The organism is Pseudorhodoferax sp. Leaf274 (assembly GCF_001422445.1).
In the GTDB taxonomy this organism is placed as follows: Bacteria; Pseudomonadota; Gammaproteobacteria; order Burkholderiales; family Burkholderiaceae_C; genus Pseudorhodoferax.
In genome coordinates, this window is the sequence record NZ_LMNA01000030.1 from 54,612 (window position 1) to 108,606 (window position 53,995).

At 70.5% G+C, this 53,995-nt stretch carries 56 protein-coding genes and 2 tRNA genes (2 of these 58 only partly in view); 26 read left to right on the forward strand and 32 right to left on the reverse strand.

Going from position 1 to position 53,995, the window contains the following annotated elements:
* The 4 genes in view from ASF44_RS27085 to lptF are tightly spaced (at most 42 nt apart) and all read right to left on the reverse strand, a layout consistent with a single transcriptional unit that may run on beyond the window.
* On the reverse strand, nucleotides 1–110 hold the 5' end (the start) of the coding sequence (locus tag ASF44_RS27085) for a CysB family HTH-type transcriptional regulator (RefSeq protein WP_056902391.1). 832 nt of this gene lie to the left of the window's left edge; 110 of the gene's 942 nt are visible here — the first part of the coding sequence; it begins with the start codon at nucleotides 108–110; its stop codon lies off the left edge, out of view.
* Nucleotides 111–152: 42 nt separating this feature from the next.
* On the reverse strand, nucleotides 153–509 hold the full coding sequence (locus ASF44_RS27090; protein WP_056902392.1) for a sirohydrochlorin chelatase: 357 nt from the start codon (nucleotides 507–509) through the stop codon (nucleotides 153–155).
* Nucleotides 506–1,606 (reverse strand): LPS export ABC transporter permease LptG, encoded by a 1,101-nt coding sequence (gene lptG / locus ASF44_RS27095; protein ID WP_056902393.1) that lies wholly within the window; start codon nucleotides 1,604–1,606, stop codon nucleotides 506–508. Before lptG ends, ASF44_RS27090 begins: the two co-directional genes overlap by 4 nt.
* Entirely contained in the window at nucleotides 1,603–2,718 is a 1,116-nt protein-coding gene (gene lptF, locus ASF44_RS27100) for an LPS export ABC transporter permease LptF (RefSeq protein WP_056902394.1), read from the reverse strand. The genes lptG and lptF overlap by 4 nt, the downstream gene beginning before the upstream one ends.
* A gap of 24 nt (nucleotides 2,719–2,742) precedes the next feature.
* Here lptF and ASF44_RS27105 point away from each other — a divergent pair, with 24 nt between their 5' ends.
* The 4 genes from ASF44_RS27105 (at nucleotide 2,743) to ASF44_RS27120 (ending at nucleotide 6,377) form a co-directional block, all read left to right on the forward strand.
* Nucleotides 2,743–4,236, forward strand: a complete 1,494-nt coding sequence (locus ASF44_RS27105) for a leucyl aminopeptidase (RefSeq protein ID WP_056902395.1) — start codon at nucleotides 2,743–2,745, stop codon at nucleotides 4,234–4,236.
* Between the two features lie 22 nt (nucleotides 4,237–4,258).
* Nucleotides 4,259–4,687: a DNA polymerase III subunit chi gene (locus ASF44_RS27110; protein WP_056902396.1), complete on the forward strand. Its 429-nt coding sequence runs from the start codon at nucleotides 4,259–4,261 to the stop codon at nucleotides 4,685–4,687.
* Between the two features lie 7 nt (nucleotides 4,688–4,694).
* Nucleotides 4,695–5,069: a hypothetical protein gene (locus ASF44_RS27115; protein ID WP_056902397.1), complete on the forward strand. Its 375-nt coding sequence runs from the start codon at nucleotides 4,695–4,697 to the stop codon at nucleotides 5,067–5,069.
* 105 nt (nucleotides 5,070–5,174) lie between these two features.
* On the forward strand, nucleotides 5,175–6,377 hold the full coding sequence (locus ASF44_RS27120) for a branched-chain amino acid ABC transporter substrate-binding protein (protein ID WP_056902398.1): 1,203 nt from the start codon (nucleotides 5,175–5,177) through the stop codon (nucleotides 6,375–6,377).
* A 55-nt stretch (nucleotides 6,378–6,432) separates the two neighbouring features.
* Here the strand turns inward: ASF44_RS27120 and mnmC are convergent, their stop codons facing one another.
* The 3 genes from mnmC to ASF44_RS27135 form a co-directional block, all read right to left on the reverse strand.
* The gene (gene mnmC, locus ASF44_RS27125) at nucleotides 6,433–8,256 is read right to left on the reverse strand and encodes an FAD-dependent 5-carboxymethylaminomethyl-2-thiouridine(34) oxidoreductase MnmC (RefSeq protein WP_056902399.1); all 1,824 of its coding nucleotides are present in this window, start codon (nucleotides 8,254–8,256) and stop codon (nucleotides 6,433–6,435) included.
* Between the two features lie 6 nt (nucleotides 8,257–8,262).
* Nucleotides 8,263–8,535, reverse strand: a complete 273-nt coding sequence (locus tag ASF44_RS27130; RefSeq protein WP_056902400.1) for an oxidative damage protection protein — start codon at nucleotides 8,533–8,535, stop codon at nucleotides 8,263–8,265.
* Nucleotides 8,536–8,600: 65 nt separating this feature from the next.
* Complete coding sequence (locus ASF44_RS27135) at nucleotides 8,601–9,083, reverse strand: EVE domain-containing protein (RefSeq protein WP_056902401.1); 483 nt, start codon at nucleotides 9,081–9,083, stop codon at nucleotides 8,601–8,603.
* A 131-nt stretch (nucleotides 9,084–9,214) separates the two neighbouring features.
* On the opposite strand from ASF44_RS27135, the gene ASF44_RS27140 reads away from it, so the two are divergent.
* From ASF44_RS27140 to ASF44_RS27165, 6 genes are all read left to right on the forward strand, one after another.
* A complete protein-coding gene (locus ASF44_RS27140; protein ID WP_056902402.1) occupies nucleotides 9,215–11,401 on the forward strand; it encodes an ATP-binding protein in 2,187 nt (728 codons plus the stop codon).
* Between the two features lie 14 nt (nucleotides 11,402–11,415).
* Nucleotides 11,416–11,880, forward strand: coding sequence for a response regulator (locus ASF44_RS27145; RefSeq protein WP_056902403.1), 465 nt, complete (start codon nucleotides 11,416–11,418; stop codon nucleotides 11,878–11,880).
* Complete coding sequence (locus ASF44_RS27150) at nucleotides 11,873–13,825, forward strand: response regulator (RefSeq protein ID WP_056902404.1); 1,953 nt, start codon at nucleotides 11,873–11,875, stop codon at nucleotides 13,823–13,825. The genes ASF44_RS27145 and ASF44_RS27150 overlap by 8 nt, the downstream gene beginning before the upstream one ends.
* Complete coding sequence (locus ASF44_RS27155) at nucleotides 13,822–14,736, forward strand: LysR family transcriptional regulator (RefSeq protein WP_056902405.1); 915 nt, start codon at nucleotides 13,822–13,824, stop codon at nucleotides 14,734–14,736. The genes ASF44_RS27150 and ASF44_RS27155 overlap by 4 nt, the downstream gene beginning before the upstream one ends.
* Before the next feature lie 129 nt (nucleotides 14,737–14,865).
* On the forward strand, nucleotides 14,866–15,735 hold the full coding sequence (locus ASF44_RS27160; protein ID WP_056902406.1) for a VOC family protein: 870 nt from the start codon (nucleotides 14,866–14,868) through the stop codon (nucleotides 15,733–15,735).
* A 97-nt stretch (nucleotides 15,736–15,832) separates the two neighbouring features.
* Entirely contained in the window at nucleotides 15,833–17,110 is a 1,278-nt protein-coding gene (locus tag ASF44_RS27165; protein ID WP_255358232.1) for a flavin-dependent oxidoreductase, read from the forward strand.
* On the opposite strand, the gene yghU is transcribed toward ASF44_RS27165, so the two are convergent.
* The 13 genes from yghU to ASF44_RS27230 all read right to left on the reverse strand — a co-directional run bounded on the left by yghU (nucleotide 17,107) and on the right by ASF44_RS27230 (nucleotide 30,250).
* A complete protein-coding gene (yghU, locus tag ASF44_RS27170) occupies nucleotides 17,107–17,985 on the reverse strand; it encodes a glutathione-dependent disulfide-bond oxidoreductase (RefSeq protein ID WP_056902408.1) in 879 nt (292 codons plus the stop codon). The genes ASF44_RS27165 and yghU overlap by 4 nt on opposite strands.
* An 18-nt stretch (nucleotides 17,986–18,003) precedes the next feature.
* Nucleotides 18,004–19,686, reverse strand: a complete 1,683-nt coding sequence (locus ASF44_RS27175) for an ankyrin repeat domain-containing protein (protein ID WP_056902409.1) — start codon at nucleotides 19,684–19,686, stop codon at nucleotides 18,004–18,006.
* A 158-nt stretch (nucleotides 19,687–19,844) separates the two neighbouring features.
* Nucleotides 19,845–21,914, reverse strand: a complete 2,070-nt coding sequence (locus tag ASF44_RS27180) for a caspase family protein (RefSeq protein WP_056902410.1) — start codon at nucleotides 21,912–21,914, stop codon at nucleotides 19,845–19,847.
* 8 nt (nucleotides 21,915–21,922) lie between these two features.
* Nucleotides 21,923–22,429: a hypothetical protein gene (locus ASF44_RS27185; RefSeq protein WP_056902411.1), complete on the reverse strand. Its 507-nt coding sequence runs from the start codon at nucleotides 22,427–22,429 to the stop codon at nucleotides 21,923–21,925.
* Entirely contained in the window at nucleotides 22,398–23,108 is a 711-nt protein-coding gene (locus ASF44_RS27190) for a matrixin family metalloprotease (RefSeq protein WP_056902412.1), read from the reverse strand. The genes ASF44_RS27185 and ASF44_RS27190 overlap by 32 nt, the downstream gene beginning before the upstream one ends.
* Nucleotides 23,109–23,195: 87 nt before the next feature.
* Nucleotides 23,196–24,107 carry a 3-hydroxyacyl-CoA dehydrogenase NAD-binding domain-containing protein gene (locus ASF44_RS27195; RefSeq protein ID WP_200930668.1) on the reverse strand — a complete coding sequence of 304 codons (912 nt, stop codon included), beginning with the start codon at nucleotides 24,105–24,107 and terminating at the stop codon, nucleotides 23,196–23,198.
* Nucleotides 24,108–24,133: 26 nt separating this feature from the next.
* A complete protein-coding gene (locus ASF44_RS27200) occupies nucleotides 24,134–24,811 on the reverse strand; it encodes a class II aldolase/adducin family protein (RefSeq protein WP_056902414.1) in 678 nt (225 codons plus the stop codon).
* A gap of 23 nt (nucleotides 24,812–24,834) precedes the next feature.
* Entirely contained in the window at nucleotides 24,835–25,533 is a 699-nt protein-coding gene (locus ASF44_RS27205) for a GntR family transcriptional regulator (protein WP_082525081.1), read from the reverse strand.
* Nucleotides 25,534–25,535: 2 nt separating this feature from the next.
* Complete coding sequence (locus tag ASF44_RS27210) at nucleotides 25,536–26,249, reverse strand: ABC transporter ATP-binding protein (RefSeq protein WP_056902415.1); 714 nt, start codon at nucleotides 26,247–26,249, stop codon at nucleotides 25,536–25,538.
* Nucleotides 26,246–27,025 (reverse strand): ABC transporter ATP-binding protein, encoded by a 780-nt coding sequence (locus tag ASF44_RS27215; protein ID WP_056902416.1) that lies wholly within the window; start codon nucleotides 27,023–27,025, stop codon nucleotides 26,246–26,248. Before ASF44_RS27215 ends, ASF44_RS27210 begins: the two co-directional genes overlap by 4 nt.
* On the reverse strand, nucleotides 27,022–27,984 hold the full coding sequence (locus tag ASF44_RS27220) for a branched-chain amino acid ABC transporter permease (RefSeq protein ID WP_056902417.1): 963 nt from the start codon (nucleotides 27,982–27,984) through the stop codon (nucleotides 27,022–27,024). The genes ASF44_RS27215 and ASF44_RS27220 overlap by 4 nt, the downstream gene beginning before the upstream one ends.
* 171 nt (nucleotides 27,985–28,155) lie before the next feature.
* A complete protein-coding gene (locus ASF44_RS27225) occupies nucleotides 28,156–29,073 on the reverse strand; it encodes a branched-chain amino acid ABC transporter permease (protein WP_156374727.1) in 918 nt (305 codons plus the stop codon).
* A gap of 7 nt (nucleotides 29,074–29,080) precedes the next feature.
* The gene (locus ASF44_RS27230; protein ID WP_056903028.1) at nucleotides 29,081–30,250 is read right to left on the reverse strand and encodes an ABC transporter substrate-binding protein; all 1,170 of its coding nucleotides are present in this window, start codon (nucleotides 30,248–30,250) and stop codon (nucleotides 29,081–29,083) included.
* A 358-nt stretch (nucleotides 30,251–30,608) separates the two neighbouring features.
* On the opposite strand from ASF44_RS27230, the gene ASF44_RS27235 reads away from it, so the two are divergent.
* Both ASF44_RS27235 and ASF44_RS27240 read left to right on the forward strand, forming a co-directional pair.
* Complete coding sequence (locus tag ASF44_RS27235; protein WP_056903029.1) at nucleotides 30,609–32,093, forward strand: M20/M25/M40 family metallo-hydrolase; 1,485 nt, start codon at nucleotides 30,609–30,611, stop codon at nucleotides 32,091–32,093.
* 115 nt (nucleotides 32,094–32,208) lie between these two features.
* Entirely contained in the window at nucleotides 32,209–33,345 is a 1,137-nt protein-coding gene (locus ASF44_RS27240; RefSeq protein WP_056902418.1) for an MFS transporter, read from the forward strand.
* On the opposite strand, the gene ASF44_RS31345 is transcribed toward ASF44_RS27240, so the two are convergent.
* Nucleotides 33,239–34,216 (reverse strand): DMT family transporter, encoded by a 978-nt coding sequence (locus tag ASF44_RS31345; RefSeq protein WP_235579370.1) that lies wholly within the window; start codon nucleotides 34,214–34,216, stop codon nucleotides 33,239–33,241. The two genes, ASF44_RS27240 and ASF44_RS31345, sit on opposite strands and share 107 nt — an antisense overlap.
* 106 nt (nucleotides 34,217–34,322) lie before the next feature.
* Between ASF44_RS31345 and ASF44_RS27250 the strand changes: the two genes are divergently transcribed.
* The 4 genes from ASF44_RS27250 to ASF44_RS27265 are packed head-to-tail and all read left to right on the forward strand — an operon-like array spanning nucleotide 34,323 to nucleotide 37,451.
* Nucleotides 34,323–35,375, forward strand: a complete 1,053-nt coding sequence (locus ASF44_RS27250) for a methionine ABC transporter ATP-binding protein (RefSeq protein WP_056902420.1) — start codon at nucleotides 34,323–34,325, stop codon at nucleotides 35,373–35,375.
* Nucleotides 35,368–36,039 (forward strand): methionine ABC transporter permease, encoded by a 672-nt coding sequence (locus tag ASF44_RS27255; protein WP_056902421.1) that lies wholly within the window; start codon nucleotides 35,368–35,370, stop codon nucleotides 36,037–36,039. The genes ASF44_RS27250 and ASF44_RS27255 overlap by 8 nt, the downstream gene beginning before the upstream one ends.
* 22 nt (nucleotides 36,040–36,061) lie before the next feature.
* Nucleotides 36,062–36,847: a MetQ/NlpA family ABC transporter substrate-binding protein gene (locus ASF44_RS27260; protein ID WP_056902422.1), complete on the forward strand. Its 786-nt coding sequence runs from the start codon at nucleotides 36,062–36,064 to the stop codon at nucleotides 36,845–36,847.
* A 49-nt stretch (nucleotides 36,848–36,896) separates the two neighbouring features.
* On the forward strand, nucleotides 36,897–37,451 hold the full coding sequence (locus ASF44_RS27265) for an NADPH-dependent FMN reductase (protein ID WP_056903030.1): 555 nt from the start codon (nucleotides 36,897–36,899) through the stop codon (nucleotides 37,449–37,451).
* Here ASF44_RS27265 and ASF44_RS27270 read toward each other — a convergent pair whose 3' ends face one another.
* A complete protein-coding gene (locus tag ASF44_RS27270; protein ID WP_056902423.1) occupies nucleotides 37,452–38,825 on the reverse strand; it encodes an MATE family efflux transporter in 1,374 nt (457 codons plus the stop codon).
* Nucleotides 38,822–39,418, reverse strand: coding sequence for a TetR/AcrR family transcriptional regulator (locus ASF44_RS27275; protein WP_056902424.1), 597 nt, complete (start codon nucleotides 39,416–39,418; stop codon nucleotides 38,822–38,824). Before ASF44_RS27275 ends, ASF44_RS27270 begins: the two co-directional genes overlap by 4 nt.
* A 187-nt stretch (nucleotides 39,419–39,605) precedes the next feature.
* Between ASF44_RS27275 and ASF44_RS27280 the strand changes: the two genes are divergently transcribed.
* From ASF44_RS27280 to ASF44_RS27290, 3 genes are all read left to right on the forward strand, one after another.
* Complete coding sequence (locus ASF44_RS27280; protein WP_056903031.1) at nucleotides 39,606–39,812, forward strand: hypothetical protein; 207 nt, start codon at nucleotides 39,606–39,608, stop codon at nucleotides 39,810–39,812.
* Between the two features lie 120 nt (nucleotides 39,813–39,932).
* A complete protein-coding gene (locus ASF44_RS27285) occupies nucleotides 39,933–40,439 on the forward strand; it encodes a disulfide bond formation protein B (protein WP_056902425.1) in 507 nt (168 codons plus the stop codon).
* 124 nt (nucleotides 40,440–40,563) lie between these two features.
* A complete protein-coding gene (locus tag ASF44_RS27290; RefSeq protein WP_056902426.1) occupies nucleotides 40,564–41,301 on the forward strand; it encodes a hypothetical protein in 738 nt (245 codons plus the stop codon).
* A 76-nt stretch (nucleotides 41,302–41,377) separates the two neighbouring features.
* Here ASF44_RS27290 and ASF44_RS27295 read toward each other — a convergent pair whose 3' ends face one another.
* Together ASF44_RS27295 and ASF44_RS27300 are read right to left on the reverse strand one after the other, a co-directional pair.
* Nucleotides 41,378–42,010, reverse strand: a complete 633-nt coding sequence (locus ASF44_RS27295) for a response regulator transcription factor (protein WP_056673440.1) — start codon at nucleotides 42,008–42,010, stop codon at nucleotides 41,378–41,380.
* A 278-nt stretch (nucleotides 42,011–42,288) separates the two neighbouring features.
* On the reverse strand, nucleotides 42,289–43,299 hold the full coding sequence (locus tag ASF44_RS27300) for an aldo/keto reductase (protein ID WP_056902427.1): 1,011 nt from the start codon (nucleotides 43,297–43,299) through the stop codon (nucleotides 42,289–42,291).
* A gap of 158 nt (nucleotides 43,300–43,457) precedes the next feature.
* Here ASF44_RS27300 and ASF44_RS27305 point away from each other — a divergent pair, with 158 nt between their 5' ends.
* The gene (locus ASF44_RS27305; RefSeq protein ID WP_162243876.1) at nucleotides 43,458–43,943 is read left to right on the forward strand and encodes a glycine zipper 2TM domain-containing protein; all 486 of its coding nucleotides are present in this window, start codon (nucleotides 43,458–43,460) and stop codon (nucleotides 43,941–43,943) included.
* A 30-nt stretch (nucleotides 43,944–43,973) separates the two neighbouring features.
* On the opposite strand, the gene ASF44_RS27310 is transcribed toward ASF44_RS27305, so the two are convergent.
* The 5 genes from ASF44_RS27310 to ASF44_RS27325 form a co-directional block, all read right to left on the reverse strand.
* Nucleotides 43,974–44,207, reverse strand: a complete 234-nt coding sequence (locus ASF44_RS27310) for a hypothetical protein (RefSeq protein ID WP_056673431.1) — start codon at nucleotides 44,205–44,207, stop codon at nucleotides 43,974–43,976.
* The gene (locus ASF44_RS31350; protein ID WP_082525149.1) at nucleotides 44,194–44,541 is read right to left on the reverse strand and encodes a hypothetical protein; all 348 of its coding nucleotides are present in this window, start codon (nucleotides 44,539–44,541) and stop codon (nucleotides 44,194–44,196) included. The genes ASF44_RS27310 and ASF44_RS31350 overlap by 14 nt, the downstream gene beginning before the upstream one ends.
* Before the next feature lie 90 nt (nucleotides 44,542–44,631).
* Nucleotides 44,632–44,707: transfer RNA gene (locus ASF44_RS27315), tRNA-Asn, on the reverse strand.
* 17 nt (nucleotides 44,708–44,724) lie between these two features.
* A tRNA-Asn gene (locus ASF44_RS27320) sits at nucleotides 44,725–44,800 on the reverse strand.
* Between the two features lie 53 nt (nucleotides 44,801–44,853).
* The gene (locus tag ASF44_RS27325; protein ID WP_235579371.1) at nucleotides 44,854–46,875 is read right to left on the reverse strand and encodes a TonB-dependent siderophore receptor; all 2,022 of its coding nucleotides are present in this window, start codon (nucleotides 46,873–46,875) and stop codon (nucleotides 44,854–44,856) included.
* Between the two features lie 421 nt (nucleotides 46,876–47,296).
* Between ASF44_RS27325 and aspA the strand changes: the two genes are divergently transcribed.
* Nucleotides 47,297–48,712 (forward strand): aspartate ammonia-lyase, encoded by a 1,416-nt coding sequence (gene aspA, locus ASF44_RS27330; RefSeq protein WP_056902430.1) that lies wholly within the window; start codon nucleotides 47,297–47,299, stop codon nucleotides 48,710–48,712.
* Between the two features lie 30 nt (nucleotides 48,713–48,742).
* Here aspA and ASF44_RS27335 read toward each other — a convergent pair whose 3' ends face one another.
* Both ASF44_RS27335 and ASF44_RS27340 read right to left on the reverse strand, forming a co-directional pair.
* Nucleotides 48,743–49,609 (reverse strand): M23 family metallopeptidase, encoded by an 867-nt coding sequence (locus ASF44_RS27335; RefSeq protein ID WP_056902431.1) that lies wholly within the window; start codon nucleotides 49,607–49,609, stop codon nucleotides 48,743–48,745.
* 44 nt (nucleotides 49,610–49,653) lie between these two features.
* On the reverse strand, nucleotides 49,654–50,340 hold the full coding sequence (locus ASF44_RS27340) for a GntR family transcriptional regulator (protein ID WP_056902432.1): 687 nt from the start codon (nucleotides 50,338–50,340) through the stop codon (nucleotides 49,654–49,656).
* A gap of 214 nt (nucleotides 50,341–50,554) precedes the next feature.
* Here ASF44_RS27340 and ASF44_RS27345 point away from each other — a divergent pair, with 214 nt between their 5' ends.
* The 5 genes in view from ASF44_RS27345 to ASF44_RS27365 are tightly spaced (at most 11 nt apart) and all read left to right on the forward strand, a layout consistent with a single transcriptional unit that may run on beyond the window.
* Nucleotides 50,555–51,298 carry a DUF969 domain-containing protein gene (locus ASF44_RS27345; protein ID WP_056902433.1) on the forward strand — a complete coding sequence of 248 codons (744 nt, stop codon included), beginning with the start codon at nucleotides 50,555–50,557 and terminating at the stop codon, nucleotides 51,296–51,298.
* Nucleotides 51,295–52,251, forward strand: a complete 957-nt coding sequence (locus tag ASF44_RS27350; protein ID WP_056902434.1) for a DUF979 domain-containing protein — start codon at nucleotides 51,295–51,297, stop codon at nucleotides 52,249–52,251. The genes ASF44_RS27345 and ASF44_RS27350 overlap by 4 nt, the downstream gene beginning before the upstream one ends.
* Before the next feature lie 10 nt (nucleotides 52,252–52,261).
* Nucleotides 52,262–52,927, forward strand: coding sequence for a pyroglutamyl-peptidase I (gene pcp, locus ASF44_RS27355; protein ID WP_056902435.1), 666 nt, complete (start codon nucleotides 52,262–52,264; stop codon nucleotides 52,925–52,927).
* An 11-nt stretch (nucleotides 52,928–52,938) separates the two neighbouring features.
* Complete coding sequence (locus ASF44_RS27360) at nucleotides 52,939–53,706, forward strand: LamB/YcsF family protein (RefSeq protein ID WP_056902436.1); 768 nt, start codon at nucleotides 52,939–52,941, stop codon at nucleotides 53,704–53,706.
* On the forward strand, nucleotides 53,706–53,995 hold the 5' end (the start) of the coding sequence (locus ASF44_RS27365; protein ID WP_056903032.1) for an urea amidolyase family protein. Its footprint extends 1,321 nt past the window's final position; 290 of the gene's 1,611 nt are visible here — the first part of the coding sequence; it begins with the start codon at nucleotides 53,706–53,708; the stop codon falls past the right edge of the window. Before ASF44_RS27360 ends, ASF44_RS27365 begins: the two co-directional genes overlap by 1 nt.

The window sequence follows — 53,995 nt, forward strand, 5'->3', positions numbered from 1 at the left end:
ATGGCCTTGGACACCCCGGGCTGCGAGGTGTGCAGGGCCTTGGCCGCTTCGGTGAGGTTGAGGTTGCGGCGCGCGGCTTCCTGGACAAAACGGAACTGGTGCAAATTCATAATGATTTCGCCTAACGACGAAAATCATTATGCCGCAATCATCTATAGAGTCGCCAATTGGGCGAACAGGTCAAGTGCGCCCGGGTGCTCACCCACGGGCGGCAACACCTGAATGCTGAGATGGGGGCAGCGTTCCTGCAGTACATGCACCAAAGCGGGGAGATCCTCGCGCGCATGTCGGCCCATGCCCAGGAACATGGGCAGCACGCGCAACTCGGTCACGCCCAGTTCCACGAGCTCGGCGGTGGCGGTGGCGAAATCGGGCGCGCACAGTTCCAGATAAGCACAGCGCACCGCGGGCGCATCGGCTTGCGCCGCGATGCGCGCGGCCACGGCCTCGATGGGCTGGCGCCACGCCGCGTCGCGCGAACCATGGCCGAACAGCACGATGCCCTTCATCGCCGCAGCACCAGCCAGCCGAACGCACCGAGCGACACGGCGCTGTAGATCAGCCCCGGTGCCGCCGCTGTCAGCCACGGCTGCCAGTTCTGCAGGTTGCCGATGTAGCCGAACACGTTGTTGAGCAAGAAGAAGCTGATGCCGGCCATGACGCCGCCGAACACGTAGCCGGCGATGCCGGTGTTGCGGAAGTGCAGGTAGGCGAAGGGCAGGGCCAGCACCACCATCACCACGCAGCTGATCGGATAGAACACCTTGCGCCAGAACTCGATCTCGAAGCGCTGGGCCGATTGCTGGTTCGCGTTCAGGTGCTGGATGTACTGGAACAGGTCGATGGTGCGCATGCGGTCGGGCTTGAGCAGCGCCGTGGTGACCATCTCGTAGGTGATGCCAGTGGGCCACTGCAGCGTGGGCACGCGCTCGCGCTGCACGCTGGCCTCGTCGCCGACGTGCCGGTACACGGTGCGCTGCACGCCGTCCAGTTCCCAGGCGCCGCTCGCGAAGCGGGCGCCCGTGGCCTGCACAGTCGAGCGCAGCGTGTTGCTGCCGTCGAACTCGAAGATCCGGACGCCCTGCATCTGCCCTTCCGGGGTCAGCGCCGCGACGTTGACCGCGTAGGAGTGTTCGCGCTGGCCTTCCTTGAGCCACGCGCCGGTCTGGCCGATCGTGATGCGGCCCTGGTAGCGCGCCTTCAGCAACTGCGCGGTGCGGTCGGCCGCCGGCGCCAGGTAGTCGCCCACGGCGAAGGTCAGCAGCACGAAGCCCAGGCCCAGTGCCACCAGCGTGCCGAGCGCGCGCCAGGGCCCCAGGCCGCTGGTGCGCAGGATGGTGTATTCGGAGCTCTGCGCAAAGCGTGCCATCACGAAGATGGTGCCGATCAGCAGCGTGATCGGCAGCAGCTCGTAGAGATGGTTGGGCACCAGCAGCGTCACGTACAGCAGCGCATGCGTCAGCTGGTAGCCGGACGCACCGTACTTGCCGATGTCCGACAGCTCGTCGACGAAGTCGAAGAAGAAGAACAGCGCCAGAAAGCCCAGCGTGACGAAGGCCACGGCTGTCAGCTGCTCGCGGTAGATCAGGCGGCGGATGGTCTTCATGTGGCTTGCGCAGGGTCGGGCAGGGCGCGGCCGCGGCGCAGCCAGGCGCGCAGGCTGAAGCGGTGGTGCCGCTGCGCCAGCGCCAGCAGGCCCAGCAGCAGCACGCCGCCATGCACCAGCACGACGAAGGTGGCAAAGCCGATGCGCCCGCTGGCGATCCAGTTCTGCCCCAGGTTGATCAGGTTGTAGTAGACGACGAAGGCGAACAGCGACAGCACCAGGTTGCCGCTGCGTGCCGAGCGCGGGTTGCCGCTGGACAGCACCAGCGACAGCAGCAGGAAGTTGAAGGCCGCGATCGCAAAGCCGATGCGCCAGGACAGCTCGGCCTGGTTCGCGGGCGTGGGCTCGGCCAGCAGCGCCATGGTGGACAGCGTGCGCGGGTTCACGCGCTGCGCGCCGCCGGCCTTGCTGTCGCCGATGCGCGTGCCGTACTCCTGGAATTCGCTGATGCGCAGCGACTCCTTGCCAGCGGTGGTCTCCAGCCGCTGCCCGTCGGTCAGCAGCACGAAGCGGTCGTCACCGCGGATCTCGGTGCGGGCCGAACGGGCCGAGGTCACCGACTCCTTGTTCGCATCCTGCGCCGACATGAACACGTTGTTCACGTTCATCGCGTCGGGCGAATCCTTGTCGACGAAGAACACGCGGCTGCCGTCGGCCGACTCCTGGAACTGGCCCGGCGTCACGCGTTCCACGTCGCTGCGCTGCTCGAAGCGCGTGCGCAGTTCCTGGATCTGCTGGTTCGACCAGGGCCACACCACCAGCGCCATGCTCGCCACCACCAGCAGCATCGGCCAGGCGAAGCGCAGCAGCGGCACGAACAGCCGCGCCGGGCCCTGGCCCGAGGTGAACCAGATCACCATCTCGCTGTCACGGTACATGCGCGACAACGTGGCCACGCAGGCGACGAACAGGCTCAGCGTGAGGATGGTGGGCAGGTGGCCGAGGATGGTGTAGCCCAGCACCTGCAGCACGTCCGAAGGATTCACGCGCCCGCGCGAGGCCAGCCGCAGCGTGCTGATGAGCAGCATGGTCATCACGATGGTGATGAGGGCGACGAAGGTCGCGCCGAAGCCCCTGGCCAACTCCTTGCGTAGGGAGGAATGGAATAACATCGCCAGCCGAAAAAAGGCTGGATTATGAACTTCGAACTCAAGTCCCTCGACGCTGCGGGCTGTGCCGGCGCCAAGTGCGATGCACTGCTGGTATTGGTGCCCGAAGCACCCGTCGCGGGGACGGACGCACTGTCCGGCTGGATCGCGCAGGCACGCAAGGCCGGCGACCTGGACGGCAAGCCGGGCAAGGCCCTGGCCCTGTACCAGCCGCAGGGCGTGGCCGCCACGCGATTGGTGCTGTCCGCCAGCGGCGACGGCAGTGCGCGCGCCGTGCGCCAGGCCGTGCTGGCCGGCATGGCCACGCTGCGCCAGGCCAAGCGCCTGGTGCTGTGCTGCGCCGGTCCCTGGACCGAGGCGGCGCTGCGCGCGGCCATCGCCGCCGTGGCCGATGCAAGCTATGTCTACACCGCGACCAAGTCCAAGGCCGAGCCGCGCAAGCTGGCCCAGGTCGTCGTGGCCGTGGCCGAGGTGGCCAAGGCCCGCGCTGCGTTCGACCAGGCGGTGGGCCTGGTGGCCGGCGTGGAGTTCGCCAAGGAATGGGGCAACCGGCCCGGCAACCACGCCACGCCCACGCTGATCGCGAACGCGGCCAAGTCGCTGGCGCGCCACAACGGCATCACCTGCGAGGTGCTGGGCCCGCGCGAGGTCGCCAAGCTGGGCATGGGCAGCTTCATGGCCGTGGCCCAGGGTTCCGAGGAACCGCTGCGCTTGGCCGTGCTGCGCTACAACGGCGCGGCGCGCGGCGTGGCGCCCACGGTGCTGGTCGGCAAGGGCATCAGCTTCGACACCGGCGGCATCTCCATCAAGCCCGCTGGCGAGATGGACGAGATGAAGTTCGACATGTGCGGCGCTGCCAGCGTGCTGGGCGTGTTCCGCGCGCTGGCCGAGATCCAGCCCGCCATCAACGTGGTCGGCCTGATCGTCAGCTGCGAGAACATGCCCGACGGCCGCGCCATCAAGCCCGGCGACGTGGTCACCAGCATGAGCGGGCAGACCATCGAGATCCTCAACACCGACGCCGAGGGCCGCCTGGTGCTGTGCGATGCGCTGACCTATGCCGAACGCTTCAAGCCCGCGGCCATCGTCGACATCGCCACGCTGACGGGCGCCTGCGTCGTCGCGCTGGGCGGCGTGCGCAGCGGCCTGTTCTCCAACGACGAGGCGCTGGCCACCGCGCTGCTGGAGGCCGGCGAGAGCGCGCTCGACCCGTGCTGGCGCCTGCCGCTCGACGACGACTACGCCGATGGCCTGAAGACCAACTTTGCCGACGTCGCCAACGTGGCGGGGCGCGCGGGCGGTGCGGTCACGGCCGCCAAGTTCCTGCAGCGCTTCGTCGGCACACGGCCCTGGGCGCACCTGGACATCGCCGGCACCGCCTGGAAGGGTGGTGCCGCCAAGGGGTCGACGGGCCGGCCGGTGGGCCTGCTGCTGGCCTACCTGCTGGGCCAGGCCGCGGCGGCCACGAGCGCTGCGCCCAAGGCCAAGGCCCCTGCCCGCAGGCGCAGCGTCAAGGCCTGATGCGCCGGCGCGGCCAGCGGGCATGACCGAGATCGCCTTCCACTTCAACGCCCCGGACAAGCTGGCCTACGCCTGCCGGCTGCTGCGCAAAGCCGTGGCCGGCGGTGCGCGCGCCGTCGTCAGCGGCCCGGACGACATGCTCGCCCGGCTCGACCAGCAGCTCTGGACCTTCTCTGCGCTGGACTTCGTGCCGCATTGCATGGCGGGCAGTCCGGCGCGCGTGCTGGCCGCCTCGCCGGTGGTGCTGGCCGTGGACGTGCTGCAGGCACCCGCGCTGCCGGTGCTCGTGAACCTGGGCGACCTGGTTCCGGCCGGCTTCGAGCGTTTCGAGCGCCTGATCGAGGTGGTTGCCAACGACGAGGACGACCGCGCCCTGGCGCGCGGGCGCTGGAAGCACTATGTGGCGCGCGGCTACGCCATCGTGCGGCACGACCTGGAACTCAAGGAGTGATGCGGCCATGAACGATGCGCCCCGCGTGCCGCCGCGCTACGTGCCGGTGCTGACCGAAGTCGTCGGCGCCGCGGCGCGCGTGGAGCCGGTTCCCGTCGCGGTGCCGGCCCCCGCGCCGGTGGTTGCCGGTGCGCCGGTGCCGGCCCGCGCCCCGGTGGCTGCGCTGCCCAGCGCGGAGGCGCTCGAAGACCAGCTGCTGCACCGTGTCATGCAGCGCGTGGACGTCGCGCTGGAGCAGCAGCTGCACGACGCGGTGGCCAGCATGGTGCTGCAGCACACGCACGCGCTGGTGCCGCGGCTGCGCGAGGAGATCGAGTTCGTCGTACGGCAGGCGGTTGCCGAGGCCGTGGCGGCCGAACTGGCCCAGCGCCCCCCTGCGTGAAACCCCTAGTGGCGTTTCTGCCGACCGGCTCGGCTGGGCCCGTAAATTGCATACCGGTCGATGTATAAACCTGTTCTCTCGTTTTTCCCTGTTTGGAGGATTCTTATGCAGTTGAAATGGACCGCTGTTGCCCTGGCCGCCATGGTGCTCGTCGCGTGCGGCAAGAAGGAAGAACCGGCGCCAGCGCCCGCATCTGCGCCAGCCGCTGCAGCCCCCGCTGCCGCACCCGCCGGTGAGACCATCACCGTCAAGATCGGCCACGTCGGTCCCACCAGCGGTCCCATCGCCCACCTGGGCAAGGACAACGAGCTGGGCGCCCGCATGGCCATCGAAGAACTCAATGCCGCCGGCTTCAAGATCGGCGACAAGGTGGCCAAGTTCGAACTGCTGGCCGAAGACGATGCCGCCGATCCCAAGCAGGGCACCTCGGTCGCCCAGAAGCTCGTGGACAGCAAGGTCCAGGGCGTGGTCGGCCACCTGAACTCGGGCACCACCATCCCGGCCTCCAAGATCTACAGCGACGCGGGCATTCCGCAGATCTCGCCGTCCGCCACCAACCCCAAGTACACGCGCCAGGGCTTCAAGACCGCCTTCCGCGTGGTGGCCGACGATGTGCACCTGGGCAGCACACTGGGCAAGTACGCCGTGGGCGAGCTGGCCGGCAAGTCCGTCGCCGTGATCGACGACCGCACGGCCTATGGCCAGGGCGTGGCCGAGGAATTCGAGAAGGCCGTCAAGGCCGCCAACGGCAACCTGATCGGCCACGAGTTCACGACCGACAAGTCCACCGACTTCAACGCCATCCTGACCAAGCTCAAGGGCGCTAAGCCCGATGTGCTGTTCTACGGCGGCATGGACGCCGTGGCCGGCCCGATGCTGCGCCAGGCCAAGCAACTGGGCCTGACGGTCAAGTTCATGGGCGGCGACGGCATCTGCACGAACGAGCTGTCCAAGCTGGCGGGCGACGCGATGGCCGACGGCCAGGTCGTGTGCGCCGAGGCCGGCGGTGTGGACGGCGACCTCAAGCCGGGCCTGGACAAGTTCAAGGCCGACTTCCAGGCCAAGTACAACGTCGACGTGAAGCTGTACGCGCCTTACGTGTACGACGCCGTGAAGGTCATCGCCACGGCCATGCAGAAGGCCGGTTCGCCCGAGCCGGAGAAGTACCTGCCCGAGCTCGCGAAGATCGAATACAAGGGCATCACCGGCAACATCGCCTTCGACGAGAAGGGCGACATCAAGAACGGCGCGCTGACGCTGTACACCTACAAGGGTGGCCAGCGCGAGCAACTCGCCGTGGTGCGCTGATCGCAGCCTGCCACGCCAACGACAAGGGGCCTTCGGGCCCCTTGTCTTTTGGTGCTCACGCCGTCCGCAGCCGCCGCGGGTCGAGCGCCGCCACCAGGCGGGCCGGCAATGGCAGGGGTTCGCCGTGCAGGCGCGCGGCCAGCAGTTCGGCGGCCAGTGGCGCAAGCGTGAGGCCGCGCGCGCCCAGCGCGGTCAGCACCCACAGGCCGGGAGCCCAGGGGCCGGCCAGCGGCAGCCGGTCCGGCGAGGCGCAGCGCACGCCGGCCCAGGCGGCGGGCGCAGGGCCCTGGGCGATGGCCTGCGCAGTTGCGGGCAGCAAGGCCTGCAGCCGTTCGAGGTTGTAGCGCTGGTCGGTCTCGCGCAGGTCGGTGGCGGTGTCGCCCCGCTCGAAGCTGGAGCCGCTGAGCCAGAGCGGTCCCTGCGCACCCGGCACGGCCGGGATGAAGTGGCCGTGGCCATTGACCGGCATGGCCGGCAGGGGCAGCGCAGGCGGGCAGGGCCCCAGGCTGACCTGTCCGCGCACGTTCTGCAGCGCGTCCAGTTCCAGCAATGCCGCACTGCCGATGCCGGCCGTCACCACCAGCAGGGGCGTGCTGTGCAGTTCCCGGCCGTCGGCATCGCGCAGCGACCAGCCCTGGGGCGTGGCCTGCACCGTGGTGGTGCGGCAGCCGCCGCGAAAGCGGATTGCCGGATGCGCGAGCAGCGCCTGCACCAGCCGGGCCGGGCGCACCCAGCCGGCCACCGCATGCCATTGCGCGGGTGCGTCCGCGGGCAGGCCCGCGGCCTGCAACTGCGCCGCATCGGCGGCTGCGCTGAACGCATCGCCCGGCGCGGTCGGCGTCCGCGCGCCGCGCATGCGGCGCTCCAGCACGCCGCTCAGCGCGTAGTCGCTGTCCGCTTGCAGCAGCGCCTGCAGCAGGTCGGCCGTGCAGCGTGCGCCCGCGCGCGACAACTGCGTGGGCAGGGTGTCGTTGGCGGCGTCGTGTGGCGAGAACAGGCCCACGGGCAGGCCGGAGGCGCCGGCCGCAGGGGCTTGGCCTGCATCCAGCACCTGGACCTGCCAGCCACGCTCGGCCAGCTGGCGCGCCACGCTGGCGCCGGCCAGGCCCGCGCCCAGGACCGTGCAGTGGCCAGGCACGGCGGGCAGGGCATCGTCGTCGTGCCAGGGCTGCGGGCGCTGCCTGGGCGTCCACGCGGGCGCATAGCTGGCTTCCAGCCGGTCGCGCTTGGGCGGCACCCCGGCCACGCGCTGCACCGTGAAGCCGCACTGCGCCAGGCTGTCGCGCACGGCGCGCGCGATGGTCCAGGTGGCCAGCCGCGTGCCGGCGCGGCAGCAGCGCGCCACGGCCTTGAGCGTGTCCAGGCTCCAGATGCCGGGGTTGCACGCGGGGCTGAAGCCGTCGAGGAACACGCTGTCGGCCGGGCACACCAGTTCGCGCAGCATGGGCTGGGCTTCGCCGATGGCCAGCGTCAGCAGCACGCGGCCCCGGTCCAGCCGCAGCCGGTGCACACCGGGCCGCAGGCCCCAGCATTGCGCGGCGAGCTCGTCGGCCAGGGGCTGCAGTTCCGGGAAGGCGTGCGCGCTGCGGCGCAGGTCGTCGGCCGAAGCGGGGTAGGCCTCGACCGAGACGAAGTGCAGCCGTGCGGGCCGCTGCGGATCGGAGCGCCAGGCGGCCCACGCCACCAGGAAGTTCAGGCCCAGGCCGAAGCCGGTCTCCAGGATGGTCCAGTGCGCCCGTCCGGCCCAGGCCTGCGGCAGGCCGCAGCCCTGCAGGAACACGCCGCGCGCCTGCGCCAGGCCCGCCTCGGAGCGGTAGCGGTCACCGAAGCGCGGGTTGTAGGGAGCGCCATCGGCGAGCCACTCGATGGGCTCGGCCATGGGCGCTCAGGCGGCGGGCGGCACGTAGCCCTGGACAGCGTCGGCGCCGGCGCCGAAGAAGTGGTTCTCCATCTGGCGCGACAGGTACTGGCGCGCGCGCTGGTCGGCCATGTTGAGCTTGTTCTCGTTGATCAGCATGGTCTGCTGCTTGAGCCAGGCGGCCCAGGCCTCCTTGCTGACGCTCTGCCAGATGCGCTTGCCCAGTTCGCCCGGATAGGGCGGCAGGTCCAGGCCTTCGGCCTCGCGGCCCAGTTTGATGCAGTTGACCATGCGTGCCATGTCGAGTGTTTCCTTGGGGATGCAGGCCGTGGGCGGCCTTGTTGGATGCGGATTGCGGGCGCGGATTATCGGCCGGCCAGCAAGCCATCGGCGATCAGGGCCCAATGCACGGGATCGACCGGCGTGATCGACAGCCGGCTGCCGCGCTGCAGCACCAGCATCTCCGCCAGGCCGGGGTGCGCACGCAGCTCGGCCAGCGGCAGCAGGCGCGTCTTGCGCACGGCCTGCACATCGCGCAGCAGCCAGCGCGGCGCCTCGGGCCGGGAGGCGGCGTCGTGGTAGGGCGAGGCAGGGTCGAACTGCGTCGGGTCCGGCCGCGGCCCGGAGGCCACGCGCGCGATGCCGGCGATGCCGGGCGCGGGGCAGCTGGAGTGGTAGAACAGCACGCCGTCGCCGACCTGCATGCCATCGCGCATGAAGTTGCGGGCCTGGTAGTTGCGCACGCCGGTCCAGGGCACGGTGCGGTCCGGCGCGGCCAGCGCGTCGTCGATGGAGCATTCGTCGGGCTCGGACTTCATCAGCCAGTAGCGGTGGGATGCGGCGTTCATGGCGTGGACTGTGGTGTGAAAGCCGCGAGAGGATGCCACATCGGGCCGCGACCTTCTCCTACAGGGCGGCGGCTCGCCACAATGGCACACTCCGCTCGCCCGAACGATCCATCCGTGTACACAACCGCTCCATGACAGCGGACGTCAACCCTCCCGACCTCACCTCCTGCGACCTGGAGCCGATCCGCTGGCCGGGTGCCGTCCAGCCGCATGGCCGGATGCTGGTGCTGCACGCGCAGACGCTGGCGCCCCTGGCCGCCAGCGCGCGCTGGCCTGCGGCCGAACGCGCCGCCGTGCTGGCCCAGCTCAACCGCACGGCGCTGGCCTCGCTGCCGGCCATCGGCGCCGGCAGCTCGCCGATCAGCCTCGGCCGGCTGCAGCTGCCCGGCGGCGTGGCGCAGGAGGTGTCGGCCCACCGCACGCCGGCCCACGTCATCGTCGAGTGCGAAGACGCCGGCCCCGAGAACCACAGCCCGGCACCCATCTACGAATTGGCGCGCAGCTTCCTGCCGCTGCTGCAGCGTGCGCGCGACCTGCCGGCGCTGTGCCTGCTGGCGGCCCAGGAGATGCAGCGGCTCAGCGGTTTCGGCCGCACGCTGGTCTACCGCTTCGACGAGGACGGCCATGGCCAGGTGCTGGCCGAGACGCTGCAGGAGGGCTACGACAGCTACCTGGGCCACCACTTCCCGGCGTCCGACATCCCGCGCCAGGCGCGCGCGCTGTACCTGGTGAACCACTTCCGGCTGATCCCCGACGCGCGCTACGCGCCGGTGCCGCTGGAAGGCATGGACGGCAGCGCTGCGGCGGAGATCGACCTCTCGCAGGCCTTCCTGCGCAGCGTCTCGCCGGTGCACCTCGAATACATGCGCAACATGGGCACGCTGGCCTCCATGTCGGTCTCGCTCATCGTCGACGGCAAGCTCTGGGGCCTGATCTCCTGCCACAACCATGGGCCGCGCACCCTGGCACTCAGCGCACGCGCGGCCTGCGAGCACCTGGGCCAGTTGCTCTCGCTGCAGATCGGCGCGATGCAGGCGGCCGAAGAGGCCGCCGAGCGCCTGGAGCTGCGCCAGCTCACGCTGTCGCTGGTGGCGCAGCTGGCCGAGAGCGACGGCACGCTGAACCGGCTGGTGCGCAGCCAGGGCCTGCTGCGGCTGGCGCGTGCCGGCGGCGCGGCCGTGGTGCTAGACGAAACCGTCTGGACCGTGGGCGAGACGCCGCCGGCGGCCGAGGTCGAGGCCCTGGCCCGCTGGGTCGTCGACCGGGGCGAGGACGTCTACGCCAGCGACGAATTGGCGCGCGACTATCCCGGCGCCAGCGCGCTGCTGGCGCAGGCCGCCGGCGTGCTGGCGGTGTCCATCTCGCAGGTGCACCGCCACGTGATCCTGTGGTTCCGCCCCGAGGTCGTGCGCACCGTGCGCTGGGCGGGCAATCCGCGCAAGTCGGTCGACGAGGGCGGGCGCATCCAGCCGCGCAAGAGCTTCGACAGCTGGGTCGAGCACGTGGGCGGCCGCTCGGCCCGCTGGCTGCCGTCCGAGCTGGCCGCGGCGCGCGAGCTGCGCGAGGCGCTGATCGGCATCGTGCTGCGCCGCGCGCAGGAGATGGCCGATGCCGCCACCGCGCTGGCCCGCGTCAACAAGGAACTGGAAGCCTTCTCCTATACCGTCTCGCACGACCTGCGCGCGCCCATGCGCCACATCGCGGGCTACGCCGACCTCGTGCTGGAGCTGGATGGCAAGCACATCGGCGAACGCGGCAAGCGCTACCTGGGCCACGTGAAGGAGGCTGCGGCGTTCGCCGGCCAGCTCGTCGATGCGCTGCTCGATTTCTCGCGGCTGGGCCGCGCCGCGCTCAAGCCGCGCAGCGTGGACACGGCCACCATGGTGGCCGAGCTGGTGCGCGAACTGTCGCGCGACGAGCCTGGCCGCCGCGTGCGCTGGGAAGTGGCGCCCGGCCTGCCGCGGCTCTACGCCGACCCCCTGCTGCTGCAGGTGGCCACGCGCAACCTGATGGCCAACGCGCAGAAATACACCCGCGGCGAGGCCGCCCCGCACGTCGTCGTGCGCGCCGTTTCGCGCGATGGCATGGACGGCCTGGAGATCGAGGACAACGGCGTCGGCTTCGACATGAAGTACGCCGCCAAGCTGTTCGGCGTGTTCCAGCGCCTGCACACGGCCGAAGAGTTCGAAGGCACGGGCATCGGCCTGGCCAACGTCAAGCGCATCGTCGAACGCCATGGCGGCGAGGTCTGGGCCCGCGGTGAACCGCAGCGCGGCGCCAGCTTCGGCTTCCTGTTGCCGCGCAGTTCCAAGGATTGAAGTCCACCACCCACATGCTCAAGCCCATTCTTCTCGTCGAAGACGACACCCGCGACCTGGAGCTCACGCTGCTCGCGCTCGAACGCAGCCAGCTGGCCAACGATGTCGTGGTCCTGCGCGACGGCGCCCAGGCCCTGGCCTACCTGCGCCGCGAGGACGAGCACGCCGACCGCAACGAAGGCAACCCCGCCGTGATCCTGCTCGACCTCAAGCTGCCCAAGGTCAACGGCCTGGAGGTGCTGGAGGCCGTGCGTGCCGACCCGGCGCTGCGCAGCATCCCCGTGGTCATGCTGACCTCCTCGCAGCAGGAGACCGACGTGATCCGCAGCTACGAGCTGGGCGTGAACGCCTATGTCGTCAAGCCCGTGGAATTCAAGCAGTTCGTGGCCGCCATCGCCGACCTGGGCGTCTTCTGGGCCGTGTTGAACGAGCCGCCGCCCGGCTCGTTGAAGGTCAGCCGGCGCTACGAGCATGAGTGAACCGCTGGCACTGCTGCTGCTGGAGGACTCCGCGTTCGACGCGGAACTGGTGCAGGAGGCCGTGCATGCCAGCTACCCCGGGGCGCACTGCACGCTGGTGCGCGATGAGGCCGGCTTCCTGCAGGCGCTGGCCGCCCAGCGCTTCGACGCGGTGCTGTCCGACTACCAGCTGCCCGGCTTCGGTGGCGATGCGGCGCTGGCCATCGCCAGGGCCAGGGCGCCGCAACTGCCGTTCATCTTCGTGTCCGGCGTGATCGGCGAGGACAACGCCGTCGAGCTGCTCAAGCGCGGCGCCACCGACTACGTGAGCAAGGGCCGCCTGGAGCGGCTGCCGCTGGTGCTGGAGCGCGCCCTGCGCGAATCGCGCGCGCGCGCTGCCCGCGACGCCGCCGAGGCACGGCTGCGCGAGGCCGACAGCCTGTATGCGCGCATCGTCGAGTCGCTGCGCGACTACGCCGTCCTGCTGCTCGATGCCGAGCACCGCATCACCAGCTGGAACCGCGGCGCGCAGGCCATGTTCGGCTTCGAGCGCGCCGAGGCCGTGGGCCAGAGCGCAACCCTGCTGCTGCCCGAAGGCGAGGACGCGCAGGAGACCTGGCGGCGCGACCTGCGCCTGGCCGCCACCGCGCAGCGCGCCGCCACCCAGCGCTGGATGCGCAGGCGCGACGGCTCGCGCCTGTGGGCCGAGGGCGTGCTGATGCCGCTGCACAGCGATGCGGGCGAGCTCTCGGGCTGGTGCAGCATCACGCGCGACACCACGGCCGAGCACCTGGCCGCCCAGGCCCTGCGCGAGGCCAAGGAGCAGGCCGAGGCGGCCCGCCACGAGGCCGAGCGCGCCAGCCAGGCCAAGGACCGGTTCATCGCCATGCTGTCGCACGAACTGCGCGCGCCGCTGTCGGCCGTCTCGGCCGCGATGCACCTGCTGGAGCGCCACGCCAGCCTGCCCGTGTCGCACCAGGACCTGGTGCCGATGGTGCGCCGCAACGTGGCGGTGGAGGCGCGGCTGATCGACGATCTGCTCGACATCTCCGCCATCTCCAGCGGCAAGCTGGGCATCAAGCCGGAAGTCGTGGACATGCACGTGGTGTTGCACGAGGCCCTGGCCATGCTGGCCGAGTCCGTGGCCGAACGCGGCATGCAGGTCGACCTCGCCCTGGCCGACCGGCCGGCCTGGGTGCATGCCGACCCGGTGCGCATGCAGCAGGTGGTGGCCAACCTGCTGCGCAACGCCATCAAGTTCAGCGAACCCGGCGGCGTGGTGCACCTGCACACGGCGCTGGAGGCCGGCGAATTCGTCTTCTCGTGCTGCGACCAGGGCATCGGCATCGCGCCCGACGCGCTGGAACGCATCTTCACCGCGTTCGAGCAGGCCGACCGCGACACCGCGCGCGAGCGCGGCGGCCTGGGCCTGGGCCTGGCCATCGCGCGCCACCTGGCGCTGGCCCACGGCGGCGTGCTGCTGGCCGAGAGTCCAGGCCTGGGACAGGGTGCGCGCTTCACGCTGCGGCTGCCGCTGCGCGAGGGCGCGGTGCCGCCGCCCCCGCCGCCGTCCCTGCTGCCGGCGGCCGAGCCCGCGCCGGTCCGCCATGCGCGCGTGCTGATGGTGGAGGACCACCCGGGCGCGGCGATGGCGCTGCGCATGTGCCTCGAAGAATTCGGCTACTCCGTCGAGCATGCCGCCAGCGTGGCCGAGGCGCTGCAGCTGGCGCAGGCCCATCCGTTCGACATCGTGCTGACCGATCTGGGCCTGCCCGACGGCAGCGGCGTGGACATCGGCCGTGCGCTCGGCACCCGCCTGCCCGTGCTGGCGTTGAGCGGCTACGGCGCGGAGAGCGACCTGCGCAGCACCGCCGCTGCAGGCTTTGCCGGCCACCTGGTCAAGCCGGTGGACCCGCCGCAGGTGCATGCGGTGCTGCAGAAGCTGCTGGTACGGCCCGGGACATGAAGCCGGCGCTGCCGGACCTGAACCTGCTGCGCGTGTTCGATGCCATCTGGCGCTCGCGCAGCGTGACGGCCGCCGGCGCCCAGATCGGCCTGACTCAGGGCTCGATGAGCAATGCGCTGAACCGCTTGCGCCAGCACTTCGACGACCCGCTGTTCGTGCGCCTGCAGGGCCGCATGCAGCCCACGGTGCTCGCCGAGGGCCTGGCCGAGCCGGTGCAGCTGGCGCTGCGCCAGCTCGAGCAGGCACTGGCGCAGCGCCGCGCCTTCCTGCCGGCCACGGCCGCGCAGGGCTTTCGCATCTGCATGACGGAGATCGCCCAGCGCGTGTTCCTGCCGCGGCTGGTGCAGCACCTGGCCCAGGAGGCCCCGCGCGTGCACCTGGCCACGGTGGACATGCCGCCCGCACGCGCACAGGCCGCGCTGGCGGCTGGCGAGATCGATCTCGCGATCGGCTACTTCGCGGCCTTCGGCGACAGCTTCTTCGCGCAACGGCTGTTCGCCGAGCACTACGTGGTGCTGGCGCGTGCCGGGCATCCAGGCATCGGCACGCGGCTCACGCGCAACGCCTACCTGCAGGCCGCCCACATCTCGTACCGGCCGGCCGCGGCCAACCATGAGCTGCTGGACGAGCGGCTCGACCGTGCGTTCGCGCGGGCCGGCGTGCAGCGCCGCGTCGGCCTGCAGGTGGCGCACTCCATGGGCCTGTCGGTGGTGGTGGCGCAGACCGACCTGGTCGCCACCGTGCCCTCGCGGCTGGCGCTGAGCTTTGCCGACACGCCCGGCCTGCGCGTGCTGGCGCTGCCGCTGGCCGTGCCGGCCATCGAGATCCGCCAGCACTGGCACCTGCGCAGCCACCAGGATCCCGCGCACCAGTGGCTGCGCGCGCAGATCGCCACGCTGTTCCAGGCCTGAGCCCTCGCAGCCGCATTCACGCCGTCAATACGGTGCATTGACGCGCGCGGGTTCCGGCGCGCGCCCTCCTTGCCTAGACTGGACGCACCACCACGATGGCGCGCCCGAACCGTTGGCGCGGAGACAGCCATGATCGACCTGCACGACATCCGCTACGTGCGCCTGGGCACGCGCGACCTGGAAGGCGCCGTGCGCTATGCCCACGACATCCTGGGCCTGGCCGAGGGCGGGCGCGGCGGCAACTCCAAGAACGGCCAGTCGGTCTACCTGCGCAGCGACCCGCGCGACCACACGCTGGTCTACTTCGACGGCGACCCGCACGACCACACCGTGGGCTTCGAGCTGCGCGAGGGCGTGGCGCTGGACGCGGCCGCCGCCGAGCTCGAACGCCTGGGCCACCCGGTCCACCGTGGCAGCGACGAGGAGTGCGCGCAGCGCCGCGTGGGCGCCGTCGTCCAGTTCCGCGACCCCAGCGGCAACCGCATCGACCTGCTGGAGCGCCAGCCGCGCGCCGACCGGCCCTTCACGCCCACGCGGCCCGTGGCCAACACCGGCTTCTCGCACGTGGGCCTGCGCAGCACCGACCCGGCGCGCGACGAGGCCTTCTGGACGGGCGTGCTGTCGGCCAAGGTCAGCGACCGCATCGGCGCCGCGCCGCTGCTGCGCATCGACGAGGTGCACCACAAGATCGCGCTGTTCCCATCGGCATTCGCGGGCGTGCAGCACATCAACCACCAGGTGGCGTCCATCGACGACATCATGCAGTCCTGGTACTTCCTGCAAGGGCGCGGCGTGCGCACGGTGTTCGGGCCCGGCCGGCACCCGACCTCGGGCGCGATGTTCCTGTACTTCGAGGGGCCGGACGGCATGGTCTACGAGTACTCCAGCGGGGTCCGCCAGATCACCGACCCGGCGCACCGGCCACGGCAGTTCCCGTTCGAGCCGGCTTCGTTCTGCATGTGGGGCGCGCGGCCGGACATCGCCGAATTCAGGCAGTGAGCCAAGCGCGCGGCCGGCCGCGCGGTCCGCGGGTCCGGCGCGTCGTCGGGCCTGCCGCCTTGCTCCACAATGCGGCCCCATGTTGGAGACAAACACCTTGGGCGGGGCTCCCGTCCTGATCGCCGGCGGCGGCATCGGCGGCATGGCCATGGCGCTGACCTTGCACCAGATCGGCGTGCCCTGCGTGGTCTACGAGGCGGTGCCCGACCTGCAGCCGCTGGGCGTGGGCATCAACCTGCAGCCCAATGCCGTGCGCGAGCTCTATGACCTGGGGCTGGACGCGCCGGTGCTCGACCGCATCGGCATCCAGGCGCGCGAATGGGCGCTGGTCGGCCGCAACGGCCGCGAGATCTACGCCGAGCCGCGCGGCCTGGCCGCAGGCTACCGCTGGCCCCAGTATTCGGTGCACCGCGGCGAACTGCAGATGCTGCTGTACCGCACCGTGCTGGAGCGGCTCGGCCCGGATGCCGTGCGGCTGGGCCACCGCGTCACGGGCTACCACCAGCGCGATGGCGGGGTGACCGCGCTCATCGAGACGCGCGCGGGCCAGCGGCTGGAAGTGCAGGGCGCCCTGCTGGTCGCCGCCGACGGCCTGCACTCGGCCGTGCGTGCGCAGATGCACCCGCAGCAGCCGCCCATCCACTGGGGCGGCGCCATCATGTGGCGCGGCACCACGCCGGGCGTGCCGATCCGCAGCGGCGCGTCCTTCGTCGGCCTGGGCAGCCTGAAGCACCGTGTGGTCTGCTACCCCATCTCCAAGCCGGACCCGGCCACGGGCCTGGCCACGATCAACTGGATCGCCGAGATCACGGTCGACAACTCCCAGGGCTGGACCCAGGGCCGGACCGAAGGCAACTGGAACCGCCGCGTGGACATCGACGAGTTCATCGGCCACTTCGAAGGCTGGGACTACGGCTGGATCGACGTGCCCGCCATGCTGCGCGGTGCGCGTCAGGTGTTCGAGTACCCCATGATCGACCGCGATCCCGTGCCCAGCTGGGTCGATGGGCGCGTGGCGCTGCTCGGCGATGCGGCGCACGTGATGTACCCGGTGGGCTCCAACGGCGCGAGCCAGGCCATCGTGGATGCGCGCGTGCTGGGCGCGGCGCTCCAGGTCGAGGGCGTGGGCCCGGCTGCGCTGCGCCGCTACGACGACAAGCTCTGCGCCGACATCTCGGCGCTGGTGCTGCGCAACCGCGGCGCCGGGCCGTTCGGCCTGCTGGGCCTGGTGGACGAGCGCTGCGGCGGAGTCTTCGACGACATCGACCAGGTGATCCCCGCGGCCGAGCGCGAGGCCTTCATGGCGCGCTACAAGGCGGCGGCGGGCTTTGCCATCGAGACGCTCAACGCGGCGCCGCCCACCGTCCGCGTCTAGGCGGCGTTGTCCAGCTTGTCCTGCGTCTTCGTGTCGAAGTCGCTCGCCTCGTGCCGTTCGCGCAGCTGGCTCTCGGGCTTGCCCTGCATCCGGTTGACCATGCGGCCGCGGCGCGCACCGGGGCGCTGCGCGATCTCCTCGGTCCAGCGCTGCACGTGGGTGTATTCCTGCACCTGCAGGAAGTTGCCCGATTCGCCGTATAGCTGGCCCTTGGCCAGCGCGCCATACCAGGGCCAGATGGCGATGTCGGCGATGGTGTAGTCGTCGCCGGCGACGAAGCGGCTCTCGGCCAGGCGGCGGTCCAGCACGTCGAGCTGGCGCTTGACCTCCATCGCGTAGCGGTCGATCGCATACTCGATCTTGCTCGGCGCGTAGGCGTAGAAATGGCCGAAGCCGCCACCCAGGAAGGGCGCGCTGCCCATCTGCCAGAACAGCCAGGACAGGCACTCGGCCCGCGCCGCGCCGCCGGCCGGCAAGAACGCGCCGAACTTCTCGGCCAGGTACAGGAGGATGGCGCCGGACTCGAACACGCGCACGGGCTCCGGGCCGCTGCGGTCCAGCAGGGCCGGGATCTTGGAGTTGGGGTTGATCGCGACGAAGCCGCTGCCGAACTGGTCGCCTTCGCCGATGTGGATCAGCCAGGCGTCGTACTCGGCGCCGGTGTGGCCCAGTGCCAGCAGCTCTTCCAGCAGCACCGTGACCTTGACGCCGTTGGGCGTGCCCAGCGAGTACAGCTGCAAGGGGTGGCGGCCGACCGGCAGCTCCTTGTCGTGCGTGGCGCCGGCCACCGGCCGGTTGATGTTGGCGAAGCGGCCGCCGCTGGCCTTGTTCCAGGTCCAGACGGCGGGTGGGGTGTAGGTTGGATCGTCGGGCATCGATCCAGTCTATCGAGATCAGCCGGGCGGCGCAGTGCCTGCCGCGGCGGCCCCGGCTTCGAGCAGGAATTCGGTGACCTCGTCGGAGAAGCGTGCGCGCCGGCCGTCGACGAGCACGCTGTCCGGGTCCTGCGGGTCAGGCCGCGCACCCGGCATGCCGTGGGCGACCAGGGCCTGCGCGCATCCCAGCCAGTCGCCCGCGGCCCCGTCGGGCTGGTTGCTCGAGGCCCATTGCAGCGTGCCGCAGCAGTCGTCGCCATAGCCATGGCGCTCGGTCCATTGCGCGCCATGCTCCAACAGCAGGCGCGCCATGGCCGCTTCGCCGCGGAACACGGCCTGGTTCAGCGCCGAGGCGTCCCAGTCGCCGCCGCGGGTGGCGATGGGCCAGCCCAGCTGCACCATGCACCGCACCGCGTCCAGGCAGCCCTGGGCTGCCAGCTCGGGCAGCAGGCGCAGGTGCTCGGCCGGTAGCGTTGCCGGCCAGCCCGGGTGCCCGGCCTGCAGTTGCCGGGCCTCGGCCTCGTCGCCGCGCGCGCAGGCGGCGAGAAAGCGTTCCAGCGCTGCAGCAGGTGGCTGCACGCCGGCCGCGACCAGCAGCGCGGCGACCTCGGGCAGGCCGTAGCGCAGCGCCAGCGTGGCGGCGTCCGTGCCGTCCGGCGTGCGGGCCTGGGGATCGGCGCCGGCTTCCAGCAGGGCCGCGACATGCGCGGCCGAGCGGCGCCGGCGGATCGCCCACAGCAGCGGCCGGCCCCAGGTGGCGGTCGGCTCGCCGGGTGCGGGCTCGTTCGGGTCGGCACCGTGGGCCAGCAGCAGGCGCAGCTGGGGCAGGGCGTCGAGGTCGAGCACGCGGTACAGCGCGTTGCTGCCCGTCACGCGTGCGCCGGCCTGCAGCAGCAGCCGCGTGCATTCCACGCTCTCCAGCGCGTGGTAGAGCGATTCGCCGTCGTTGGGGTCGGCGCCCGCGGCCAGCAGAAGGCGCGTGAGCTCCGGGTCGCGGTTCTGGCCGGCCGCGCCGTACAGGGCGGACAGCCGCTCGGTGGAGGACGGCGATTGCAGCGAGGCCGGCGGCCAGCGGTTGCCCACCGACTGGTTGGCGTCGGCCCCTGCGCCCAGCAGCAGCTGTGCGCAGGCCAGCAGGCCGGGCCGGAACGCGGGCAACCGCCACAGGCTGGAGTGGGCCACGGCGAACAGCGGTGGCAGCTGCAGCGCACCCTCTGGACGGTGCAGCCAGCCACGGTCTGCGGCGATGGCCGCGCGCAGACGCGCGGCGTTGCCGGTGGCACAGGCCATGAGCAGGTCGTCGCCCGCGAGTGCGGGCTGTTCGGCCAGCAGGCGCGCGGCCACGGCCGGCTGGGCCCGCCCGGTGCCGCCCGCCACGTCGCCGGCATAGGCCAGCTGCAGCCAGCGCAGGCGTGCACGCGCCGGGTCGGCGATGGCCTCGGCATGGGCCAGGCGCGCGGCCACGAAGCCCATGAGTTCAGGCCAGGAGACGAAGCCGTGTTCGCGCGCGATGCAGGACTGCGCATCGTGCAGGCGCAGGTCCATGGCGGCGATGGCGGCATCGCAGGCGCCGGCCGCGGCCGGCAGGGCGGTGCGCATGCGGGCCAAGGCCTCGGCCTCGCCGGCGCGCAGGGCGGCCAGCAGCTGCTTGGCCTGCTTCTTGAGGTGCGCGGCGTCGGGCCGCGGGGGGACGTGCTTCAAGGAAACCTCCGTGCGTGGAAGGCCGGGGACCCGCAGCATCGGCCGCACAAAGGTGGGGGAAGACCTCAGCCGCACGCGGAGCCGCGTGCGTGGGGGCAAGTGGGTTCAACCCTTCCCGCGGGTCCGGGCGCGGCTTGCTCCGCGGCCGGGATGGTAGCTCACCGGCGGCCCAGCAAGGCGCGCATCTCGACGACGGTGAGCGGTCCCTGGCCCGGCAAGCCGGCGGGCCGTGGCAAGCCCGCCAGCACGGGAAACTGCCCATCGGGCTGCGCCACTTCGTACAGCTGTGCGATGCCCTGCTGCACGGCGCGCAGCTGCGCGCCCTGGCCGGGTTGCAGCGGCATCCGCAGGGCCTGGCGCAGCAGGCGTTCGGCCAGTTCCAGGCTGTCGACGAAGTAGGGCAGGCCGCGCGTCTGCAGGCTGGCCAAGGCCGCCACGAAGGCGGCCTGCGGGGCGGATTCGCCGTAGGGCTTCTTCTTGCCGTGGTCCAGCGCATCGCGCAGCGAGGCGGCCCAGAGCACGGCGGCATCGGGCAGCTCGGGTGCGCGCTGCGCGAGGCTGCGCGTCCAGGCCTGCAGTTCGGCGATGCGGCCAGTGCTGGCCTGCAGCAGCATGCCGGCCGTCAGTGCCACCTGGCCATTGGGCTGGTCTTGCGCGGCGGCGCGCAGGTGCTCGGGGTCGGCGCGCTCGGCGGCCTTGCGCGGGCTGCCCAGCTCGGCCTCGCGCAGCAGGGTCCACAGGTGCTGGTAGTGCGGGTTGTGGGCCGACGGGCCCAGGCGGGCCTGGAGCTTCTGCAGCCGCGGCCCCTCGTGCGGCGTGGGCCGGCCGAACTGCAGGGACAGGCGGATCGGCACGGGGCCGTTGGCATCGGTCGGCAGCGCCACGGCGAGCCGCTCGCGCTGCACGTGCTGGACGCCCTCGAACACCAGCAGCACGCCGCCGGCGCGGGCCGGCAGTTCCAGGTCGACCTGCACCAGGCTGCTCGCATCGTCGCGTTCGACGGCCAGCAGCACCAGCCCTTGGGCGAGCGGCCGGCCGTCGTCGAGCCCGAGGGCGTGCACGCCCTCACGCCACAGGATGGAGGCGTACTCGTGGCCCATGCGGCGGTGGATCTCGTGCATGTCCTGCGTCAGCAGCTCGAACGCGATCGCGTCGTGCACCGCCAGCGCGGGGTCGAAGCGTTCCGCGCTGGCGCGCAGCGCCGCGGCCAGGGCGTCCGGCCGGGGCCGCGCGGCGCCCACGCGGGGCAGTGCGCCCGGCCCGGGCCCGGGCGGTGCCGGCACCGGCGCGGCCAGCAGTTCGGTGACGACGAGCGCGTCGTCGCCCTCCACGCGTGGGCGCACGGCCTGCTCCAGCTGGCCCTGGGCGGCCGCGCCCAGCAGCTTGTTGACGTCCTCCCGCACGGCGACCACCAGTTCGCGGAACTCCAGCCGCGCATCGGCGCCGCCACCGCCGCGCACGGCGTTCAGCACGGCCTGCCCGAACAGGGTGTGCGGCTGGCCGGGCACCTGGTAGGCCTGCATGCCGGGCGAGGTCGCGGCCAGCGAGGCGGCCGTGCGCGGCACCTGGGTGCTGGCCTGCAGCAGCGGAAAGCAGGTGTTGGCCGTGGCCCCGCGCGAGGCCAGCGGCGAGAACTCGTTGCGGCAGGCGTCGATCAGCGCCAGGTGCTCGCCCACGGGGCTCTGCTCCATCCAGTCCTGCAGCTCGCGCGTGCTGACGCAGTTCTGCAGCTGCGGCGCGCCGGGGTCGGGGTCGAGGTAGTCGCTGGGCAGCAGCAGCGCGCGCCAGTTCGACTGCACGCCGTGGCCGCTGAAGAAGAACAGCGTGCGGCTCTGGCGCGCGGCGGCGGGTGCGCTGGGCACCTGGCCCGTCCAGCGCTGGATGGCCTTGACCAGCGTGGCATGGTCGGCCGGCGCGTAGTGCGCCAGGCCGCGCGCGTCGAAGCCGGCCTTCTCCTGGGCCGTGGGCGCCAGCAGCAGCTGGCACCAGACCAGCGGCAGGCCGTCGTGCCGGAAGTCGGCGCGCAGCCAGTCGAACAGGCTGGCCGCCGTGTTGGCCGAGGCGCCCAGCTGGCCCAGGCCGAAGGCATCGGGCGCGGGCGTGCTGCCGCCTTCAAGGTGCGGATAGGCGCTGACGCCGGCGAGCAGCGCGTACAGGCCGGGCATGCCGGCCTGCCATTGCGGGTCGCGCCACAGGCCGGGCGTGCCGGCGACGGGTTCCAGGGCCATGGGGTCTCCTAGGCGTAGCGGGGCGGGAGCGGCGGCGGCCCGGCCAGGGCCGGCGGTGCGGCGCGGCCGGCGGTGCGCGCCCAATCGGCCGGCGCCTGCAGCTGCAGCGCGAGCAGGCACCGGACGCCGCCCGCGGAAAGCCGCAGTTCGTAGCGGGGGGCGGGCAGCGCGATGGCATGCGCCGTGCCGTCGGCGCCGCGCAGCGCGGTCAGCTGGAAATCGGGCGGCAGCACGATGCCGGCAGAGCGGCCGTGCGCATGGTCGTGCAGCTGCACCTCGGCTCCCGGGCCGTCCTCCTCGTCCTGCCAGAAGCCCAGCCACAGGGCCTCGTCCGCGCCGCAGGGGGCCAGCCACTGGTCGCCGGCGCGGTGCAGGGCGGCCACGCCCCAGCTGCGCAGCCGCGCCCCGGCCTGCCAGTGGGCCAGCCCGATGCGGTGCACGCGCATGCGCAGGCCCTGGAAGACCAGCAGGTCGCGCTGCAGCTCAGGCGTAGAGCTTGCGGATGGTGGCGGCATCGCCGGCCGACAGCTTCCACGAGGGCATGAAGCTCTTGCCGTTGGTGGTCCAGTGCGCGGGGATCGTGTAGATCATGACCGAGGCGCTGTCGAAGTCGGTGGTGATGGTGGTGGACGCGTCGAACTTGGCGAACACGTTGTGCGCGATGGTCGCGTCGTCCCAGAAGTTGGGCGCGCCGCCGAGGTCGGCCTTGACGGCGGCTTTGTCCCAGTCCACCAGCGCGCCGGGGTGGTTGTGCTCGTGCAGCAGCCCCAGCGCATGGCCGAACTCGTGGATCACCACGCTGGAGAAGTCCTGCTCCGGCGTGTCCAGCGTGGCCCAGCCCAGGTTCATGGTGGCCTGCGAACTGCGGATGCCCTTGGCGTCCGTGCCCACGTAGGACCACGATCCAGCGGCGGGGTCGAAGCTGATGCGGATGTCGCCGGCCTCCAAGGGCCGGGCCTGCTCCAGCTGCAGGTGCACGCCGTCCACCAGCCACGATTGCGCGGTCTTCAGCGTGCGTGCGTGCAGCGCCGGGTCGCCTTGCAGGAAGCGCACCTTGAGCACCGTGTCGCGTGGCCACAGCTTGTTCTTGGCCGCCACGCCCATCGGCGTGAGTTGCGTGGGGCTGCCCGCCACGCGCTGGCCACCGTCGATGTCGACGGCCGTGCAGATCCATTGCTTGCGCTCTTCGCTCATCGTGGGCTCCTTCGTGCGTCGGCACGTTCTCGCGGCCACGGCGGGCCGCTGCCACGATTGTGCGGCGCCCACCGGCGAACGCAATCCTCAGACGGGTGGAGGAGCGTCCCGCAGCAGCCGCATGACGCGCAGCATGTGGGCGTCACGCTCCTGCGCCATGGCCTCGGTGCTGCGGCCCTGTGCTGCGTCCTGCATCTGTGCGATGAGCTTGGCGCGCGTGCCGGCATCCAGCGTCGGCTGGCCCAGGTCGGCCCACCAGCTTTCCACGGCCGGGCCCAGCCGCTCCAGGAAGGCGGCCATGCCCTGGGAGCCGCCGGAGAGGTGGAAGATCGCGTGCGGGCCGCACACCGTCCAGCGCGCGCCCAGGCCCTCGGTCACGGCGCGGTCCACGTCGGCCACCGTGGCGTAGCCCTCGGCGACCAGGTGCACGGCCTCGCGCCACAGCGCGGCCTGCAGCCGGTTGACGAGGTGGCCCGTGGCCTCGCGCTGCAGGCGCACGGTCTGCTTGCCCAGGGCGCGGTAGAAGGCCTCGGCCCGGTCCATGGCCTCGGCGCTGGTGGCCTGGCCGCCGACCAGCTCCACCAGCGGCATCAGGTAGGCCGGATTGCAGGGGTGGGCGATGAGCAGGCGCTCCGGGTGCGCCAGGCCCTGCTGCAGCAGCGTGGGCATCAGGCCCGAGGAGCTGGACATCAGCAGCGCTTCGGATGGCGCGGCGGCTTCCACGGCGCGGTAGGCCGCGCGCTTGAGTTCCAGCTGCTCGGGCAGCGCCTCCTGGATGGCGCAGGCGCCCTGGACGGCCTCTTCGATGCCGGTGACCAGGCGGGGCAGCGTGGGCTGCGCGGCCAGCATGCCCAGCGCCTGCATGGCGGGGCGTGCGCGCGCCAGCATCGCATCGATGCGCTGCTGCGCATCGGGCGCGGGATCGGCCACGCGCACGTGGCGGCCCGCCAGCGCGAAGAAGGCCGCCCAGGCGGCGCCGATGACGCCCGCGCCGAGCACGGCGACAGGCCCTTGTGGCGAGGGGTTCAAACTTCCAGGTCTCCGTGTGAAAGGTAATCCCACATGCGTTCGAAGATGCGGCCGGCGCGGGTGGCGCGGCGCGTGGCTTCGTCGGCCGTGAGTTCGGCGGGCTCGCCGCCGGCGGCGGCGCAGTCCAGTTCGATGCGGGCGGCGTCCTCCAGGTACCAGGTCAGCACCACGGCATCGGGCAGGCTGGGGCCGGCCACGACCACGCCGTTGCCGCGCATCACGATGGCCGGCGCGGCGCCCATCTGCGCCACCAGGGCCTCGGCCTGCGCGTCCGAACGCAGCAGCTGCACGTCGTCCCACAGCGGCGTGCCCGGGTGGAAGTAGCTGCCCATGCCATGCAGCACGCGCGGCGTGCGGCGCAGCGTGGACAGCGACATGGTCCGCGGCGGCATGGCCCGCACCACGCCGCCGACATCGGGCCGGCGCCGGTAGATCTCGCGGTGGATGCGCACCTCGCCCAGCAGGTGCTCGGGAAAGTCGCCGGCCAGCGGCACCACGGTGCCCGGCACGCCGAAGCCGATGGTGCCGGGCGGCTGGCTGGCGCAGACCAGGAAGTGGCCGGCATCGAGCCGCATGCTGCAGTGGCCGTAGGCGTGCAGCAGCCCGTGCCGGGCCAGCGCGCGGCCGGCGCGGCGCACGAGCAGCTGCGCGGCTTCGAGGGAATCGGGGTCCATGGGAGTGTCCTTTCGGGTCGTGTTCAGCGTACCGCGAGCAGGCGTCGGCGGATGAACTGGCTGGCGATGAACAGGTCGCGCTCCACCGCCAGGCGCACGCCCACGGGGTCGTGGCGGGCCAGCGCCGCCAGGGTGGCCTCGTGGGCATCCTCGAGCGCCGCGGCGGCGTGCGGCACCTCGAGCAGGCGGCTGGCCACCGGGCCGGCCTTGAGCCACAGGCCGTCGATCAGCTCGAACAGCAGCGGCGAGCCTCCCGCGCGGTACAGGCGCACCTGGAAGTCCTTGTGGGCCGCGAGGTAGCCTGCCGCATCGCCCTGGGCCAGTGCCTCGCGCATGCGCGCCCCCTGCGCCACGAGCGCGGCGCGGCCGGGCTCGTCGATGCGCAGCGCGCCGCGCTCGGCGGCCTCGCCTTCGAGCAGCATGCGCATCTGCACCAGGTCGTCGAATTCGGCCGGCGAGAGCTTGGGCACGACGACGCCGGCGTTGGGCACGTTGCGCAGCGCGCCCTCGGCCGCCAGGCGCAGCAGCGCGGCGCGCACCGGCATGAGCCCGCAGCCCAGGCGTTCGGCCAGCTGCCGGATCTTGAGCCGCTCGCCGGGCTGGAACTGGCCGACCGTCACCCACTGGCGCAACTGCGCATAGATGGCGTCCTGCTGGGTGGCCGGGGCGGGCGGGGCTGCAGGGGCTGCAGGGGCTGCAAGGGCTGCGGAGGCGGCTGGCATCGTCAAAGGCCCAGGTGCCCCTGCACGGTCGCCTGGTCGGCGCGCAGCGCCGCGCTGTCGCCCTGCCAGACCACGCGGCCTTTTTCCAGCACCACGTGCTGGTCGGCCAGGTCCATGAGCGCGCCCAGGTTCTTGTCCACCACGAGCATGGCCATGCCGGTGGCGCGCAGTGCGCCCAGCACACGCCAGATCTCGGCGCGCACGAGCGGTGCCAGGCCCTCGGTGGCCTCGTCCAGGACCAGCAGCTTCGGGTTGGTCATCAGCGCGCGGCCGATGGCCAGCATCTGCTGCTCGCCGCCCGAGAGCTGGTTGCCCAGGTTCGCGGCGCGCTCGGCCAGCCGCGGGAAGAAGCCGTAGACCCGCTGCAGCGTGAACGGCTGCGTGGCCCCGTGCCGGTTGGCCGCCGTGGCGACGAGGTTCTCCTGCACCGTGAGCGTGGGAAAGACCTGCCGCCCCTCGGGCACCCAGCCCAGGCCCAGGCGCGCCACCTCGAAGGCGGCCATGCGCGTGATATCGCGCCCGGCGAAATGCACGCCGCCGGCCTGCTTGGGCAACAGGCCCATCACGCTCTTGAGCGTGGTGGTCTTGCCCATGCCGTTCTTGCCCAGCAGCGTGACGATGCAGCCATCGCCCACCGTGAGGTCGATGCCGTGCAGCACGCGGCTGGCGCCGTAGCCGGCCTGCAGGCCTTGGACTTGGAGCAGGGCCATCGTCATTCCTCGCCCAGGTAGGCCTGGCGGACCGCCGCGTCGGCCTGCACCTCGGCCGGGGTTCCGCAGGCGATGGCGCGGCCATAGACCAGCACGCTCACGCGGTCGGCGAGGCTGAACACGGCCTGCATGTCGTGCTCCACGAGCAGCATGGTGTAGCGCCCCTTGAGTTGCTGCAGCAGTTCGACCATGCGCGCCGATTCGCCCTGGCTCATGCCGGCCAGCGGCTCGTCCAGCAGCAACAGGCGCGGCTGCATGGCCAGGGCCATGGCCAGTTCGAGCTGGCGGTGCTCGCCATGGGCCAGCGCCATCACGTCGTCGTGCGCGCGTCCGGCCAGGCCCGCCAGTTCCAGGGCCTGCAGCGCCGGCCCGGTCAGCGCGCCCTGGCGGTGCACGGGCGTCCATGCACCGAAGGAATGGCCGCTGCGTGCCTGCACGACGAGCATCACGTTCTCCAGCACCGAGAAGCCGTGCAGCAGCTGCGTGATCTGGTAGCTGCGCGCGATGCCGGCCAGTGCGCGTTGCGGGGTGGGCCAGCGCGTGATGTCCTGGCCGTCGTAGAGCACGCGGCCGGCATCGGGCAGCAGCTCCCCGGTGAGCTGGCCCATCACCGTGGTCTTGCCCGCGCCGTTGGGTCCGATCAGCGCATGCGTCTCGCCCGGGGCCAGGGCCAGCTGCAGGCGGTCGGTGGCGGTGAGGCCGCCGAAGCGCTTGACCAGGCCTTCGACAACCAGCAAGGGCTGGCTGGCTGGCGCACCTGTGGGCGGGCCGGCGGTGCTCATCGCTTGCCCTCCCAGCGCAGCACCACGCCCCAGATGCCGCGCCGCGACACCAGCGCGACCAGCACGATCAACGGCCCGAGGACGGCCATCCAGTGCTGCGTCCAGCCCGACAGCATTTCCTCCAGCACCAGCAGCACCACGGCGCCGACCAGCGGTCCCATGACCGTGCCCATGCCGCCCAGCACCACGATCAGGATCAGCTCGCCCGAGGCCTGCCAGGACAGGTAGGACGGCGAGGCGAAGGCCGTGAGGTTGCCCTGCAGGAACCCGGCCAGCGTGCAGACCAGTGCCGAGAGCACATAGGCCGTCAGCTGGTAGCGCAGGCGCGGAAAGCCGGCCGCCAGCATGCGCCGCTCGTTGGCGTGGAAACCGCGCAGCACCATGCCGAAGCGGCTGTGCACCGCGCGCCACACGAGGAACATGACCAGCAACAGCAGGCCGAGCGCCAGGTAGTACAGCGCCAGCTTGCCCTCCAGTGCGGGCAGCGGCGCGAGCTGGCTGCGCTCGCCCAGCGGCAGGCCATCGTCGCCGCCGTAGGTCTTCAGGCTGATGGCCAGGAAATAGAACATCTGTCCGAAGGCCAGCGTGATCATGATGAAGCCGATGCCGCGCGTGCGCAGCGAGACCAGGCCCGTGACCGCGGCCACGCCCGCCGCCAGCGCCAGCGCGATGCCGAGCTGTGCCCAGCCGTTCGTCAGCCCGTGGAAGGCCGCGATGCCGACCACGTAGGCGCCCAGGCCCACGTACAGCGCATGCCCCAGGCTGACCAGCCCGCCGTAGCCCAGCACCAGGTTGAGCCCGCTGGCCGCGATGGCGAACACCACGATGCGCGTGGCAAAACTCAGGTAGAAGCTGGAGCCGGCCCATTGTGCGAACAAGGGCACCAGCAGCATCAGCAGCACGATGGCTGCGGTCAGCCAGGCGCGTGGCGAGCGCCAGGAGAGGGATTCAGGAAACATCTCGTCGTGCCTGCAACAGGATCTGGCGCAGGCGCGGTGCGCGGGCCGAGGCCACCGGGTGGCCCCTTCCGCGAATGTCCCCCGCCAGGGCCGCAGGCGGCCCTGGGCGGGGGACATTCGCGGAGTGGAATACACCGTCGGCGCGGTCTCGCACCATCGGAAACTTGAGTCTCATCGCCGCACCGGAAACAACCCCGCCGGTTTGACCGCCAGGATCAGCGCCATGAACAGGTAGATCAGCATCGAGGCCAGCGCCGGCCCCGCCGCGTCCGCCGCGCTGCGCTCGAAGAACTGCCGCGTGATCTGCGGCATGTAGGCGCGGCCCATGGTGTCCACCAGCCCGACCAGCAGCGCCGCGTAGAACGCACCGCGGATCGAGCCGATGCCGCCGATCACGATGACCACGAGCGCCAGGATCAGCACGTTGTCGCCCATGCCCGACTGCACCGAGACGATGGGCCCGACCAGCCAGCCCGCCAGCGCCGCCAGGCCCGCACCCACCGAGAACAGCAGCGTGTTGAGCAGCCGTGCGTTCACGCCCAGCGCCGCCACGGTGTCGGGATGCGTGGAACTGGCGCGCACCAGCATGCCGACGCGCGTCTTGTGGATCAGCACGTAGATGCCGGCGGCCACCAGCAGCCCCGCCACGATGATCATGAGCCGGTAGGCCGGGTAGCTGAAATCGCCGAACTGCAGCGAGCCGTTGAGCCAGCCGGGCTGCGCCGTGAAGACCGGCTGCGAACCCCAGACCATGCGCACGGTCTCGTTGAAGAACATGATGAGGCCCAGCGTGGCCAGCACCTGGTCCAGGTGGTCGCGGCCATACAGCCGGCGCAGCGCCAGCCGCTCGATGGCGAACGCCAGCAGCATCGCGCCGCCGATGCCGGCCAGGCCGGCCAGCAGGAACGAATCCGTGCGCGCCAGCGCGGCCGCCGCGAAGTAGGCGCCCAGCATGTAGAACGAGCCGTGCGCCAGGTTGATGAAGTTCATGATGCCGAACACCAGCGTGAGGCCGGCCGACAGCAGGAACAGCAGCATCCCGAGCTGCACGCCGTTCAGCAGCTGGGAGAAGAACAGGCTCCAGATCAAGCCCGGCTCACTTCATCGGGCAGTCTTGGACGTAGGCGTCCTTGTGCGCCGTGAGCTGCTTGCTGACCGTCTTGAGGTTGGCGTTGCCCTTGGCGTCCTTGGCGACCTCGAACACGTAGAAGTCCTGCACCGGGAAGTTGTTGGGGCCGAAGCTGAAGGTGCCGCGCACCGACTTGAAATCGGCCGCCTTGAGCGCCGTCTGCAGCGCGGCCTTGTCGGTGTTGCCCTTGGTCTTGCGCAGGGCCGAGTCGATGAGCAACGCTGCGTCGTACGACTGCGCGGCGTACTCGCTGGGCGTGCGCTTGTACTTGGCCTCGAAGTCGGCCACGAACTTCTGGTTGGCGGGGACCGGCAGGTCAGGCCCCCAGGCGGAGGCCGACATCACGCCCAGCGCGCTGTCCTTGAGCGCCGGCAGCGTGGTGCCGTCGGCGGTGGACACGGTCAGGAGCGGGATCTTGGCGGTGAGGCCCGCCTGCTGGTAGGCGCGCACGAAGGCCACGCCCAGGCCACCCGGGTAGAACGCGTAGACCGCATCGGGCTTCTCGGCCGCGATGCGCGAGAGCTCGGCCGAGAAGTCGAGCTGCGTCAGCGGGGTGTAGATCTCGTCGGCCAGCGGTGTCTTGTAGACGCGCTTGAAGCCGCTCACGTAGTCCTTGCCCGCCTGGTAGTTGGGCGTCATCGCGATGATGCGCTTGTAGCCCTTGTCGGTGGCGTACTTGCCCATGGCCTCGGCGAACTGGTCGTTCTGCTTGGACACCACGAACAGGTTGGCCGCGCACTGCGCGCCCGCCAGCGGCGCCGGGCCGGCATTGGCGCCCACCACCACCACGCCGGCGGAGGTCAGCTTCTTGCTCACGGCCATCATGATGTTGGAGAAGGTGATGCCCGCGACGATGGGCACCTTCTCCTTCTCGATGAGCTCGTCGGCGATCTGGTTGGCCACCTCGGGCTTGAGCTGGCTGTCGCGCCGCAGCACGTTGACGGGCACGTCGCCGAGCTTGCCGCCGTTCTGCTCCACCACCAGCATGAAGGCGTCCAGCATGTCCTGGCCCAGCGCGGCCTGCGGGCCCGAGAGCTCGGCCATGAAGCCGATCTTGACGGGGGTCTGGGCCTGGCCCGGCGCCGAGAAGGTCAGCGCCACGGACGCGAGCGCGCTGGCGAGAAGCGTTGGTTTCAAGTCGATCTCCTGGTCGTTGGTCTGGCCGCTGGACTGGCACGCCCAGCGCGCCATCGGCGGGCCGCATTGTTCACCAAAAGAGTGCAGCCACCTTGGTGGCTAACCCGGAGGGCGTCGCGGGATCCCGGCCGGCCGCTGCGCCCGGTGGCGAGCAGGCGCTGGCCGCAGGGATGGCGGCCGGCCGATGGCCACGGCCGGTGCCGGCCTTCGGAGCACGGGCCCGCGAATCTTCTTGCGCGCCGGGCGCCGGCGGGGCTATCTTCCCGGACCTATGACCACCTCTCATACCCTGTCCCGCCTGGCCGTCCGCGCCGTCCGCGCCGTTGGTGCCGGTTGCGGCGCCTGCGCCGCCTTGCTGATGGGCGCTGGCGCCGGTGCTGCCGAACTGTCCGCCACCGCCGCGGCCCGGCACGCACAGGCCAGCTACCGTGAATACTTCGACCTGCTGGCGCTGCCCAACGATGCGATCGTGCCGGCCGACGTGCGCAAGAACGTCGAGTTCCTCGAGGCCTCGTTCCGTCGGCGCGGCTTCGACACGCAGCAGCTGGCCAACGATGGCAAGCCCATGCTGTTCGCCGCGCTGCCCGGCGCCGATCCACGGCGCAAGACCGTGCTCTTCTACATGCACCTGGACGGCCAGCCGGTGATCCCGGCGCAGTGGGCGCAGAAGAGTCCCTGGGTGCCGGTGCTCAAGCGCCGCACGGCCAAGGGCGACTGGGAAGAGATCGATCCGGCACCGCTGTTCAGCGGCCCGGTCGATCCGGAATGGCGGGTGTTCGGCCGCTCCTCGGCAGACGACAAGGCGCCGATCATGATGTTCCTCGCCGCCTTCGATGCCTTGAAGGCCAGCGGCGCCGCGCTGGGCGTCAACGTCAAGGTCGTGCTCGACAGCGAGGAGGAAAAAGGCTCGCCCTCCATCGGCAAGGTGATGGCGGCGCACCGGGAGCTGTTGCGCGCGGATGCGATCGTGATCCACGACGGCCCCATGCATGCCACCAACCGCCCCACGCTGGTCTTCGGCAACCGTGGCGCGGCCAAGGCGATGCTCACGGTGTATGGCGCCAAGGTGTCGCTGCACAGCGGGCACTACGGCAACTACTCGCCCAATCCCGCGCAGCGCCTGGCCTCGCTGCTCGCCTCGATGAAGGACGACCAGGGACGGGTCACCGTGCCCGGCTACTACGACAGGGTCAGGCTCGGCGATGCGGAGCGCGCGATCATGGCGGCCGTTCCCGATGACGAAGCGGCCATGCTGCGGCGCCTGGGCATCGCCAGGCCGGACCAGGTCGGCGCCAACTACCAGGAGGCGATGCAGTACCCGTCGCTCAACGTGCGGGGCATGGCATCGGCCGCGGTGGGCGACAAGGTTGCGAACATCGTTCCCGACAGCGCGGTGGCCGAACTCGACCTGCGCACCACGCCCGATTCCGATGCCAAATACCTCGGCAAGCTCATCGAGACCCATGTCCAGAACCAGGGCTACCACCTCGTGCCGGGTGCGCCGACCGACGAGGACCGCCGCCGCTACGAGAAGCTCGCCACCTTCAGCTACCAGAGCGAAGGCGGCAACGCCGCGGGCACGCCGATCGATTCGGCCGTGGGCCGCTGGGCCTACCAGGCGATGGTCGAGGCCTTCGGCGCCAAGCCGGAGCCCGTGCGCATCCGCATGATGGGCGGCACCGTCCCGACGGCGGAAATCGTCGAGGCCCTGGGCGTGCCGTTCGCCATCGTGCCGCTGGTCAACGCCGACAACAACCAGCATGCGAGCAACGAGAACATGCGCATGGGCAACTACATGGACGGCATCCGCACCATCTACAGCCTGGTCACGCGCCCCTTCTGAGCGGGGCGGGCCGCCCTGCGGCGCGGGCTGCAGGGGATGCTTCGGCGGGCGGCCATGCCGGGCGGCGGCGAACGGTTTCGTCGCCCTTCATGGCACTCGGCTATCGTCGGCGCCCATGACTTCATCGACTGTGCGCGCGCACTGGGCTGCGCGCTTTTTGTTTTTTGCGGCCGGCTGCATGTTCGCCACCTGGGGCGTGCAGATCCCGACGGTCAAGGCCGTCTACGGCCTGGGGGTGGGCGCCATCGGCGGCCTGGTGCTGGCGGCAGGCGTGGGTTCGGTGCTCGGGCTCACGCAGGCCGGCTGGTTGATCGCGCGGCACGGCGCGCACCGTGTGGCCTGGTGGGGCGCGCTGCTGTCGGCGCTGGCGCTGGTGCTGCTGCTGCACATGCCGCACCTGGTGCTGCTGTGGGTGCTGCTGGGCCTGTTCGGCATGGCCACGGGCCTGCTGGACGTGGCCATGAACGCCGACGCCTCGGAGCTGGAGCGCCAGGCCGGCCGGCCGCTCATGAGCGCCTTCCACGGCATGTTCAGCCTGGGCGGCATGGTGGGGGCGGGCGTGGGCGGGCTGATGTTCACGGCAGGCGTGGCGCCGAACTGGCAGCTGGTCGGCGTGGCGGCGTTCAGCATGGCGCTGGTGGCGTGGAGCGTGCGGCAGATGCCGGCGCCGCAGGGCGTTGCCGAGGACGCGCACGGGCGCTTCGTGCTGCCGCGCGGACGGCTCGCGCTCGTGGGGCTGCTGGCCGCGCTGGGCTTCGTGGTCGAGGGCGCCATCTACGACTGGAGCGTGCTGTTCCTGGCCAGCGAGCGCAGTGCGCCGCAGGAGCAGGCGGCGCTGGCCTATGCCAGCTTCTCGGCCGCGATGGCGGCTACGCGTTTCGTGGGCGACCGGCTGCGTGCGCGCTGGTCGTCCGTGGGCTTGCTGCGCGCCAGCGCCTGCCTGGCCGCGCTGGCACTGGCGTTGGTGCTGCTGTCGAGCAGCGTGCCGCTGGCGCTGGCCGGCTTCGCGCTGGTGGGCGTGGGCCTGGCCAACGTGGTGCCGGTGCTGTTCAGCGCGGCGGCGCAGGTGCCGGGCGTGGCGCCGGCGCAGGGCATTTCGGCCGTGGCCTCGCTGGGTTACTGCGGCTTCATGGTCGGGCCGTCCATCATCGGCTTCGTGGCCCATGGCAGTTCGCTGACCGTGGCATTGGGCCTGGTCGTGGGCTGTGCGTTGCTGCAGGCGGCGCTGGCGCGGCGCGCATTGGGCCCTTGAGACGGCCCTCGACACGGCGGTTGAGCCGGCGCTCGACCAGCGCCACGGCAATGCCGGCACCGCAGATGCAGGCGATGCCCAGCGCCGTCGTGGCGTCGGGCAGCTGGCCGAACACGGCCCAGCCCAGCGCTGCGGCCGAGAGGATCTGCAGGTAGCTGTAGGGGGCCAGCAGCGTGGCCGGCGTGCGCGCATAGGCGGCAGACTGCAGGCCGTGGCCGATGGCGCCGGTGATGCCCGTGGACAGCAGCAGCGCCCATTGCACGGGGCTGAGCGGGGGCAGTTGCCAGACCCAGGGCAGCAGCGGCGTGAGCGCCACGGTGCCGAACAGGCCGCCGTAGTAGTTGGTGGTCAGCGGAGCGTCGGCCGCCAGCCGGCGCGTGGCGATCTGGAAGGCCGCGAAGGTCAGCGCCGTGGCCACGCCCAGCAGCACGCCGACAGTGTCGAGCCCGGCGCCCGGCCGCACCACCAGCAGCATGCCGGCGAAGCCCAGCACCACGCCCAGCCAGCGGTGCAGCCGGTGCGGCTCGTGCAACAGCCAGGGCGCCAGCGCCATCAGGAACACCGGCGCCATGAAGTTCATGGCCGTGGCCTCGGCCAGCGGCACGCGTTGGAGGACCGAGAAGAAGAGCAGCGTCGACGCGACCATGAGCGCCCCGCGCAGCAGCTGGCCGCGCAGCGAATGCGTGCGCAACAGGCCCCGGCCGTGGCGCGGCAACAGGATGGCGCTGGAAAGGGCCGTGTGCACGGCATAGCGCACCCAGGCCACGAGCAGGACCGGCACGCCCAGCAGCGCGAGGTATTTGCCGCTGGCGTCCAGGCTGGACAGGACCCACAGGCCCAGCACATGGAGCACGACGCCGTTCTTCTTCATATAAGCAATGAACTTTATATTCTTATGAGTTTTATAAAAAAGCGCGTAGATTCCCGCCCCTTGAAGTGAATAAGGGTTTCCACCGAGGTGGGCCCCAAGGCAAGCCATGATCGAGTTGAGGGGTATCACCCAGACCTACCAGGGTAGCAGCGGGCCCGTGCAGGCCTTGCGCGGGATCGACCTGGAGGTGGCGGCCGGCGAGGTGTTCGGCATCATCGGCCGCAGCGGCGCGGGCAAGAGTTCGCTGGTGCGCGTGATCAACCTGCTGAACCGGCCCACGGCCGGGCAGGTGCTGGTCGACGGCCGCGACATGACGACGTTGGACGATGCGGCGCTGCGCGTGGCGCGGCGCGACATCGGCATCGTGTTCCAGCACTTCAACGTGCTCAGCTCGCGCACGGTCTACGACAACGTGGCGCTGCCGCTGGAGATTGCGGGCCTGGACGCCGGTGCGATCAGGAAGCGCGTGGAACCGCTGCTGGACCTGGTCGGCCTGTCGGCGCTGGCCCGGCGCCATCCCTCGCAGATCAGCGGCGGGCAGAAGCAGCGCGTGGGCATCGCCCGGGCGCTGGCGAACCGGCCCAAGGTGCTGCTGTCGGACGAGGCCACCTCGGCCCTCGATCCGGAGACCACGCGCTCCATCCTGGGCCTGTTGCGCCAGATCAACCGGGAGTTCGGCCTGACCATCGTGCTGATCACGCACCAGATGCAGGTGATCAAGCAGGTGGCCGAGCGCGTGGCCGTGATCGATGCCGGCCGCATCGTGGAGCAGGGCCGCGTGATCGAGGTGTTCTCCAACCCGCGGCACGCCACCACGCGCAGCCTGATCGAGGAGATCGTGCCGCAGGAGCTGCCCGACTCGGTGCTGGCGCGCCTGCGCACGCTGATGGGCGCGAGCCCGGCCGGCGAAGGGCAGGGCTTGCGCCTGGCCTTTGCCGGCGATGGCGCCGACCAGCCGCTGCTGACCGAGCTCGTGCGCCGCTTCGGCCTGGACCTGTCGATCCTGCATGGCCAGATCGACGAGGTGCAGGGCCAGCCCTTCGGCACGCTGGCGGTGTTCGCGCGCGGCGCGGCCGACCAGCTGCAGGCCGGCATCGCGCACCTGCGCCAGGCCGGCGTGACCGTCCAACCCCTGGTGCCGGGAGCCAGCCATGTTTGATTTCATCGACACCTTCAACGGTCCGCTGCTGGAGATGTTCGCCACCTCGATGTGGGAGACGCTGGTGATGGTCGGCATCTCGGGCCTGGCCGGTGCGCTGATCGGCGTGCCGCTGGGCGTGCTGCTGCGGCTGACCGACCGCGGCGGCGTGCGCGAGAACGCGCCCGTGAACCGCACCGTGGGCGGCATCGTGAACGCGGTGCGTTCCACGCCCTTCATCATCCTGCTGGTGGCCATCATCCCGTTCACGCGCTTCGTCACGGGCTCGTCCATCGGCACGGCCGCGGCCGTGGTGCCGCTCACGCTGGCGGCTGCGCCCTTCGTGGCCCGGCTCGTGGAGACGGCGCTGCGCGAGGTCGACCATGGCCTGGTGGAAGCCGCACAGGCCATGGGCGCGACCACTTCGCAGATCGTCTGGAAGGTGCTGCTGCCCGAGGCGCTGCCCGGCATCGTGGCGGCGCTCACGATCACCCTGGTCAGCCTGACGGGCTTCTCGGCCATGGCCGGCGCCATCGGCGGCGGTGGCCTGGGCGACCTGGGCATCCGCTACGGCTACCAGCGCTTCCTGCCGGAGGTGATGGCGGCCGTGGTGCTGGTGCTGATCGTCTTCGTGCAGCTGGTGCAGAGCGCCGGCGACTGGCTGGTGCGGCGCATCCGCCATTGATCTGTTTCTTCAGGAGCTTCCCATGCAAAAACGTACATTCATTTCCACCATCGCGCTGGCGCTGCTGGCCTCCACCGCCATCGCCCAGGACAAGCCGCTCAAGATCGGCGTCACCGCCGGCCCGCACGCGCAGATCTTCGAGCAGGTCAAGCGCATCGCCGAGAAGGACGGACTGAAGCTGCAGGTCGTCGAGTTCAGCGACTACATCCAGCCCAACGCAGCCCTGGCCGCCGGCGACCTGGATGCCAACAGCTACCAGCACCAGCCCTTCCTCGACCTGCAGGTCAAGGACCGCGGCTACAAGCTCGTCTCCGTCGCGCAGACCGTCAACTTCCCGATCGGCCTGTACTCCAAGAAGGTCAAGGACCTGAAGGACTTGAAGGAGGGCGCGCGCTTCGGCATCCCGAACGACCCGACCAACGGCGGCCGCGTGCTGCTGGTGCTGCAGGACAAGGGCCTGATCAAGATCAAGCCCTCGGCCGGCCTGAAGGCCACGCCGCTGGACGTGGTCGAGAACCCGAAGAAGCTGCGCTTCGTCGAACTGGAGGCCGCGCAGCTCGCGCGCTCGCTGGACGACCTGGACGCCGCGGCCGTCAACACCAACTTCGCGCTGTCGGCCGGCCTGAACCCGGCCAAGGACGCCATCGCGCAGGAGAGCGCCAAGTCGCCCTACGTGAACGTGCTGGTGGTGCGCGAGCAGGACAAGGACAAGCCCTGGGTGGCCAAGCTGGTCAAGGCCTACCAATCCGACGAGATCCGCAAGTTCATCCAGTCCGAGTTCAAGGGCGCGGTGCTGGCGGGTTTCTGAATCTGGGCTAAGGTGGGCGTCCTCCCCATCACCTGAAAGGATGCGCTCCATGGCCCAGATCAAGATCGCCGTGCTCGTCGGCAGCTTGCGCAAGGATTCGCTCAACCGCAGGCTGGCCCTGGCGCTGGCCGGGCTGGCGCCGAAGGACGTGGTGTTCGAGCAGGTGCGCATCGACGACCTGCCGCTGTACAACCAGGACGACGATGGCAGCCCGGCCGCCAGCGTGACGCGCCTGAAGTCGGACATCCAGTCGGCGCAGGGTCTGCTGTTCGTCACGCCCGAGTACAACCGCTCGATCCCGGGCGTGCTCAAGAACGCCATCGACCACGCCTCGCGGCCCTACGGCAAGAGCGCGTTCCCGGGCAAGCCGGCGGGCGTGATCGGCGTGTCGGTGGGAGCCATCGGCACGGCGCTGGCGCAGCAGCACCTGCGCAACGTGCTGGCCTACCTGGACGTGCCCACGCTGGGCCAGCCCGAGGCCTTCGTGCAGGCCAAGGACGGCCTGTTCGAGGCCGACGGCAGCATCGGCGAGGCCAGCCGTGCCTTTCTGCAGGGCTGGATCGACAAGTACGTGGCCTGGGTGCGCCTGCACACCGCGGGTTGATCAGCCGCGTGGCCGGTCCTGCGGCCGCGCGAACCAGGGCCAGGCGTTGAGCAGCGCATAGAGCGCCAAGCCCGCGACCATGATCGCCAGCAGCGTGGGCAGGCCCGCCCCCATGCGCAGCGCCAGGTGCCCTGCCAGGTACACCACCAGCAGGCGCGCCGCGCCGGCCACGATGCTCCAGCCCATGCGCCGCGCGCCCTGCGAGGCGAAGTAGAGCGACAGCCCCAGCCCGAACAGCCCGTAGGCCGGCCCCACGGTGCGCAGGTATTGCGTGCCCACCCGGATCGCTTCCTGGTCGTGCGTGAACAGGCCCAGCCAGGCGGCGGGGAACAGCGCGGCGGCCAGGCCCACCAGCGCAGTGGCCGCGGCGGCGAGCAGTGCGCCCGTCCACGCCACGCGGCGCGCGCGCACGAGCTGGCCGGCGCCGGTGTTCATGCCCACCATGGCGACCATCGCCGCGCCGAAGCCGAACACGATGGGGATCTGCAGGTATTCGAGCCGGATGCCCAGCCCGAAACCGGCCAGTGCCTCGCTGCCCAGCGGGCTGACCAGCGCCGTGGCCGTCAGCACCGACAGGTTCAGCGTCACGTTGTTGACGATGGCCGGCGCACCCACGCCCAGGATGTCGCGGAACAGCGCCCAGCGCAGCCGGTGGTTCAGGCGCAACTGCACGCCACCGTTGCCGCGCCACACCGAGACCAGCATCACCGCGGCCGCGGCGACGTAGTAGACGACCAGGGCCAGGCCCGCGCCCGTGATGCCCAGCGGCGGGATCGGGCCCCAGCCGAAGATCAGCACGGGCGAGGCCAGCAGCAGCAACAGCACGCCGCCGGACAGCACCATAGCCGGCAATGCCATGTTGCCGCTGCCGCGCAGCACGCTGGCCATGCCGTTGGCCAGCCACAGGAAGATGGCGCCGACGAAGATGGCGTTGGAGTAGGCGAGGGCGGCCTGTTGCACGGCCGGCGTGGCGCCCATGGCGCGGTACAGCAGCGGCCCGCCGAGCAGCCCGCCCAGCATGCAGGCCACGCCGAACGCCAGCGCGATGACCAGCGCGTGCAGCGCCAGTGCCTGGGCCTTGTGCGTATCGCCAGCGCCGATGGCACGCGCGATGGCCGAGGAGATGCCGCCGCCCATGCCGCCGGCCGACATGGTCTGCATCAGCATGACCAGCGGGAACACCAGGGCGGCGCCGGCCAACGCGTCCACGCCGAGCAGGCCGACGAAGTAGCTCTCCAGGAAGTTGGCCGCGGCCTGCGCCAGCATCACCACCAGGTTGGGCGCAGCCAGCAGCAGCAGCGTGGCCAGCACCGGCCCCTGCAGCAGCCGCTGGGAGCGGGCCTGTGCGGCGAGCGCACCTGCCACGGCGCTCACGACTCCGCCCCTTGCTGCAGCAACTGGGCACGTGCGCTGGCGAGCAACGCATCGGAGATCGGGTCGCCCTTGGTGGCACGCGAGAGCAGCAGCGCGCCGACCAGCGTGGCCATCTCGGCCAAGGCGCGCTGGCCGGCCTCGGGCGATCCGGCATCGGGCTGCAGGCTGGCCAGGCGCGCGGCCATGGCCTTCACGCCGTCGAGGTAGGCCGCGCGCACGGGGGCGTCGGCCTGCGCACGCGCCACATCGCCGGCCAGTGCGGCCGCGGTGCAGCTGCTGCCGGGGCGGTCCCGCGTGGCCGTGGCCAGGTAGCCCTCGACGTAGGCACGGCGGCGCTCGCCGGGCTCGGGCAGGTCGGCGAAACGCTGGTCCCAGCGTGCGCCGGACTGCTCGAACGCCTTGGCGCAGGCCACGGCCGCCAGCCCGTCCTTGGACGAGAAGTGGCCGTAGAAGCCGCCGTGCGTGAGCCCGGCCGCGGCCATCACTTCGGCCACGCTGACGCCGTCCAGCCCTTTCTCGCGGAACAGGCGGGACGAGGCCTTCTCGATCGCGATGCGGTTCTGGTCGGTCTGCTGCTGGGACACGCGTGGCATGGCGGGTGCTCCGATCTTGATAAATGACATGCATCATAAATCGGATGTGAAAATAAATGTTGTCCATCATGTTTCCGTCCAACACGCCGTGCTACCGCTTTTTACAGAACTTCATGCGGTCGATGTCGTCCTGGCGGACGCCGGGCCGTTGAATGCACATCTGGTTTTGCTGTCACTGGAGATCCGCATGAAACGCCTGTCCCTGCTTGCCGTGCTGGCCGCCGCTGCGTTGAGCGGCTGCGTGGTGGCGCCCGTCGGCCCGGGCTACTACGGCTACCGCCGCCCGGTGGTGGTGGCGCCGCCCGTGGTCGGGCCGCCGGTGGTGATCGTTCGTCCCGGCTACGATGGCCGGCCCGATTACGGCTACGGCCGGCGCTGGCGCCGCGACGACTGACGCGCTTCCCGCCCCCCGGCGGGAACCAAAGCGCGGCAGCTGCAATCCCATCGCCGACAATCACGGGTCGCCATCCGCTGGATGGCCCCGCTACAAGAAACGTCGCAAGAAAGGGTGGGAATGCTGCTGCGAATGTTGGACCAGGCACCGCGCAAGGTGCTGGCCCTGGTGAGTTTGGTCTGTATCGCCCTGCTGGGCTACGGCCTGTACCTGCAACACGGCCTTGGGTTGGAGCCGTGCCCCATGTGCATCGTGCAGCGCTACGCCCTCGTGCTGGTGGCTGTCGTCGCGGGGATCACCGCCATGCTGCGCTCGCGCGGGGCCCATGTGGCGGGCAGTCTGGTGACGCTGGTGATCGCCGGATTCGGCGCCTTCGTTGCGGCGCGGCAGAGCTGGCTGCAGTGGTACCCGCCCGAGATCGCGACCTGCGGCCGCGACTTCTACGGAATGATCGAGACCTTCCCGCTCAAGCGCGCGGTGCCGATGATCTTTGCAGGCGGCGGCGACTGCGCTGCGATCGACTGGACCTTCCTCGGCGGCTCGATCGCGAACTGGTCGTTCCTGTGCTTCGTCGCGATCGGTCTGACCATGCTGGGCCTGATCTGGCGCCGGCTGGCACGGCGCTGAGCCATTCCCCCTGTGCCGCAGGTGTCGGCGGCCGCCTACAAGGGCTGGTGTCCAAACCTGACTGCAAGTAGGGGGTCGTGCACGCTACCGTCGTGCATCGATTCACATTGGGGAGTGTTGGTCCATGTCATCTGCCGCGCTGCATGCCCTGGAGGCGGCGCCTGCCGCCCGCCCGGCCCCCGACGACGCGGCGTCGCTTGCCGAGGAAGCCGCCCGCTATGCGGTGCTGCGCCGCATGGGTTCTGCCATACGGCACCAGATCGCCGGATCGCTGCAGCCCGTGAGCATGGTCGCTTCACTGTTGGAGCGCAGGGTCCAGGCGCCGGCACCCAACATGGACGCCCTGCGGCGCAACTGCAGCGAGATGAACACGCTGGCGCGGTCGGCCAGCAGCGAATGCGTGGCCTTGATGGGCTGGCTGGCGCCGCATGAAGGCGAGCAGGTGGCTCTGGGCGCCGGTGTCGCCGATTGCCTGCATCTGCTGACGACGGAGTTGTCGTTCCGTGGCTTCACGGTGCTGGACACGACGCAGGCGGTGCATGCGCGCGTGGCGCGCCTGGGCCTGCGCACGCTGGTGCCAGCCTGCCTCATGGCGCTGACGGATGCCGCGGCCGCGCCCTCTCAGGTGCGCATCGAAGCCAATGCCGAAGGGGCGGTGGCGCACCTGTCGATGGTGCTGGTGCCGGCGCCCGATGCCGAGGGTGCTGCACAGCGCGCCAAGGCGTACAGGCCGCTGACCTGGTCGGACGTGACGGCGCTGGCGCAGGCCGAAGGTGTCGATCTGCAACTGGGGCCGCAGACGGTGCGGATGCAGTTCGACGTGCAGCCGGCGACGGACGACAAGGATGTGCGCTGGGGCTGAGGCCCCTCGGGTCTGCGCCAAAAGAAAAGGGGCTCGATGCGAGCCCCTTTTTCATGTGTGGCACCAGGCCACTCGTTCAATCGATCAGCTTGTTCTTGAGTGCGTAGTAGGTCAGGTCGCTGTTGGAGCTCAGGTTGAGCTTTTCCATCAGCCGTGTGCGGTAGGTGCTGACAGTCTTCACGCTGAGCGACAAGGTCTTGGCGATGTCGCCTGCGGTCTCGCCCTTGGCCAACTTCAGGAAGACCTGGAATTCGCGCTCGGACAGCTGCTCGTGCGGCGCCTCGTCGCCCTTGCGGTTGATCTGCTGGGCCAGGAGCTCCGCCACGGCGGGCGTGATGTAGCGCCGGCCCATGGCCACCGTGCGGATCGCGTTCACGATCTCCATCGGGTCGCATTCCTTGTTCAGGTAGCCGCTGGCGCCCTGGCGGATCAGGTTCATCGCATAGTGCTCCTCCGGGTAGCCCGAGAGGATCAGGATGCCCAGATCCGGCGCCTTGGCGCGGATCATGGCGAGGACGTCGATGCCGGTCTGACCGGGCATGGACAGGTCCATCAGCAGCACATCCATTTCTGTGTTGCGGACCAGGTCGATGGCTTCGCGACCGCTGGCGGCTTCGCCGACCACGCGCAGATCCACGTGGTCCGAGAAGAACTGCCGCAGACCTGAACGCACGATGGCGTGGTCATCCACGATGCCGACTTTGATCATCTGGCTCCTTCCGGTGAAGCGTGTTGTTGCTGTGGGGAGTTTGTACTTTGGCCGCTTTGGAGCGTCTGTAGGACAGCGGCCAAATCGGGACGGCGCGCGGGGCGCTCTGGGAGGAATCTGGCGACGGCGCCGGCACGTTGGACTGCCGATCTGTCTGGTGCGGGCACTGGCCGCACCGCCGTCGCCGTGAATGTAGGCGGGGGCCATGGCAGCCACAAGGCATGGCGCCGCAGCCCGTCGCGCAGGGCGTGACATTTGTCGTGTTCGCCCTGCAGGTTTCAGCCGGCCCTGGCCTGGCGGCCGACCACGGGATAGGAGGGGTCGGTGTAGCCGGGCGTGGAGGGGTGGCCCGGGGGCACGAGGCGGTTCACGACGGCCTCGTCCTCAGGCGTGAGGGCATGGTCGAGCGCCGGAAGGTAGTCCTTCCACTGCGCCAGCGTGCGCGGGCCGGCGATGACCGAAGACACCGCGCCGCTGCCCAGCACCCAGGCCGTTGCGAATTGGGCCAGCGTGATGCCGCGGTCCTGCACGTGCGCCTGCAGCGCCTGCGCGACCTGCAGCGATTCGTCGCGGAACTCGGTCTCCATCACGCGCTTCTCGCCACGGCCCACGCGGCTGTCCGCGGCCGGCGTGGCACCCGGCAGGTACTTGCCCGAAAGGATGCCGCGCGCGATCGGGCTGTAGGGCACCACGCCCAGCCCGTGGTGGCGGCATGCTGGCAGGATCTCGACCTCGGGCATGCGGTTGAGCAGGTTGTAGTAGGGCTGGCAGACGGCGGGGCCCGGCATGTTCAGGCGTTGCGCCAGGTGCGCGGCTTCGGCGATGCGCCAGCCGCGGAAGTTCGACAGCCCCCAATAGCGGATCTTGCCGGCGCGCAGCAGGGTGTCGATCGCGCGCAGCGGCTCCTCCAGGTCCAGCCCCTCGAAGTCGCGGTGCAGGTAGTAGATGTCGATGTGGTCGGTGCGCAGCCGGCGCAGGCTGTTCTCGACCTCGCTCATCACCCAGTGGCGCGAGTAGTGGCTGTGGTTGGGCGCATCGGACATCTTGTTGCCCAGCTTGGTCGCCACGATCCAATGGTGTCGCCGGCCGGCCAGGATCCGGCCCAGCATCTCTTCGGACGCGCCCTGCTTGTAGACGTCGGCCGTGTCCAGGAAGTTGACGCCGTGGTCCTCGGCGTGCGCGACGATGTCGCTGGCCTCGGCCAGCGCCGTCTGGTCGCCGAACATCATCGTGCCGAGGCACAGCGTGGAAACGCGCAGGGGGCTCTTGCCGAGGGGGCGGTAATGCATGGAGGTTCCTGTATCACGAGGTTGGACGGCGCATGCCCGGCCGGCCGTCACCATAATGACGTTTCCATTCCATGGGGCATGGCCCTGGAGTTGCCGCGATGAACAAGCGATGGATGTGCATGGTAGCGGTGCTGTGGGTCGGGGCTGCCTCGGTGTCCATGGCGCAGGAGCAGGCCCAGGTGCTGTCGGCCGTGCCTGTGGTGCAGGCGCGTACGCTGGCGCAGCAGGTGTGCCGTGTCGAGCAAGAGGTGGCGCCGCAGCAGAACACCGGCACCGGCGCCTTTCTTGGCATGGCGGTGGGCGGTGTGGCAGCCAATGGCGTCGGCAGTGGCGAAGGGCGCGCACTGGCGACCTTGTTCGGTGCGGTGTTGGGTGCCCTGTGGGGTGACCGTGTCGAAGGAAGGCCCGTGCCGCAGATGCAGCAGGTGCGGCATTGCACGCTGCAAGGCGTGCTGCAGCCGCAGGTCGTCGGCTACGAGGTGCAATACGAGTACGCCGGGCTGCAGTACAGCACACGATTGCCGCACGATCCTGGCCCGACACTGGCGGTTCAGGTCACGCCTGCACCGCTGCAAGGCAGCGATTTCACGCGGGCACAGAAAAACCCGCCACGCATGGGTGGCGGAGTCTTTCGCGAAGATTGAAACGTACTGGCAGCGCGATCGCTGCCGGGCTCAACGGGCGAGCAACTCGTCCAGTTCCTTGCACGAGGGTGCGCAGACGGCTTGCGACTTGCCGATGACCTTGCGCGTGCCCAGTTGGGAACGCAGGCGGTGCTTGCCGCACAAGAAGCATGACATCGTGGAGCCGCCCATCGACGTACCTGCGGTGAAGGGCGAACCGGAGACCTTGGTCTTGTAGCGTAGCCCGTCAGCCAAGATTGCGGTTTTCACTTCAGCTTTGGCCATTGGCGGAACTCTCCCTGGGTATTTGCATTGCGCGCTGGATCACGGTCCTGGCCTGCTGCTCGGCTGCCACGGATGCATCCAATGGCGAGCGACACAGGCCAGCGACCTCGTAACGCGTATTTTCGTACAACTCTGAGGCTGCTGGATGTTCGGCCAGCAAATCCCGCAGTGCATCGCTCGGTTTCGCCGTGCGCAGCGCTGCATCCAACCGTGCCACGACGGCCCGGTACTGTGCGGCATCGACCGGAATGGCACTGTGTTCGAGCCGCTCCAGCAATGCAGCCAGGACGCGGACCGGTGCGAGTTCGGAAAGGGTGGAGTGCGAGGTCTTCATGCTGTTGAACATGGGGCCGGACACTGCCGATGCAAGCGCTGCAACAAAGCGAAAGGCCCCGCATCCTGGGACACGGGGCCTCGTCTTCTCTGGCTCCTCAACCTGGGCTCGAACCAGGGACCTACGGATTAACAGTCCGGCGCTCTACCAACTGAGCTATTGAGGAAAAGATCGGTGAATTTCTGGCTCCTCAACCTGGGCTCGAACCAGGGACCTACGGATTAACAGTCCGGCGCTCTACCAACTGAGCTATTGAGGAACGGAAGCCCATGATTATAGCGTTATTTTTCTGGGCTTCTGCAGGCGCTGCGCCTAGAAATCGGCCTGCATGGCAAGCCGTAGCGTGCGCGGGGCACCGGTGAACAGGTAGACGTGGCCGAACTGGGTGGGCGATTCCTTGTAGTAGCGGCGGTCCAGCAGGTTCTCGACGCCCAGCGTCCAGTGCGTCGCCACGCCCCCGAGCTGGGTCGCATAGCGCAGGGCGGCGTCGAAGCGGGTCCACGACGGCAGTTCGACCGAGGCATCGGTGAGCACGGAGCGGCGACCTTCGTGCACCACCGTGCCGTCCACGGCCAGTCCGGGCACGCTGGGCACCGCATACGAGGCCCGCCCCCGCAAGACCAACTTGGGCACGTTCACGGGGCGCGTGCCATTGATGGCGGTGTCCACGCTTCCGCGGCGCTTGGCGTCGAGCACGGTGGCGCCACCGTCCAGCCGCCACGGGCCGCCACGCCAGCCCAGCGTGCCCTCCAGGCCCTGGTGGACGGCTTCGCCGTCGTAGGCGCCCGTGCAGTTGCCGCAGGTTTCGATGTTCGTCACCGGGCGGACGATGCGGAACAAGGCAAGCTGCCAATCCCACGCGGCATCGCCCCCCTTGGCGCCGATCTCCTGCTGGCGCGACTTGCGCACTGGCAGTGCCACGCCCGGGTTCAAGTACTGGCTGCTCTTGTTCGGCACCAGATACGACTCCACGCCCTGGCCATAGCTCGCGTAAAGCAGGGGGCCGCCCTGGATCTGGTAACTCAACGCCAACCACGGCGTGGTCAGGCTGGAGTCGTAACCGGTGGGGCGAGAGCCGTCGGTGCGGACGCTCTCGCGGTCCAGGCGCGTGTGGCGCAGGCCCAGCCAGGTGGTCCACTGCGGCGACCAGCGCACAGTGTCCTGGAGCGAGAGTTCCAGCGAGCGCTCATCGCGGTTCGTGTTGAAGTCTGTCAGCGACGGGTCGGGCGATGTGACGGCCGAACCATTCACATTTCCTTCTCCCACGTAGTTGTAGGCCTGGTCCTGGAAACGGTTGCGCACGCGGGAGGACAGCAGTCCGGCGGACAGGTCGTGCGCGATGCTGCCCGTCGTGAGCTTGCCCTTGAGCTTGACCTGCGCAGCGGTCAGCCGGCGTCGCTCGTTCTCGCTGCGGAAGTCGTACATGTCGTAGGTACCGTCGCTGCAATAACGGTCGTAGTTGCCTTCCGCATCGCAGCCGAACGCATACGCCAACCGGTCGTCCGTCTTCAACCGCTGCTGCCCCAACTGCGCCGACCAGCGCCAGTCTGCGTTCAACGCCTGCTCGATGCGCAGCGTGCCCGTCAGCGCACCGAACACCGAGGGCTGCGACCACGGCTGGTTGTTCAGGTTCAGGTGCGGGCTGGGCACGGGGGGCAGCACGTTGCCCAGCAGGCTGTAGCCGGCCTGGCTGGGCTGCGACTTGCGGCTCCATTCGACCTCGGCCTCCACCAGCGTGTCGCGGCCCACACGCCAGTCGGCAGCCAATGCCACCAGGCTGCGCCGGCCATCGAGGTCGTCGACGCGCGGGCGCAGCGTTTCGTGCGCCACGTTGAAGCGGTAGCCGAACACACGGTCCACGCCGAAGCGCCCGCCCAGGTCGACCGCGCCCAGCACGCCGCCACGGCCGGACACTTCCACGGTCGCGCTGCGCAGGTCCTTCTCCGTCGGCCGCTTGACCACGTAGTTCACCAGCCCACCCGGCGCGCTGGTGCCGGCCTGGATGCCACTGGTGCCCTTGAGGATTTCGATGCGCTCCTTGTTGTCCAGCGGGATCGAGGTCTCGGCGCTGATCGGCAGTCCCTCGCGCCGGTAGTTGAAGCGGTTGTCCAGCGTGAAGCCGCGGATGCTCAGGTAGTCCCAGTAGCCGGGCGAGTTGTAGGCGTCGGTGACCGACGCGTCGAACTGCGTCAGGTCGGCCAGCCGGCGCGCACCGCTGGCCTGCAGCGCCTGGGCGTCGACCACGGTGGCCGACAGCGGAAGTTCACGCAGCGGCTGCTCGCCGAAGCCGGTCACGTCCGCTTGCGGCAGTTGCTTGCCGGCTTCGACGCTCACGGTGGGCAGCGTGGGGGTTGCGGTCTGGGCGCTCGTCGCCGAGGCGAACAGCAGCGCCGCAGCGCCCGCCAGGGCATGCGGTCTGAAGGAAAAACGGTTCATTGCCACAACGCTTTCGACGTCATAGCAGGTCGGCCTGCCGGATCGTGGCGGCCGCTCTTGTCGCCACCGGGGCGGTGGCGCGGCCAATCTGGTCAATGCTTCCCTGCGCGAGGATTACCTCAAACCCGCCGTGTGCACGGCGGTACAGGTTCGAAGGGTTTCATCTCAGCCCGCCCGGTTTCCCGGGCCAGCACCCCTAGCGAGGCGCGGATTGTATGCGTGGCCTTCAGGCGCCGCGCCGCAGCCCGGCATGCAAACACGGCATGCCGTGTCCGCGGACGCGCTCCTACACTGGCGCGTCTTTGACCAGGAGTACCGCATGAGCACCCCCGCGTACCGCATCGAGCACGACCTGTTGGGCGACCGCGAGGTGCCGGCCGACGTCTACTACGGCGTGCACACGCTGCGCGCGGTGGAGAACTTCCCGATCACGGGCACCGCGATCTCGATCTACCCCGAACTCATCAAGGCGCTGGCCTGCGTGAAGCAGGCGGCGGCCCACGCCAACCACGAGCTGGGCCTGCTGGACGAGGTGCGCTGCAACGCCATCTCCGCCGCCTGCGACGAACTGCTGGCCGGACGGCTGCACGAGCAGTTCGTGGTCGACGTGATCCAGGGCGGCGCCGGCACCTCGACCAACATGAACGCCAACGAGGTCATCGCCAACCGCGCGCTCGAACTGCTGGGCCATGCCAAGGGCCAGTACCAGCACCTGCACCCCAACGAGCAGGTCAACATCGGCCAGAGCACCAACGACGTCTATCCCTCGTCGCTCAAGATCGCCACCTGGTTCGGCATCGCCGGCCTGGTCGATGCGATGGAGGTGCTGCGCCAGTCCTTCGCGCGCAAGGCCGAGGAGTTCAAGGACATCCTGAAGATGGGCCGCACCCAGCTGCAGGACGCCGTGCCCATGACGCTGGGCCAGGAGTTCGGCACCTACGCCGTGATGATCGAGGAAGACCAGCATCGCCTGCGCGAGGCGGTGCTGCTGATCTGCGAGATCAACATGGGCGCCACGGCCATCGGCACCGGCATCACGGCCCACCCGGACTATGCGCCGCTGGTGCTCAAGCACTTGCAGCGCATCACGGGCATCCCGCTGGTCACCGCGCCCAACCTGATCGAGGCCACGCAGGACTGCGGCGCCTTCGTGCAGCTGTCGGGCGTGCTCAAGCGCGTGGCGGTCAAGCTGTCGAAGATCTGCAACGACCTGCGCCTCTTGTCCAGCGGCCCGCGCGCGGGCCTGAACGAGATCAACCTGCCGGCCATGCAGGCGGGCTCCAGCATCATGCCGGGCAAGGTCAACCCGGTGATCCCCGAGGTGGTGAACCAGGTGGCGTTCGAGGTGATCGGCAACGACATCACCGTCAGCTTCGCGGCCGAGGCCGGGCAGCTGCAACTGAACGCCTTCGAGCCCATCATCGCGCACAGCCTGTTCAAGAGCGTGGCGCACCTGCGCAGCGCCTGCCTCACGCTCGCCTCGCGCTGCGTGGACGGCATCACCGCCAACACCGAGCACCTGCGCGGCCTGGTCGCCAACTCCATCGGCATCGTGACCGCGCTGAACCCCTACATCGGCTATGCCAACGCCACGGCCGTGGCGCAGGAGGCGCACGCCACGGGCGGCAGCGTCTATGCCATCGTGCTGGCCAAGGGCCTGCTGACCAAGCAGCAGCTCGACGAGATCCTGCGGCCCGAGGTGCTCACGCGGCCCACACCTCTGGCGCGGCCCTGAGCGCTGGCGGTCCGCCTCGGCGGACCGGCTTCACGCCGGGATGAACAGGGCCGGGTCCACCATCGCCCGGTTCAGCATCACCGACCAGTGCAAGTGCGGCCCGGTCACGCGGCCGGTGGCGCCGACGGCGCAGAACGCATCGCCCGCGCGCAGCTGGTCGCCCGGCTTCACGTCCATCGCGCTCAGGTGGCAGTACATGCTGAGCAGCCCCGCGCCGTGGTCCAGCCACACCGTGCCGCCGTTGAAGAAATAGTCGCCGACGTCGACCACGCGGCCGTCCAGCGGCGCGCGCACCGGCGTGCCGGTGGCCGCGGCAATGTCCATGCCGCTGTGCGGATTGCGCGCCTGGCCGTTGAACACGCGGCGCAGGCCGAACGAACTGGAACGCCGGCCCGGCACGGGCACCTGCATCTGCAGCTGCCGGGGCACGCCCGGGCTGAAGGTGGCCATGACGCCGGCCAGGTGCTCGCGCTCGCGCTCGTAGCGGGCCTGGTCCTCGGGCGACAGGTCCACCGTGCGCGGCGAGACCGTCAGGCGCTGCTCCTGGTACTTCTTGGGCGCGATGCGGTAGGGCAGGCGGCGCGGCGGCTCGCCGGCCTCGGCCACGGTGATCGAGGCCTCGCCCGGCCGCGCGGCGAGCGCGATGCCGACCACGGCGGTCCACTCGATGGCGTCGCCGACGACCAGCAGCGGCACCTCGCCGGCATGGGCCTGTGGGCGCGTGGCCGATGGCCCCAGCGACAGGCGCGCCACGCCACCGGGCACGGCAGCGGGACGCGGCCAGACATCGGGCGGTGGCGGCAGTTGTTTCCTGGCGGGCGCGGCCCCCAGTGCGGGCAGGGCGAGCAGGCTGGCGGTACCGAGCAGGGCGGTTCGACGGGATGGGTGGGAGGGCATGCGCCGATTGTGGCGGCCGCGCCAATATCCTCCCAGGCTGGCGCTCAGCCGACCGCGCCCGTCTCTGCCAGCCGGCGCGCGTAGACCGCCAGCACGATGCGCTCCGAATGGACGAGATAGTCCTGCAGCGTGGTGGCAGCCTCGGCGTAGCGGCCGGCCTCGGTCGCTTCCAGGATCTTCACGTTCATGTCGACATAGGGCGCGTGCAGGAACTCGGCGTCCTGCAACAGGCCGAAGGCCAGCCGCAGCTCGGCCAGCACCGGCGCGAACATGCCGTTCAGCCGCTCGCTGTCGGCCAGCTCGACCACGGCCATGTGGAATTCCATGTTGGCCGTGCCGACGGCCGGCCAGTCGCCCGTCTCGCGCGCGCGCAGCGCGGCCTGCACGGCCGTGCGCATGCGCTTCTTGGCCGGGTGGCGCGGGTAGGCCTGTGCCAGCGCCTGGCACTCGATCAGCCGGCGCACACGGTAGATGTCGATGATGGACGCGATGCTGGGGATGGCCACGAACACCCCACGGTTGGGCGCGTGCTTGACCAGGCCGTCCTTGGCGAGCGTGCGGAACGCCTCGCGCAGCGTGTTGCGCGACACGCCCAGATCGTCGCTCAAGGCCTGCTCCGACAGGCGCTGGCCCGGCGCGAACACGCCCTGCGTGATGCTCTGGCGCAACTGCTCGACAACGCGTTCGCTCAGGGTTTCGGCGGGCAGGGCGGGCGGGGTGGCGGTGGTCATGCGGTGGGGATCCTGCGGCATTGCGGAGATCGGCTCGGGCCGCGGTTGTAACAGACCCACGGCGGCAACCGCCCCTGTTTTGTTCAACGATATAGGGTTAGTCCGGATCTTCTTGTGCAGGGGTGCCGCGAGAATCCAGAAAATTGTTCAACAAAACAATTTTTAAGTAGATCAAAATACATTGATCGTTGAACGTTCTGGCAGGAGCTTACGTGTGACCCCCACCATCAACCTTTGGCCCCTGCTCGGGGTGGCCGTCATCATCGCGGGCTTCGTGCTGCGCTTTAACCCCATGCTGGTCGTGATCGTCACGGCGGTCACCACGGCCCTGGCCGCGGGCTTTCCGCTCGACAGGATCCTCGCCACGATCGGCACCGGCTTCATCAAGACGCGCAACCTGCCGCTCATCATCCTGCTGCCGCTGGCGGTGATCGGCCTGCTGGAGCGCCACGGCCTGCGCCAGCACGCGCAGAACTGGATCAGCGGCATCCGCTCGGCCACCGCAGGCCGGCTGCTCGTCGTGTACCTGGCGGCACGCCAGCTGACGGCCGCCATCGGCCTGACCAGCCTGGGCGGCCACCCGCAGATGGTGCGGCCGCTGCTGGCGCCCATGGCCGAAGGCGCCGCCGAGGCCCGCCACGGCAAGCTGCCCGAGCGCGTGCGCCACAAGCTGCGCGCGTTCTGCGCCGCCACCGACAACGTGGGCCTGTTCTTCGGCGAAGACATCTTTGTGGCCTTCGGCGCCGTCGTGCTGATGACCACCTTCCTGCGCGAAGCCGGCATCGAGGTCGAGCCGCTCCACGTGGCGCTGTGGGGCCTGCCGACGGCGGTCTGCGCGTTTGCGATCCACGCCTGGCGGCTCAAGCGCCTCGACAGGATGCTGGCCCATGAGGTCGCCCAGCACGGCGCGGCCAGCGGCGAGCCTGCCATGCCCGCCGCCAAGGGAGCGTCGGCATGACTCTGTCCATCCAGCACCTGTACGACCTGGTCGGCGGCATCCTGGCCGTCACCGCGCTGATGACGCTGGCCGACCGGCAGCACAGCCGGCGCTTTTCCAGCGCATTCTTCTGGGGGCTGTACGCCCTGGTGTTTCTCGTCGGCGACAGCCTGCCGCCGGTGTGGGTCGGCGTGGGCGTGGTGGTGATGGCCTTGATCGCGGCCTTCGGCGGCGTGGGCATCGGCCGGCACGTGGAACGCGGCGCCGCGCAGACGCTGGCCAGCGTGCAGCGCCTGGGCCACAAGCTGTTCGTGCCGGCGCTGGCCATTCCGCTGGTCACCATGCTGGGCACGGTGTCGGCCAAGTACCTGGTGTTCGGCGGCGTCCCGCTGCTGGACCCGAAGAACACCACGCTGGTGAGCCTGGGCATCGGCAGCGTGGTGGCACTGGCGCTGGCCTGCTGGCTGACGCGCGAGACGCCCGTGCAGGGCATCCGCGAATCGCGCCGGCTGACCGACGCGCTGGGCTGGGCGCTGGTCCTGCCGCAGATGCTGGGCATGCTGGGCCTGGTGTTCTCCGACGCTGGCGTGGGCAAGGCCGTCGCCCACGTCACCACCACCTACATCAACATGGACCTGCGCTTCATCGCGGTGATGGTCTACGTGGTCGGCATGGCGCTGTTCACCATCATCATGGGCAACGGCTTCGCAGCCTTCCCGGTGATGACCGGCGGCGTGGGCGTGCCGGTGCTCGTGGGCATGTACCACGGCGACCCGGCCGTGATGGCGGCCATCGGCATGCTGTCGGGCTATTGCGGTACGCTTTTGACGCCCATGGCGGCCAACTTCAACATCGTGCCCGCCGCGCTGCTGGAGCTGCCGGACAAGAACGCCGTGATCCGCGCGCAGGTGCCCACCGCGCTGGCGCTGCTGGTGTGCAACGTGTTCCTGCTGTACTTCCTGATGTTCCGCTGAGGACCGCGACATGACTCTTGCGAACGGCCACGTGCTGGTGACGGGCTTTGAGCCCTTCGACCGGGACACGGTCAACCCCTCGTGGGAAGTGGCGCGCGCGCTGGACGGCTGGGTGTGCGAAGGCGCCACCGTGCGCGCCGTGCAACTGCCCTGCGTGTTCGGCCGCGCGGCCGAGCGGCTGGACGAGGCGCTGGCCCACGGCATGCCGCAACTGGTCGTCGGCCTGGGGCTGGCGAGCGGCCGCACCGAATGGACGCCCGAGCGCGTGGCGGTGAACTGCGACGACGCCCGCATCCCCGACAACGCCGGCCAGCAGCCCATCGACCAACCCGTCGAGCCTCTGGGCCCGGCGGCCTACTTCAGCAGCCTGCCGATCAAGGCCATCGTGCAGGCACTGCGCGCGCAGGGGCTCCCGGCCTCGGTCTCCAACACGGCCGGCAGCTTCGTCTGCAACCACGTGTTCTATGCGCTCATGCACCGGCTGGCCACACGGCCCGCGCTGGCCGCCGCGCGCGGCGGCTTCGTGCACGTGCCTTGCCTGCCCGAGCAGGCCGCGCTCCATCCCGGTGCGCCCAGCATGGCGCTGGCGACCCAGGTCCAGGCCTTGCAGGTGCTGCTGCGCACCGCGCTGACGGTGCGCGCCGACGTCCGCGTCACCGGCGGCCAACTCCATTGAAGGAACCCACCATGCACATCGACCTCAACAGCGACCTCGGCGAAAGCCTGGGCGCCTGGACCATGGGCGACGACGCCGCCATGCTGTCCATCGTCAGCAGCGCCAACGTGGCCTGCGGCTTCCATGCCGGCGATGCGGCCGGCATCCTGAAGACGCTGCGCGCGGCCGCCGAACGCGGCGTGGCCGTGGGCGCCCACGTGTCCTACCCCGACCTGGCCGGCTTCGGCCGGCGCAACATGGATGTGGCCAGCAGCGACCTGCAGGCCGACGTGATCTACCAGATCGGCGCGCTGCAGGGCCTGGCCCAGGTGGCCGGCACCACGGTGCGCTACGTCAAGCCGCACGGCGCGCTGTACAACACCATCGCGCACGACGAGCGCCAGGCGCGCGACGTGATCGCCGCCATCCGCGCGATCGACCCCGGCCTGGTGCTGGTGGCGCTGGCCGGTGCGCCGCTGGTCGGCTGGGCGCGCGAGGCCGGCCTCGCCGTGGTGGCCGAGGCCTTCGCCGACCGCGCCTACACGCCGCAGGGCACGCTGGTCTCGCGCCGCGAGAAAGGCGCCGTGCTGCACGACGCCGGGCTCGTCGCCGCGCGCATGCTGCGGCTGGCACGCGAGGGCGTGGTCACCGCCATCGACGGCAGCAGCGTGCGCATCCAGGCCGATTCGATCTGCGTGCACGGCGACAGCCCCGGCGCGGTGGAGATGGCGCGCCAGGTGCGCGCCGTGCTGGAGCAGGCCGGCGTGGCCGTGCGCCCCTTCGCGCAAGCGGCTGCATGATGCGCCTGCTGCCCGTCAACCTGGACGCGCTGCTGGTCGAGCTGGACGACCTGCCGCAGACGCTGGCGCTGCTGGCCTCGCTGCAGGAGCGGCCGATCGCGGGCGTGGACGAACTCGTGCCCGCCGCGCGCACCATCCTGGTCCGGTACCGGCCGGCGGCCGTGTCCGCTGCGGCGCTGGCGAAGGACATCGCCGGCCGCCGGCTGGACCGTCAGGTCGAGCGCGCCGGCACCCGCATCGAGATCGAAGTCGACTACGACGGCGAGGACCTGGACGAGGTCGCGCAGAT

Excerpts from the sequence above, each read along its gene's own strand:
- aspA (WP_056902430.1), top strand. The coding sequence starts at position 47,297 with ATGAGCACCCCCGCGTACCGCATCGAGCACGACCTGTTGGGCGACCGC.
- ASF44_RS27340 (WP_056902432.1), bottom strand. The coding sequence starts at position 50,340 with ATGACCACCGCCACCCCGCCCGCCCTGCCCGCCGAAACCCTGAGCGAA.
- ASF44_RS27290 (WP_056902426.1), top strand. The coding sequence starts at position 40,564 with ATGTCATCTGCCGCGCTGCATGCCCTGGAGGCGGCGCCTGCCGCCCGC.
- ASF44_RS27140 (WP_056902402.1), top strand. The coding sequence starts at position 9,215 with ATGACAGCGGACGTCAACCCTCCCGACCTCACCTCCTGCGACCTGGAG.
- ASF44_RS31350 (WP_082525149.1), bottom strand. The coding sequence starts at position 44,541 with ATGAAGACCTCGCACTCCACCCTTTCCGAACTCGCACCGGTCCGCGTC.
- ASF44_RS27090 (WP_056902392.1), bottom strand. The coding sequence starts at position 509 with ATGAAGGGCATCGTGCTGTTCGGCCATGGTTCGCGCGACGCGGCGTGG.
- ASF44_RS27210 (WP_056902415.1), bottom strand. The coding sequence starts at position 26,249 with ATGACGATGGCCCTGCTCCAAGTCCAAGGCCTGCAGGCCGGCTACGGC.
- ASF44_RS27145 (WP_056902403.1), top strand. The coding sequence starts at position 11,416 with ATGCTCAAGCCCATTCTTCTCGTCGAAGACGACACCCGCGACCTGGAG.
- ASF44_RS27250 (WP_056902420.1), top strand. The coding sequence starts at position 34,323 with ATGATCGAGTTGAGGGGTATCACCCAGACCTACCAGGGTAGCAGCGGG.
- ASF44_RS27360 (WP_056902436.1), top strand. The coding sequence starts at position 52,939 with ATGCACATCGACCTCAACAGCGACCTCGGCGAAAGCCTGGGCGCCTGG.
- ASF44_RS27265 (WP_056903030.1), top strand. The coding sequence starts at position 36,897 with ATGGCCCAGATCAAGATCGCCGTGCTCGTCGGCAGCTTGCGCAAGGAT.
- ASF44_RS31345 (WP_235579370.1), bottom strand. The coding sequence starts at position 34,216 with ATGAAGAAGAACGGCGTCGTGCTCCATGTGCTGGGCCTGTGGGTCCTG.
- ASF44_RS27350 (WP_056902434.1), top strand. The coding sequence starts at position 51,295 with ATGACTCTGTCCATCCAGCACCTGTACGACCTGGTCGGCGGCATCCTG.
- ASF44_RS27180 (WP_056902410.1), bottom strand. The coding sequence starts at position 21,914 with ATGGCCCTGGAACCCGTCGCCGGCACGCCCGGCCTGTGGCGCGACCCG.
- ASF44_RS27150 (WP_056902404.1), top strand. The coding sequence starts at position 11,873 with ATGAGTGAACCGCTGGCACTGCTGCTGCTGGAGGACTCCGCGTTCGAC.
- ASF44_RS27240 (WP_056902418.1), top strand. The coding sequence starts at position 32,209 with ATGACTTCATCGACTGTGCGCGCGCACTGGGCTGCGCGCTTTTTGTTT.
- ASF44_RS27280 (WP_056903031.1), top strand. The coding sequence starts at position 39,606 with ATGAAACGCCTGTCCCTGCTTGCCGTGCTGGCCGCCGCTGCGTTGAGC.
- ASF44_RS27260 (WP_056902422.1), top strand. The coding sequence starts at position 36,062 with ATGCAAAAACGTACATTCATTTCCACCATCGCGCTGGCGCTGCTGGCC.
- ASF44_RS27305 (WP_162243876.1), top strand. The coding sequence starts at position 43,458 with ATGGCGCAGGAGCAGGCCCAGGTGCTGTCGGCCGTGCCTGTGGTGCAG.
- ASF44_RS27185 (WP_056902411.1), bottom strand. The coding sequence starts at position 22,429 with ATGCCGCCACCATCCGCAAGCTCTACGCCTGAGCTGCAGCGCGACCTG.
- ASF44_RS27310 (WP_056673431.1), bottom strand. The coding sequence starts at position 44,207 with ATGGCCAAAGCTGAAGTGAAAACCGCAATCTTGGCTGACGGGCTACGC.
- ASF44_RS27335 (WP_056902431.1), bottom strand. The coding sequence starts at position 49,609 with ATGCCCTCCCACCCATCCCGTCGAACCGCCCTGCTCGGTACCGCCAGC.
- ASF44_RS27255 (WP_056902421.1), top strand. The coding sequence starts at position 35,368 with ATGTTTGATTTCATCGACACCTTCAACGGTCCGCTGCTGGAGATGTTC.
- ASF44_RS27205 (WP_082525081.1), bottom strand. The coding sequence starts at position 25,533 with ATGCCAGCCGCCTCCGCAGCCCTTGCAGCCCCTGCAGCCCCTGCAGCC.
- yghU (WP_056902408.1), bottom strand. The coding sequence starts at position 17,985 with ATGCCCGACGATCCAACCTACACCCCACCCGCCGTCTGGACCTGGAAC.
- lptF (WP_056902394.1), bottom strand. The coding sequence starts at position 2,718 with ATGTTATTCCATTCCTCCCTACGCAAGGAGTTGGCCAGGGGCTTCGGC.
- ASF44_RS27130 (WP_056902400.1), bottom strand. The coding sequence starts at position 8,535 with ATGGCACGCATGGTCAACTGCATCAAACTGGGCCGCGAGGCCGAAGGC.
- lptG (WP_056902393.1), bottom strand. The coding sequence starts at position 1,606 with ATGAAGACCATCCGCCGCCTGATCTACCGCGAGCAGCTGACAGCCGTG.
- ASF44_RS27275 (WP_056902424.1), bottom strand. The coding sequence starts at position 39,418 with ATGCCACGCGTGTCCCAGCAGCAGACCGACCAGAACCGCATCGCGATC.
- ASF44_RS27215 (WP_056902416.1), bottom strand. The coding sequence starts at position 27,025 with ATGAGCACCGCCGGCCCGCCCACAGGTGCGCCAGCCAGCCAGCCCTTG.
- ASF44_RS27200 (WP_056902414.1), bottom strand. The coding sequence starts at position 24,811 with ATGGACCCCGATTCCCTCGAAGCCGCGCAGCTGCTCGTGCGCCGCGCC.
- ASF44_RS27300 (WP_056902427.1), bottom strand. The coding sequence starts at position 43,299 with ATGCATTACCGCCCCCTCGGCAAGAGCCCCCTGCGCGTTTCCACGCTG.
- ASF44_RS27110 (WP_056902396.1), top strand. The coding sequence starts at position 4,259 with ATGACCGAGATCGCCTTCCACTTCAACGCCCCGGACAAGCTGGCCTAC.
- pcp (WP_056902435.1), top strand. The coding sequence starts at position 52,262 with ATGACTCTTGCGAACGGCCACGTGCTGGTGACGGGCTTTGAGCCCTTC.
- ASF44_RS27285 (WP_056902425.1), top strand. The coding sequence starts at position 39,933 with ATGCTGCTGCGAATGTTGGACCAGGCACCGCGCAAGGTGCTGGCCCTG.
- ASF44_RS27190 (WP_056902412.1), bottom strand. The coding sequence starts at position 23,108 with ATGAGCGAAGAGCGCAAGCAATGGATCTGCACGGCCGTCGACATCGAC.
- ASF44_RS27155 (WP_056902405.1), top strand. The coding sequence starts at position 13,822 with ATGAAGCCGGCGCTGCCGGACCTGAACCTGCTGCGCGTGTTCGATGCC.
- ASF44_RS27220 (WP_056902417.1), bottom strand. The coding sequence starts at position 27,984 with ATGTTTCCTGAATCCCTCTCCTGGCGCTCGCCACGCGCCTGGCTGACC.
- ASF44_RS27295 (WP_056673440.1), bottom strand. The coding sequence starts at position 42,010 with ATGATCAAAGTCGGCATCGTGGATGACCACGCCATCGTGCGTTCAGGT.
- mnmC (WP_056902399.1), bottom strand. The coding sequence starts at position 8,256 with ATGGCCGAGCCCATCGAGTGGCTCGCCGATGGCGCTCCCTACAACCCG.
- ASF44_RS27160 (WP_056902406.1), top strand. The coding sequence starts at position 14,866 with ATGATCGACCTGCACGACATCCGCTACGTGCGCCTGGGCACGCGCGAC.
- ASF44_RS27235 (WP_056903029.1), top strand. The coding sequence starts at position 30,609 with ATGGGCGCTGGCGCCGGTGCTGCCGAACTGTCCGCCACCGCCGCGGCC.
- ASF44_RS27115 (WP_056902397.1), top strand. The coding sequence starts at position 4,695 with ATGAACGATGCGCCCCGCGTGCCGCCGCGCTACGTGCCGGTGCTGACC.
- ASF44_RS27120 (WP_056902398.1), top strand. The coding sequence starts at position 5,175 with ATGCAGTTGAAATGGACCGCTGTTGCCCTGGCCGCCATGGTGCTCGTC.
- ASF44_RS27105 (WP_056902395.1), top strand. The coding sequence starts at position 2,743 with ATGAACTTCGAACTCAAGTCCCTCGACGCTGCGGGCTGTGCCGGCGCC.
- ASF44_RS27135 (WP_056902401.1), bottom strand. The coding sequence starts at position 9,083 with ATGAACGCCGCATCCCACCGCTACTGGCTGATGAAGTCCGAGCCCGAC.